The organism is Rhodococcus sp. IEGM 1381, from assembly GCF_030056795.1.
In the GTDB taxonomy this organism is placed as follows: Bacteria; Actinomycetota; Actinomycetes; order Mycobacteriales; family Mycobacteriaceae; genus Rhodococcoides.
Map to the genome: position 1 here is coordinate 1 of NZ_JASHKQ010000007.1, position 56705 is coordinate 56705.

Here is a 56705-nt window from a genome sequence, read left to right on the forward strand (position 1 = left end):
CCAGCGGAACCCTCGGTCCCGCTATCTCGGTGTCCACCATCCGGGGGGAACCTCAGTCGACGAGACAAGCGTGCAGTGAACTCGCCCACGGACGTTCCGCTGCTGGACGCTTACCGGCCCGTCAGGGCACGAATCATCGACAGCGATGCCTGACCGGCCACGAGGCCGACCCAGGACGATCGGCGGTTCGAAGGTGTGCGATCGCTGCACTATCGCTGTTTCCCGGCACCGGGTCCGATGGCCCAACGAATCGCTCTGCGGTGCGTGATTCACCGCTGCAGTGCGCGCCTACGGCCGCTGCGCACTGTGCGGCATCGAACGAATGACGCCCGGTCTATCACCCGCCCGGCAGCCGATCTGCCGCGAATGCGCCGGAATCACCACTGCCCTCGACTGCACGAACTGCGGCCGCGAAGCAGAACGCCTACGCGGTGGACATTGCGCACGATGCGTCGTCACCGCGGACCTCACCGCGACTCTTCGACCGCACGATCCCCCAGACCTCCGGCTCAAACGGCTCGTCGCAGAACTGGCGAACGTGTCACGTCCGGAGAGCATCGTTACCTGGATGCGAGGCAAATCGGCTGCCGAGCTGCTGCAGAAGATTGGTGATCGTGAGCTGATGCTCTCGCACAGTGCCTTCGATGGACTACCCCCTGGCCGACACGTCGAACACCTTCGAGAAATGCTGGTGGACCTGCACATTCTGCCCGACCGCGGTGATCCTCGGCTCGCACGTTTCGAGGCGTGGCTCGAGGACCGGCTCGACACACTCGCAGACCGGTCAGATGTTCGCGCCGCTCTCGAACAATTTGCCCGGTGGCATCACCTTCGACGCATCCACGAGAACCGAATTCGTAACATGGACAACGCAACTCGGACCGCGAAGCAAGAAATCACCGAAGCCGGGAAGTTCCTGATCTGGCTGAGCGAGCACCATCACGTCACTGTCGACGAACTGACTCAGGCCCACGTCGACGAGTACTTCTCCACTGGGACCACCACCCGAATGGCAGCACGCAACTTTCTCCAGTGGCGAGCCAAGACAGGGATCGGCAAGCGCTACCACCTGAAATACCGCGAGGCTCGGCAAACACCGCTCGCCTCATCTCACGAACGCTTGGCACTGATTCGGACAGTTCTCGAGTCGGAGGCGGTGGTGCTCAACAACCGGATCGCTGCACTGATGTTTCTTCTGTATGCGCTGCCGGTCCGCCGGATTGCCGAAATGCGCACGGAGCAAGTAGAAGTCACACCAACGGGAATCAGTCTCCACCTCGGTGACCATCCTGCGCCAGTGCCCGAACCGCTACTCCCCCTCTTCCATGAATACTTGACCTCACGCGCCAACCAGCGCACCACCAACAATCAATCCCCGTGGTTGTTCCCAGGAACACGGGCCGGGCATCACATCACCGAGCAGACCCTTCTCAATACACTCAGACAGGTCTTCGGAATCAATATCCTCGCAATGCGCAACGCAGCGCTACACGACCTGTCCAAAGAACTCGACGCAGCGACGCTCGCCGACCTACTCGGATACAGCAGCCAGGTCATGAACATCCACGCCGCACGCTCCGGCGTCCCGATGGGCAGCTACCCCGCAATCCACTCGCCCGGCAAGTAGTCGAGCCTGAGCCGGGTTTCAGCAAGCATCCCCAACCCTGGCCATCCTGGCATTGACCGAAACGCGGCAGGGAAAGCTTCGCAGCTAGTTTTAGCTCCAGTGATATAGCGGGTGGTAGTCCTCACCCGGTCCCTTGTACAACTAGGATGACGTGATGCGGGCCATTGTTGGAGTCAGCCTAACCCTTGTTACTGGGCTGATGCTCGTGGCTTGTTCTTCGGGAGGGCATTCAGAAGAACCTCCTCCGAGTGCTTTTACCGATCGACCGGCACTGCCGAGTTGCGGTGAGACAATGGCGAAAGGCCCTGCCTCCACACTTGACGAGTTGTACCCGCAACAAGTATTGGACTGCTTGACCAACAGTCGAGGTGGTACTGGTGCCGAACTTTCCGTCACCGAGTTCACCACCGACGGCGACCCGATCAGAACTTTCTACCGGACCGCAGGAAACTCGCCTTCTGTCGAGATCTTTTTGGACCGGTCCGGTGATCAGTACAGAGGCGGAGAGGACTGGGTGAATATCTCTTGTGAGGTACCGATCCTGACCGCCGACGCCTTGCGTGCATGTTCGGCCAACTACTAGCCGCCGATGGGGTTTGGGGTTGAGGTGCCTGTTAGTTGTCTGCAGGTGAAGCAGAAAATCTGTATCCCGACGAGCCGCTACCTTCGAAGGCACCCATAATCCCGAAACTTCTCTGCCCGTAGTAGTTTTGAGCTTCGGTCAGAACCTCGTTGGAGGCATCTTCGATGCGGAGGCTCGGCAGCTCATCAACAAATACGAGAAAGTCGTCGCTGCCCTCAGGCGCTGAACCCTGCACGTTGCCCATGGCTGGGACTCCTAATCTCGTTGTGGCCGTGAGTTCAGAGTAGCTGTTGCAGCTAGCAAAAGACATAGCTCGTGGCTCGCGAAGGACACGCCGTTCCGATCAGTCACCCTCGTCGCATCAGTACCTCCAGTGTGAGCCATATCAGCGCACTTCATCTGCCGAACAGCACTACCGCCAATCTATTGACCGGGCGGTGTTCAGCAACCGCGAATAAGTCCAATCTTGATAACGGTGTTATCCAGTGTACCTCTGCATGTTGCATCCGATGAATCAGCCAGCTCCGGCAAACCGACTGCGCGTATCTTTAGTGAAGCGCGAAATCTGTTCAGAATGAGGAGGTTACGTGCTGTCTGGCAGGCCGCCCGTTTGGACGTCCTACTCGAGGCTTCATCAGTCTGTAGTTTTCGCTGTTCAACGTCATTCTCTGGCAGTGGTATTGATAGTAATGATTCATCTGGTGAATCATTGATTCGTTGAACGAGACGTCGAAAGGGGTGTCAAGGGGGTCGACAAGAGCGGACGCGTCGTCCTGGTCGAGTCGGTGACGCCACTGCATCCCGAGGAGCAAACGGTCGAAGACATGCTCACGGGATGGCGGAACCAGCAGCTCTGCCGAAATCTGCAGCTCGGGACCATCGAGCAACGGCAACAGGTGGTCGTGCGGTTCATCGATTACACCAACGAGTTCCCGTGGGCATGGACGCCGTCAATGGTCGAGGAATACTTCGGAGACCTCCGCTCGATTCGTCGAATCGCGCACTCGACTATCCGCAGCTATCAGACGTCGCTCAAGCTGTTCTGCTCCTACATCAGCAACCCCGACTACGGGTGGGATCGACTGTGCGAGAGCCGCTTCGGTACACACCCCGCTCAGGTGTTCTTCGAGTGGAACACCGCAGCACACGTCCAGGACAACGAGCAGACACCGGCCAAGCGGGCCTTCACCAAGACCGAGCTGCAACTGTTGTTCGACCACTCCGACGCCCAGGTCGAGACGATCGGAGCGACAGGCCGCAAGGGATGGCTGCCGGCCTACCGTGACGCGGTGATGCTCAAACTCGCCTACTCCTACGGGCTGCGCTTCAACGAAGTACGTCACCTGCAGAGCGTCGACTTCGCCCGCAATCCCCACGCACGCGAGTTCGGCCGCTTCGGAGTTCTCAATGTGCGTTACGGCAAAGCCAAACGCGGGTCACCCCCGAAACGGCGCAGCGTCCTGACGGTCTTCGACTGGACACCTGAGATCGTCGACGATTGGCTCACCCACGGCCAGCCCTATCTCGATGCGGGACTCGATCTGTTCCCGTCCGAACGTGGCGCGCTCGTTGCCGAATCGACCTTGATACGCCGGTTCCGCCGCTACTGCACCGAGCTGCAGCTCTCCCCCGTGCTGGACCTGCACTCACTGCGACGCTCATACGCCACCCACCTGATCGAAGACGGCTGGGATCCGTTGTTCGTGCAACAGCAGATGGGTCACGAGCACGCCAGCACAACCTCCCTCTACACCTGCGTGTCGAGCGACTTCCGCACTCGAACATTGCGGCGAGCGTTGGATGCGACCGTGCGCGACGCTCTCGGAATGGAAGGAGAAAACTCGTGAAACGCACCGTCGACTACACCTGGCGCCTAGCCGAGCTGATGGCCGCACACGGCATGCACAACAGCACCGACCTCATCCCCCGCCTGCTCGAACGAGGAATCTCCCTCTCCCGCCCTCAGGTCTACCGCCTCGTCACTCAACGACCCGAACGTGTCTCGCTGCAGATGATGGCGGCTCTCTGCGACATCTTCGGCTGCGGAATGCAGGACCTGGTCACCGTCACGGCAGCTGACGAACGCAAGAAGCGAACTGCGACATCATCGGCACCCAACGTCGTCGAGCTCAACAAGACAGTCCGACCGCGACGCGCACGAGTGATCCGCGATGACCATTGAGATCCGACCCCGCAACACCGTTCGAGGGCGACCGAGAACCGGCGGCGGATTCACCTGCGATCGCTGCGGACGTGAGGCCGGCAAACCACGCGTGCGCTGGCCCGACGGCAAGATTTGCGGAACATGCTTCCACTCCGCCGTACGCACCTACGGATGCTGCGCAGCATGTGGATTCAAGCGCATGCTCCCCGGACGAGTCGGAGACTCAGCTGCCTGTGTCGACTGCGCTGGCATTGACACCGACTTCTACTGCACCCGTTGTGGCACTGAAGCCGAGCACTACCGACGCGGCATCTGCGCACGCTGCGCCCTCCGCGACGACCTCACCTCGCTGCTTCTCGACAACCCCGCCGATCCTGCCGCAATGCACACACTGGTGGGCATCTTCTGCGCCGTGGACCGCCCCGAAAGCATCCACACCTGGAAACGATCCACCAAGGTGCACGAGCTGTTGCGCCAGCTCGCATCCGGCCGCATTCCGATGACCCACGAAGGCCTAGACAGCGTCGGCGACGATCGCCGCACGACGCACCTGAGGGGCATCCTCGAACATCACCAACTGATTCTGCCGCGTGACCGCTACCTCGCCCTCTTCGAGGACTGGATCGCCGCAAAGATGACCGCCATCGATCACCCCTCGGTTCGGCGCTACGCCGAACAGTTCGCGACCTGGCACCACCTCAAACGAGTCCGCGCAATCGCAGCCGCAGGCAAACCCACCCGCGGACCCGTCCACGCCTCCAAACAGGACATCACCGAAACCATCAAGTTCCTGACCTGGCTCCACGACACCCACAGCCGCACCGCCGCGACATGCCGCCAACTCGACGTCGATGAATGGCTCGCCACCGGACCTACCACCCGGCAGCTAATTCGGACGTTCTTCGTCTGGGCTAAGACAACCCGCATCAACCGGTCGGTGACAATCGCGCACCGCTCCCCCGCCCCGACAGCCACCTTCACCCAAGACGAGCGACTGCACTGGATCTGTGAACTCCTCACCGGCAGCAGTGAATCGCTCCCGTATCGAGTGGCCGGCATTCTTCTCCTGCTCTACGCCCAACCGATGGTCAAGATTGCCGCACTCCGCACCGATCACCTCACTACCGACACCGACGGACTGTGCATCACCCTCGGTGCCGAACCAGCCCCGGTACCCGAACCCTTCGCGGTGCTTCTTCGAGGTCATATCGCCTCACGCACAACGCAACTCACCGGAACCGACACCGGCTGGCTGTTCCCCAGCGTCCGCACCGGCCGCCACCTGCACCCCAACACCATGATGGACCGAATCCGATCACTCGGAATCAACCTGCTCGGCGCGCGCACAACATCCCTACGCACCCTCGTCACCCAGGTACCACCGCCGCTCGCCGCAGAAATGCTCGGATACAGCTACTCCGTCGCCCACCGCCACGCCGAGTTAGCGGCGCAGCCGTGGGCGCAGTACTCCGCACTGCGGAAGTAGATGCGGGCGGTCTTCGGCCAGTACCCAGCGCCACGTCCTCTAGACGACAGGGATGCCGTCGGTACGGACGGTGGGAAGCCATGTCGCAAGAGTCCGGCCGAGTGTGGCGACGAGACGTGGCCCGTAGACGCACAGCGTGCGCTCCCACGGGTGCCCAAATGTCCCTTCGCTGAACCCATCACGACCGAAGATGTAGTAGTCGCCGTTCGGGTAGACGGGTACGCGCCATTCCGCATCCTCGGCTGCGTTTGCGTGTGCTTCCGCGTCGAAAATGTAGCCAGGATGCTGCCAGTCCAGCACTACGAACAACGGGTCGCCAGGAAACTCGGTGAGAAAGCACCTGAGCGCTTCTGCGTTGATTGCGTCGAACAGGGCACCCGCGGATGCTCGTGTCGGAAGCGCGTCGATAGCGAGATCGAACGTCACCGAGGGTGTCGGCTCCGCGATAGCTGGCCACGATTCGGGCTTGATCCCGGCACGAAAACCGAACTTGCTTATGAACGTCGCCCAGTGCTCATCCTGTAGACCACGGTCCAGCTGAGTCCAACCGTTAGGGAGCGAAGCCCCGAAATCCCTAGTCGTCTTGGTCGTCATCGCCTCATCGTCCTGGTTCGATGGGTCGAAGTCCACCGGGTTCTCGGTGCGTCGCTGCCAGCCAATCCAAGGAGACGCGGCGATCTCGATCCGGATAGCTGCATGTGCTGTGCAGCAGCACGTTTCGCTCGGGCGGTTCCCCCGCGCGGTTTGGCGATACCTGCACGGACGACGTTGTCGCCTTTACATCTCGGTGTCCAATACGAATGCGTGGTGCCCGGTTGGTGCGGTGTCAGGACGGGGTGTTGTCAGTCTGACCGGCGGTATCGATCTGCTCACGGAGGATGTCTCCGTGACCTGCGTGCCTGGCGAGTTCTTGAATCATCATCAGCAGTGTCCAGCGCATGCTGATGGTTCCTTCGGTGGGCAGATCGATGGTGTCGTCGAGATCGAACTGGGAGGCGATAGCGCGCGATCGTGTGCTGGCGCGCTCGAACTCGTCGATGACGTCGGCCAAGGTCTCGTGATCATCGACGGTAAAGGTTCCTACATCGCGTCGCGCGTACCCGTCGCAATCGGCTTCGTCGATGTCTGCCCAATGCCTTTGGAACCAGATGCGTTCTGCGGCAGCAGCGTGTTTGATGAGTGAGATAGGTGTCGTGAGGGACGGGACCAAGCGCCTGCGGGCTTCGAATTCGTCAAGGCCGCGAGCAGTGTCGATCAGCGCTCGTCGGTTGCGGTCCAACATGGCGTCGATGATCTGTCGATCATCTCCAGCGGTAATCATGTCGTCGTACATCGTCGTCCGTTCTTGTCGGCGGTTCGGGAGTCATGCGAGGGCCGCTCACTCCCAGGGTGTGTTTGGGGCGAAGCGTTGGGGGAAGATGCCGTGTCCACATGGTTTGCGTTCGCACGTTGTGGGCTGGCGTCACAGTGTGTGGTTTGCCGCAGCCGGTCGCTTCCACGAACCGCTACCGGGCGAGTGTCGAACACCGCGCAGAGGCGTCGGTGGACTCGTGAACTTTAACGCGTTCGTCTACTGGATTTCTAGGCCATGCGCTGAGCGGCCACTTGCGGGGTCCGGGTGGGCATTTCGGCCATCGTTCGTTCGCAGTGTGGGGGTACCTCACCACCGCCGGAAACGCGGTGCCGGTGCAGCTGCCCAACGGCGGCAGCGCGAGCGTCTTGCCCGGTTGCACACCCGACGCCACCCATTGGCTCGACCCGAGAGCAGCCCACATCGTCGACACACCGTTCGAGTAGCACCGTAACGGCAATGGCGATTGGACACTTGCCACCGACTCACTAGACGACTGTTAGCACCGTCGCAATTCTCCCCGGGGAAGATGGACGGCTCCGGTTCGCTGCGGTTTCACCTCTCTTCTCACCTCCACTCGAGGACCGACCGTGGGGTTCGCATCTAGCACTCGATACCTGGTGGGCCCACCGAGGTTGCTCGTACAGTCGTCCTACTTCGAACGGATGGGAATGAGGTCGTTACTCCACCAGGACTATCTTGCCGAGGTGGTCGCCGCGTTGGAGGTGGGCGAGGGCCTGTGAGACGTTCTCCACGGCGAAAGAGGCTCCGATGCGAGGCGTGATCCGATGGTGGTCGACGAAGACGACCAAGTCCTCGAGCAATGTTCTTGAGCCGGTCTCTATTCCCTGCAAGCTCACGTTCTTCGACATGAGCTGACCGACTCGGATCTGGGCATCGAGCTGTCCGTCGATGACGCCGATATAGGCAATTTGTCCGCTGACCCGGACGGCGTCCAGCGAGACGTTGAGGTTGGCGGCCCCCACGGTTTCGAGCACTAGGTCGGCTCCCGTTCCGCCGGTGATCTCCCGAACGCGTTCGGCGACGTCGGTGGTGCGGTAGTTGACCGTGGCCGTCGTGCCCATGGCGTCTATCTGGCTGAGCTTCTCATCGCTGCTGGAGGTCATGATCGTGCGCAGGCCGCGGGCGAGCGCGATCTGCATCGCGATGAGGGCGACACCGCCGGTGCCGTGGATCAACACCCACGCGCCGTGCCCGACTGAAGTGCGCTCGAGCGCGTGCCACGCGGTCACGCCGGCCACCGGCAAAGTCGCGGAATGCGCGTCGTCCAATCTGGTCGGCGCGGGCACTGCTTCCTGCTCGTCGACGATGACGTACTCGGCGAGCATTCCTCGATTGACCGGGCCTCCGATCGGACCGAATTTCAATTCGGTGTGGAGCGTGCCTTCGCGCCACCGCGGGAGATAGATCGGGAGCACGCGATCACCTGCGCGAAAACGCGTGACCGCATGTCCTGCTGAAACCACGAACCCGACGGCGTCTGAGACCGGAACGACGTCGCCGGTGGGCTTCCAGTCCCCGACCCCGTTGATGACAAGCAGGTCCCTGTAGTTGAGGGAGCGTGCGGTGATCTTCACAAGGACCTCGGCCGGACCTGGCCGTGGTATCGGAACTCTGTGCATTTCGAGCGCGCCTACTCCGTCACCGCGTGTCGTCCACGCGCGCATCGTGTTGGTCTCTGTGGGCATGGTGCGGACTCCTGCGGGTGGGGGGCGGGATTGGAGGTCGGGCGACATCATCGAGGCTAGAGAGCAGATGAGATCGAAACCAGTTACTTGTTTGGCCGATGAGCAATTAGTGTTGATGAATGATCGATCCCGTGGCACTGCGCGCTCTGCTCGCGGTGCACGACACCGGATCGGTGACCGCGGCCGCATCCCTTCTGGGCTACACCTCGCCCAACATCACCCAGCACCTGCGCAAGCTCGAGCGGAAGACGGGTGCCAAAATCGTCGAGCGTGTCGGCCGCGGGGTGGTCATCACCTCGCACGGCCAGAGCCTTGTCGCACGAGCCCGGCCTCTGATCGACGGCCTCGAGCAGCTGGAGATCTCCATAACCGGCGACCTACCGTCCGGTCGGATTCGTGTTGCCGCGTTTCCCACAGCGCTACGCGGACTTCTGTTGCCCGCCGTCGGTCGGTTGAGATCCGATCTTCCCGATCTCGACCTCGTCCCTGTCGAAGCTGATCCTGCGAGCGCACTCGACGCACTCGGTGTCGGACGGGTCGATGCGGTGATCGCGAAGAGTTGGGGCACCACCAAGCCGCGCGAAGACTCGAGGCGCTCTTTCGAACGCATCGCGCTCGGTCGCGATCAGCTCGATGCCGTGGTCCCGGTCGACCACAGGTTCGCTCGCAGACGTTGCGTCGCCTTGCGCGACCTCGCACACGAGCGGTGGGCGATCACGCCGATGACGGACCCCTTCGGGCCGTGGATTGCCGGCCGAGCCCCCGAGCTGCTCGAGCCTATCGTGAGTGCGTACAACGCCCAAGAATTCGAGTCGCTGATCCGCTTTGTCGAAGTGGGCCTAGCCATCACCGTCGTCCCGCGGCTGGGACGTGGAACACTGCCGGCGAGCGTCGCCGCAGTCCCCCTGAGTGACGACGACGCCTATCGCGACATCCATCTATACGTGCGCCAAACGGCGGGCCGCTCACGCACAGTGCTCACCCTCGTGGACCGCTTCCGACAGGACCTCGCCGGCTGAATATTTGATACCGTTACCGCGAAAATTGCGGACGGTTCGTCGCTTACCGGAGCCACACAAGGGCCGAGATTCGACGCCCATGCGAGCCACGTCCGAAGGTCTCTAGCCAGTGAAGTGTTGTTGCTGCAATCGATTCGACTGATTTCGGGTCGCGGGCGTGATGCTCGCCGATTCGGTGGTTTGCAATGGTCGGTCTTTGTCGGTGGCAGGTGTTCTGGTGTGATCCAGCCGATTCGTCGGGTCCTGCCGTCGACTATCTGGTTCTGGCCGGGCTGCCGTCATTGGCGGAGTGGGCGCACCGGCATGGGACGCGTGCGGGGCAGCCGTTTCTGCTGCGTGCGGATGGTCACTGCGTGCCGGAGGTGGACGAGTTCTTCGCTTCGCCTCGGATGAGTAGCTGCAAGCAGTGGACGCTTCGTAAGTATGTGTTCACTCGCGACATGGTTGGGTTTTTCTCGACGTGATCGAGTGCTGCTGGTAAGAAGCAGATTCCGATCAGGTCGATGCGTTCAAGTTCTGGCGGGTGGCTGTCGTTGGCATATGGAGCTGGTTTCCCCGCCGTGGTAGCTGCCGGCTGTCGGCACCCAGAAGCGGAGCGAATCTCCCGCATGCCCTACACCGCGGGAGATCTCATCGCTCCTGCGCACGCTATCGAGTACTCCACCGCACGCTTCGATCGTCTTACGGGAGCCGACGTTCTCCTCGTCGCAGGTGATCAAAACGCTGGACAGTTCGATCCGATCGCCAGCGAAGCCTAGTACCTGTCGCAAAGCCCTGGTGGCAATACGTTTCCGGCGTTCAGATGGACGGATTCCATAACCGATTTGTCCACCCACGTCGGCCAAGAAATCGTTCAGCCTGTGCCGCAGCTGAATCGAGCCAAGATACCTACCGTCTCGCACTATCCACCAGTTCGTCACAGGAACTGCATCGGGTCTGGGAGTGGCCATAGGCTGCAACAACTCTCGCACCCAGCGCTCAAACTCACTCCGCGACTCGAGGTCGAGCCCGAGCTGGCGTGCGACACCGAGGCCTGATCCCGGCTGATGAACACCTGCGCCGCCCCACTCGTCACGTGAATCCAACCAGGACTCGTACAGACCGGCAGTCGGCGTGACCAAACTGACTTCGCTCATTGCATAATGATCCGCTTCTAACGCAAAAGAGGTCAACCGGAGTCGAATCGAACCGTCCCGCCGTGTCACGTCTACTCGGCATAGTCGTTCGTATGTCCGTCGGACACGCTCTATGAGCTGTGGCCACCTGAACGCACCTGACATCCGATGGATTAGCTGCCTTCATTGCGCGACTGCGTGTTTCGCTTCTTGAGGTTCGTCGTCGAAGCCGTGTGGTGGTTGCTACAGACCGGTTTGCTGGTGTCGCGTCCGCGACGTCGACGAGCTGCGGGCGTCCATACTGGCGGTGAATGACAGTCTTCATCGAGCGTCCCGCAGGCCGCGGAGTGCTCGCGCCCATCCTGTCAGCTCGTCGAGCATTGTGTCGAAGGTCTGCAGTTGCCTACCGGCTGCGATGACGCCGCTGTCGTCGGTATCGACCCCGAGTGTCAATGCGACTTGGCTTCGTACGTCGGCCAACTTCAGCTCCCCGGCGATCAGTCTGAGATGCTCCACGGCTCGCTGGCCACCTTGCACGCCATAGCTGATGAACCCGCATGCTTTGTCGTTCCACTCCGCGAACAGAAAGTCGATCGCGTTCTTTAGAGCACCGGAGGTGGAGTGGTTGTACTCGGGGGTGACGAAGACGAACCCATCGAATGTGGCGATGGTCTTCGCCCACGCCGTCGTGTGTGCGTGCTCGTAACGGCCCATGATGGCGGGTGTGTGCTCGTCAAGGTGGGGCAGCGCGTAGTCGGCGATGTCCACGAGTTCGAACGTCACGTCAGGCTCGCCAGTTCGTTCGGAGGCACGCTGCAGAGCCCATCGGCCGATGGCGTCGGCCTTACGCCCCGGGCGCGTGCTGCCGAGGATGATCGCGATGCGGAGAGATGTCATGGGGTGCTTTCTGTTGGGAGTGATGCACGTACGCGCCTGTTGGCGGACTGGATTCGCTCTGTGCGTAGGAGCCAGATGGAGGCGCTGAGACCGAGCACTGAGAACCCGGTAAGGGCAGCGAAGGAAAGCTGGAAGGCTGACGCGATTCCTGAGCCCAGTGCACCTGCGACGATGACGGCAAGGAGTGATCCACCGATCGCTCCCCCGACCCGTTGGAGGACGTTTATTTGAGAGGTGGCATCGGGCAGTTGGCGTTGTGTAACGGCTTCATAGGCGGCGACCGTGGGGGGCATGATCGCCAGTGCGAGTGCCATTCCACGGGCGAACAACAGCACTTGAACGGCCAGACCGTCGGCGGCTAGGGGCAGGAAGACGAACGGGACTGTTGCTGCGATCGTTGCGAGGCCCCCTGCGACGCTGATGACACCGCTGCCGACCCTGTCGATGAGGACTCCAACGAAGGGCATCGTCACGGCGGTGCCCACACTCAAACCCATCAGCAGAATGCCGGTCTCGAGGGGCTCTTCCTCTCGTCCGATCATGAAGTAGAGCGGCAACAACAGGAACGCGCCGAACATGGCAGCACCGTTGGCGAAGGTCGTGACGCTCGCCGCAGCGAACATCGGTAGGCGAAACAGACGCAGATCCAGGATTGGGTTCGGATGTCGCCGAGCGTGCCGCACGAACAGTGCGAGAAGGACTCCTCCGGCTGCGATTGGGAGGAAGCCACCCGGAGCGACGATCGAGCGTCGTTCACCCCAGGCGGTGAGGCCGTAGACCAGCGCAGGGACTCCTGTAGTCACGAGAAGTAGTCCGACGCTGTCCAGCCGCGCGCCGGGCTCGCGTGCCCCGCGGGGGATGAGACGCAGTCCGAGAGCGAGACCGACGAGCCCGATGGGGACGTTGATGAGGAACAGCCAGGGCCACGACGCGCGGTCGAGGATAAGCCCTCCGATGAGGGGGCCAAGGGCGGGGGCGAGGCCCACAGCGAGTCCTAGCGTGGCCATCACACGCCCGAGCTTGCCCGGACCGGCAGCCTGCCCCAAGATTGTCTGTCCGGCTGGTATGAGCAGTCCCGCGGCCATGCCCTGGGCAACTCGTAGCGCGATGAGCGTCTCGACGTTGTCTGCCGCGGCGCACGCCGCGGAGGTGAGGGTGAACGCTACGAGGGCGGCGAGCCACATCCGTCCAACACCGACGCGTCTGCCGAGCCAGCCGGCGGCCGGGAGGGACACGCCGAGAGCAATGAGGTGCGCGCTCGAAACCCATTGCACAGCATCGAGATCAGCGCCGAGGTCCCGCGCAACCGTGTCCAGGCCGACGTTGACGATCGTGGCGTCCAAGCCGCTCATGAACGCGCCGAAGACGATCACCGCGGCCAACAGCCAAACCCTGCGGGGTATCGGCTGCTGCGCAGCCTTCGGTGGCGACTTGAATCTCATCGATCGTTCTCCGTCCGCAGCAGTCTCATTTCGTTGGGAAGCCAACGAATGCAAACGCTAGCAAAGAAACGTTGGAATGCCAACGAATAGGTTAGGATCGGCGACATGAACACTCCGAAGACGACCGCACGGACCGCGCCGTGGCCACCGGTCGAGCCACCGGAGCGGGTGCGAAGGTTGCCGAGCTGGGTGCTCAACCATGTTGCGATGCGCGCTAACCGGGTTGTGGCGTCACACCTGGAACACAGTGGGCGTCGCAGCGACTACGCCGTTCTCGCTTCCCTCGAGGAAAGTGGCCCCGCGAGCCAGGCCGAACTCGCCCGTCGACTTGCGATCGATCGCGGTGACCTCGTCGGCCTCCTGGATCGCATCACCGAAGAAGGACTCGCGCGTCGCGAACCCGACACGTCGGACAAGCGCCGCAATGTGATCACGGTGACACCGGATGGCAGGGACAAGCTGGTCCAACTCGACAAGGAAATCGAAGCCGCGCAAGAGGACCTGCTCAGACCACTCGATCCTGACGAACGCACGTTGCTCATTGACCTGCTCTGGCGGCTGCTGTTCAACCCCGCCACTGAGTAATACCTACATCCCGGCTTTCGATACCGACTCGTCGGAGACGCACGCAGCGCCACCGAACCCACGAAAACGAGGGAACTTCTTAGAGAGCCGGGACACTCCCATCGCGCGAAGCCGCTACAGGGTGTCGATTGTTCAGGTGCGCGCGCCTTGGTGTTTGGACAGCGTAGTGCCCTTTGTGATCTGACACGTCCCGCTGAGGTTCACCCCGAAAAGTGGACAGTTTCTATGCGGCCATGACTGGCACTGTCAGCTCGTAGTTGGTGGGGCTGAGCATTCCGATCGTGGAGTGCCTACGGCGAGTGTTGTGGAAATCCATCCAGTTGTCAACTGCAGCAACCAATTGCAGCGCAATGCTTCTCACGAATTGGACACCGCGGACGGTCGCAGTCACTTAGTCCGTGGATTGCCGTTCGGCGACTCTCGCACCGTGGTTGACTCCCGCATCACAGGCTCCCCTTCGAGTGAGCCGAGTCGAGGAAGGTCGACAGCGATGTCGCGAGCTCGTCCGGTGCTTCTTCAGCCATGTGGTGTCCGGAATTGATGCCGTGCCCGACGACGCCGGGTGCCCACGGCCGCCAGATGTCGAGGGGATTGCCATATAGCTCTTCGAGCTCGTCTCGGAGCGACCAGAGCACCTCCACAGGCATGGTCAGGATTCTGTCCGCGTATCTTGTCTCACATGTCCGGTCTGACTTTTCGCACGCCAACCGAGCAGGACTATCCGGACCTGCTGGAAGCCCTCGACACATGGTGGGGCGACGTCGGCGGCGCGAACGGCGGCCCCGAACGCGCGCGACTTGTGCCACGAATGTTCCTCCAGCACTTCACCGACACGAGCGTCATCGTCGAGGACCAGGACGCCATCGTCGCCTTCCTGATCGGTTTCCTCTCGCAAGCTCGAACCGATCAGGCGTACATCCACTTTGTGGGCGTCGCACCCACCCATCGGCGTCGGGGAATCGCAAACGACCTCTACCGGCATTTTTGCGATACGGCGCGACGTCACGGCCGCCAGTCGGTCCATGCCATCACGTCGGCCTCCAACGCAATATCGCAGGACTTCCATCGGCACATGGGATTCACGGTCTCGGATCCGGTCGTGAACTACGACGGACGTGGCGGTGACCGGGTTACCTTTGCGCTCCAGCTGTCCTGACCTCAACTGCAAACACTCGGAAAGGTCTCCGGCGACCGCAGCTAACTTCTTATCTGCCAGTCGAGTTCGCCATCGGTTACGGCCGGCAGCCACATGCGATCGAAGACGGTCTCACCCGCAAGGCTGTCAGCGAGGTCCGTCAGCATGGCACTGATGGATACCCACTTGGGGCCGGCCTCGTCGGTCGAGTCGCGGCTGAACTCGGCGACGCACCCGTGCATCGGACCCGGGCGGGTGTCGACGAACCAGAAGTATCCGTCCATTCCAGCGAACGGAACGTACTCCTGGATGAAGGCGTAGGCAGGTGTTCCCGCGGGTTGCGCCGACGCGCTCGCGTCGACCATCTCAGGATCTTCGGCTGCCAACCCCGCCCAGACCTTGGACATCGATCGGCGTGCACTGTGGATCTGTTCGACGGTCAGCAGTGCGTTGAGCGGCAGAAGGCGATAGGGCGCACCGGAATACAGCTCCAGAAACTCCACGAGCTCGTCCGGCCATCCGTCGGTGCCCGTCAATTCCTGTGTTGGCACACGACTGTCAGCTGCGTAGTCGGTGTTGCCTGTCAGCCAGGATTCGACGTCGTGCCACGCCTCGCGTACCGAGCCTGCGAGCGTGGGGCTCAGTACAGGGATGGCGTCGATCTCGCGTTGACGGCGTTCGCGTTCGGCATCGGCGGCGGCGATGGCATCGTAGGCGGCGGTGATTCGAGCGACGATGTCATCGACGCTGAGATTCGGGTCAGTGATTCCCTGGACCTGAGTGTGCTTTCGGTTCACGTGGAGTGCGGTGCGGTCGATGAACGGGCCCGGCTCTTGGGCCATGTAGGCCCGGGCCTTGACGACCATGTCGTGCAGGGCGGCCTCGTGTGTCTGCGAGCGACCCGCCAGAGGCACCGGACGATTGGCCGTCGTGAAGACGCTGATGCGCCAATCGAATTCGCCGATGTCGTCGCGGTCGGGCCACTGCGATGAAACGATTGTCACTGAAGCTCTCCTGGTCTCCGTCGAATCCGGCGTTTCAATCCTATGGTGACGACGCTAGCCGCCGAACTCAACGTGCTCGCGATCGAGCGGAGACTGCACCTCCGCCGATATTCAAGCGAGATTTTGGGGTACTGGACGCATCATTCCGATGCTCGAATCCCGTGCGCAGCCGTACCTCTATAGTCGACCAATGACTAGTTCGCGAAAGAATGTCCACCACTGATCGGCTACAGGAGTCGTTGCAGGTCTCTCAAGCAGTGAGCTCCGCCCACCAGAACGAAATCAGCCGGTTTCGAAACTGGGTGCAACGAGCAATCATCGCCGGGTTCCGCTCCGAAGATCGGATCGCTGCCCCCGATCGCCTCCGCGGGCAGTCAGTCGTTGATTGCTCCACCACCGTCTCCGTCCGTCACAGTTTTTCGCCGACCGGGCGGGACCTTGCATCACCCACACTGATATCTCCAAGATTCTTTCGCATCGAGGTACGAAGCTCGATCTCGCCAGGACTGAACCCGGCGTCGACGGCACCCACGGTGGCCTACTCAGAGGCTGAAGGGTGGCTCCGTGCAGCACTAGGCCCACACTGGGCCGACTACGCTTACCACCTCGTCAGCGGTTCGCCCGTGAATTTCTATGAGCCGGCTTCATCGGTGAGGTTCGCGGTCATCATCGACTCGGCTGGCAACCCGCTGCTCGCGCCGACGGACTTCGAGTGGCCCAAGTTCACCGGGCAGGACGATGTGGCCGTCCGAAAAATCGATCCTCATCCGCAAAATCGTGTCTTGATTGCAAACCTAACTCGGAACGGCCCTTTCGATGTTCCGAGTGGCAAGCAGGCACGTGGCATCATCCGCGACAAGCAAATCGATCTCCTTGTCATAATGAATCGGCCCGAACCATCATCAATCCCTGCGTTTCGAGCGCTGGTGTCTGCATTGAGAACGCCAGCCAGGGTCGATAGCCGCTTCATACCTCTGGCCGCGACCCTCAATGGCACTACTGGTTTGGTCGAGTTTCGGCGGGAGGGCCGCGAACAGGTATTCCATGAAGCGTTCCCTGTTCCAACGTACGAGCATCTGACTACCGTGCCGTCCTCTTCCGAATCGTGGACTGCTCGATACGGGTTTCCCTCGATGTCCATACCCGCAACACCGCGCACCTGGGCCGCGGGACTTTGTGCCCACTGGCGCGAGGGGGTGGCTTACGGAGGGCTTGGTGCACCCATCGACCGAAAGCCAAGCTAGAGCCGGTGTTCGGCCACCGGACTGGAAAATTCTCAGCCTAGTAGCCTGCTAATTCCGTTCTTGTCGGACAACTGACGTTCGGGTATGGACGCGCAGCAGATCGCCCTGCGCGTGCACGCCGACCGAAGAGCGGCGAGGCGATCCTTTCTCGCGCATCAGACCAATCACTTGTCCGTGTGGGAGGACGAGAACTATGCGGTGCTGCACGACGGGTGAGCGCGTTGCGTTGTTATTCCATGGCTTGCCGTCGGTACGGCCGCAAATGGCGCGGCGTCGTTGTGAGGTCAGATAGGACCGCTCGTAACCAGCCGCGCCGTCTCTGCCTCGCAGCGGCCCTGCACCGGCTCACGACCATCCCAGGAGCTAAGGGTTGGGGGTCAGAGCTGCTTGCGCATCTTTACACTTGTGGTTTCATAACCGGCTGACTCATACATTGCGCGTGCCACCGCATTGAAGCCGAAGACGCTCAGTCCCAGCGTCCGCGCGCCCTCCGCCCGGGCATGGTCTTCGGCGAGCTGCATCGCTGCTCGTCCGTAGCCTTGGCCTCGGTGCTCTGGGTCGACTAAGACATCCCAAACCCACCACGAGCTGGCGTCGTCTGAGTTGTCACGGCCAACCCAGAGGTACCCGACGATCTGGCCCGTGTCATTCACGAGGTCAAACACAGTGTTACCGGGGGTGGGAGCACCCGCTGGGAAAGCACGCCCGAGGGCATCACTGGAGTGCTCTTCGGCGGCGCGTGGCGTCTCGCCTATGGCGATCAGGTCCGTCTTGTACTCGCTCTGGCTCCGTTTCAGCCATGAGGGAAACCGTTGACGAGCGATCGGGACGAGTGTGATCGACATGCCGCCAGTCTGACAGCGGCCTCGCGCCGACCCTCGACAGGGGAACTGCCCCGGCTTTGCGAGCGGCTGAGCTATACGACCAGTTCCGATATGCAGACTTACCGGCAAACCTCTGCATATACTGTGCCGCAGCATGTGTCGCTCGAAAACTGGCCCGTGCTCAGCTTGCTCAGAGGGTTTGTCAGCGTGCAGGTTTGTTGATATCGGCATGGAAGACAACCTCTGCCGGCACGGTGGGCACAGCATTGAACAACTCGACCACGATCTCAGCGGCTTCATTGGCCACCTCGGCGGCCTCGCCTGCGGTGCCGGCCTGCGCGGTGACAGACAACCCTGCCGCGCCGTCGCCGGTGGAAGTGATCGACAGTGTGTCGGAGTAGTCCGCTGCAGATCCACCACGCTGGTGCGCAAGGCGTTCGCTTACCTGCAGGACAGGGTCGTAGCCGGTCAGGTCTAGACCGGTCCCCCTGTACGTCGAGACGGGGGCGTTGGGGTCAACCGTATCTTCGCTGGGGTAGGTGGCTGTGATGGCAATGGTCGCGGTGCGGGTGTACGTCGCCGCCATCATCCACCAGACGGCGGCGATGATGCCCACGATAGCGATAGCCGCGATGGTCGCGCGTCTGCGCTTATGGGTTCCAGGCACGGGATCAACTCTAAATGCACGCAGTTGCAGGCCGTTCAGCGTGCAGTCTGGGCACTGGTACCGGGCTGGCCGCGATACGACCAGTCTTGATATGCAGGGCTACCAGTAGAGTACTGAATATACTGTGCCGCAGCGTTTTTCGCTTGCCGCGGCAGTTCAGCTGCCACCACGCATCTACGCCCCGGTTTGTGCATCCTTGAAAGCCAGCCGTCGAACGAATTGAGGCGCAGCGTTGGTTGGAGTCGAGGTTCGGGCTGGTCAGACAACGCCGGTCAGGTCTCCCATGCGCGTCGTAACCCCGTTTCTGTCCTTCCATGCAGCGACACCGTCGATGAGTCGGGCGCTCATGAATCCACCGTCGTCACCCCACGGCCATGCGGTACCAAGGTCGGCCACAACGTTCTGGACCGAATCGGCCATCGCCCACAGCGCGAATTCTTTGTCCGAGTCGACTCGGGTCCCTATCCAACTACCACCGAACTCGCCTGGGTCGACGCCGGCAACCGTCACCGCGCTCAGCAGGAACACACCGTCGATCTCCGGGTCGTAGTCGATCTCCCAATCGACGTGTTCGATAGTGTTGCCGTACTGGCGCGCACGCAAGTCGCGGCCCAATCGAGACAGAGCCGACGTCCACGGCTCAGGCAAGTCCGAGTGCACCATCCGAACCCCCGGCGAGGGAGACCACGTGGTACTCAACAAGCGCTTCGACAAATCGTGGTAGCGCACCGAGCCAATATGTCAGCCCAGCTTGAGCAGCAACTGTTCCGACCCGAAAGAAATGATGGCCGACAATCTCCGCGACATCGTCGCGCGTGAACGCCGTCGCGGGCCGACCCTGGTGTTCGCGCACAACTCGCACCTGCGCCGCGGCGACTCGGCGTTACCGGGCGAAGCGAGCTGGGCTGCAGCTCGATCCGTCTATGCAGATGCATGAGGTCCTCAGCTCAGCCAGTCGAGAGTCTGGCCGTGCGGACCGGTTAGAGCGACTGGTCGACCGTTGCGCGCTAGGACGAATCTTCCCCCTATATGGTCCGGGTGCACCGCAAGTTGCGCCGCAATGTGGGGGAGCACACGAGGACTCTCGTTCGAGATCCATTGGCAAGGTAGCTGTTTCATGCGCTCCTCGAACCGTGTTCGCTCTTGTTCGCCGAGATAGCTGAGTACGGCACTGTGAAAGACGACCACTGTCGACCCGGCCGGTGCCTGATGTACCGCTTCAGCTATTTCATCGGTGAGGTCCCCTCGAACCAGCCGTGGTGGATCAGCCCGGACTATGGCCGCAGCTGCCGTGAGTCGCTCGCGGCGCTGGTGCTGCTCCGGCAGACAAGTATTTCGAGCCACGCCATGTCGTCGGCGTCTGTGACGTCCAGGGGGTTGAGGTCTATCCCGGCACGTGAGGTGATGACCGGGAGTGCCGCAGGGATCGGTGCGCCACCGGTTGTGGCGCACCGTACGACTACAGGCGATGGTCCGTCATCCGGGTCGAGCTGCGGCCGTCGGTCGTACTGGTAGCTGTACCGGTCGGGGTACAGGCACAGTCCTGCGGACGCGCCGACTTCGATAAGTGACAGCGGGCCGTCGAAGTGAGCCAAGATCGGAAGCAAGGCGCTGACCCTGCCCGCTTCGTTGGTCTGCGTGAATCGTGCGAGAGCAGTCGCCTGGACGGCGGACCAGTTGATCGTTAGCCATCGACGGAATGCTTCGTAGTCGGAGACAGGGGCACCGTTGTGCCTCGCCGCGCCGAGAATCAGGTTCGGTTGACGCTTGGGCACGGGTAAGCGGTCGATCAGACACAACAGTTCGGGATCATCTGCGATGTGCGAGGTGAGCATCTCGTAGGTAGCGGACACGCCGTGCGCTTCCAGCCGCGAGAAGCGGCGGTATTGCTCTTCGGTCGCGGTCAACTGACTGCTCCTTGCATCATCGAATCGGAGGCGCGCCTAATGGCATACAGAACACCGTCGGCGGTGGCATCCCGGATAAAGGCCACGACATGTCCGTTGGATCGCCATCCGCCCAATTCTCCGTGTTTGAACCACAGGTAGTCCCGGTACGCAGTCGCCATCAATCCAGCATTGCAGAACCACGCCGCCACACTCGGCTTGCGGCCGGCACGAACGCCCAGGAGTGCGAACAAGATAGAAGCACTCAGCCTGTCAGCCGTGGACGACTCATCCGAAACTTTGGGAGGTGTCCCCGTCATGAACAGCCACGAATTGCTCAACGATCACCAGATTCTCACCGTTCTCATCGGCGCAGCCGCGAATGTCCCCGCCGAAGATCCGCGTGCGGCCCGGTGGGTCACCGAAGCACTCGCGCTCGCCAGTGCAGCAGAGCTGCGGTCCGCGACCACACCTCGATCTCCGCCCGCCTACGCCTCGCCCTGACCGCGTACCGACCTTTACCTGGCAACGAGCTCGCAGGACTGCGACAGCGGACTGACCATCCCTTCGTCTGAACCTGGCGATCTCCTTCACACATGATCGCCGGGGTAATACGACGAGTTTTGATATGCAGGGTTACCGGTAAAACTCTGCATATGCTGTGCCGCAACAATTTTGAAACCGAACGTCGTTGCGGATCCTGGTTCTAGATCAGGTATGCGTGATCGGCCGCTGGGACCGCAATCAGAGCTCTTGACCTCAACTCGGCGTTGACCTAGCGTGCGGTTCGCGCACTCCCGACCTACCTAGTTCCCGTGAGAGGTCCAGCCTTCCCCTGGGGCTGCCTCTTCGGTGTCGGTTGCGAGAAGCCCGTCGTCGACCGTGTTGGAATCGGGCCGGGAGTCTTCGATCAGCTCACGGGCCGATGTTGGTTCATCGCCGTCGATGGCGGGTTCTTCTAGGCCGGTGTCGTAGTCGTCGGTTGGGTGATTTCGATCGCTCACGGTGGTGGTCTCCAAGTCGGTTCGTGGGTCTGAGTGTCCAAGTCGCAAGTCATCGTCCATGCTCCTGCCGCCCAGTCGGCAGAAAGCGCTATGTCTCGGTTGTCAGGCCGATGATGTGTTCTGCGTGTTCTTCGCCCCAATCGCCGAGGGTTCGTAGCGCATCGTTGAGGCTTTGCCCGAGGGCAGTCAGTGAGTACTCGACTCGAGGTGGTACCTCTGCGAACACTTCACGCCCAACTATTCCGTGGGACTGGAGTTCTCGGAGCTGCTGAGTCAAGACTTTCTCGCTCACGCCCGCGATCGACCGGCGCAGTTCGCCGTGGCGCTTCGCACCATCGTGGAGCTGCCACAAAATCAACGGCTTCCATTTCCCGCCGACCACAGAGACGGCCGCATCCAGGCCGCATGAGTATTTGGTCCCCGCGAAAGCTGCTGCCATGGAGCAATACTGCCATCGAGGTGGCTACCGCACTTCAAAGTGGGTACTTGTGGGCGAGGTTGCAACCACCCACTCTGATGGTATGAAAATTTCCGTCCTCGGACTCGGACACATGGGCACCGCGGTCGCCACTCACCTGATCGGCGAGGGCCACCAGGTGACCGTCTGGAACCGCACACCCTCACGGGCAACGCCATTTATCGGCCGCGCGATTCTCGCGGCCGACCCGGCAGAAGCCTTTGCCAGTGCGGACCTTGTCATCGTCTCGTCCCTGGACAACAGTGCAGCGCGAGACATTCTTTTCTCGGCAAGCGCGGCAGTCCTCGGATCGCTGGTAGTCAACCTCAGCTCGGATACCCCCGCCAGTGCTCGAGCTTTGTGCCAGTGGGGCCACGAGCACGGGGTTCGCTACTTGGCCGGGGTGATGGTGACGCCGTCGACGATCGTGGGTCAGAGTGGATCGAGCATGCTCGTCGCGGGAGATGAAGCTGATCTCGACGCGGCGCTGCCGGTGTTGGCCGCCATTGCCCCCGACGTGGCCGTGCTGGGTAATCGACATGAGCTTCCTGCGTCGTTCGACACGGCACTGTTGGGCGTGTTCTGGACGACCCTCGCGGCCTGGGCGCATGGCACTGCACTTGCGAATGCTCACGGAATCGACGGCCAATCGATAGCGGCGCAGATGGCAGCAATGGTGCGCTTGGCTGCAGACATCGGCCCTGGTTTCGCGCGCGACGCCGATAGCGGAACGTATCCAGCGGAAACGTCGACCATCATGTCCGCTGTAACGACGATGCAGCACGTGACCGCCGCATCGGTGGACGCCGGCGTGGACCCGTCGCTCCCCGCGGCCGTGACAGCGCTTTTCGAACGTGCGGCGAGTGGACATGAAGCGGAGTCACCTTCTCGAGTGACCGAGGCAATGTGACTGGGTGCAGAGTGGGTGTCGCAGCATATCAAGCTAGCAATACGACCAGTCTTGATATGCAGCGTTACCGGTAGTAGCTCTAAACTGTTGCTGAACAACGCAATTAAAGTCTCTGGAACGCGAGGCAAGAACCTCGATACCTGACTCACGCTCGCGCAGGTCGTGGACCGCGAGGGTTATTGGCCGAGCCGTGCTCTCGACAACAGCGCATGGACGCGCTGGATGGAGGGTAGGAAAAGTGGGTGTGCTGGAGAATGGTGACGCGTAGACACACAGGCTTGCGCACACGCTCGGGATGAGTGGAGATGTTCTCTCCTGGTTCAGATTAAAGCCGATAGGGGGACTTGTGGCAAGGCCCCCTCTGTCGTTCATGATCGCCACTCACGAGTTGAAGCCGAATGAAAGTGAGTGGGTCATATGCGGGTGTTGTTGGCGACGTACGGGACGCGCGGCGATGTCGAGCCAATGGTTGCGCTAGCCGCGCAGTTGCGCCAGTCGGGGGCCCAAGTGCAGCTTTGTGCACCGCCGGACGCTGAGTTTGCGTCGCTGCTCGAGCGGGCCGGTGTTCCGATAGTGCCGTTCGCACGGTCTTGGCGCTCATGGCAGGTAGCCGAGACCACCGCCCGGGAAGTTGTTCCGAATGTCGCCGACCACGTCAACAACCACATCGCAGCTACCTTCGACACGGTGGCACAGGCAGCACAAGATGCTGATGTCGTGCTGGCGACCGGCATGTTGCACTTCGTTGCGGGCACTGCCGCCGAAGTTGTCGGTATCCCGAACCGGTTCGTCGTGTTCTCTCCGAGCCTATTGGAGCCCCAGGGCTACCAGAGCCTTGTCGGCCCAGCGATCAACGCTCACCGCGCGTCGCTGTCGCTGCCGGCGGTCGATGACATGCGCGCATTTCTCCTGACCCGTCGGCCATGGCTCGCTGCAGATCCAGTCCTGGGCCCGCCGCCGAATGCTGCCGATGTCGGAGCACGCTCCGGCGCATGGATACTTCCCGACAACCGTCCACTCACGCCTGAAGTCGAGGCGTTTCTCGATGCCGGCGATCCTCCCGTCTATGTCGGTTTCGGCAGCATGATCGTCGAGCAGGACGCGGCTATGACCACAATCGAGGCCATTCGCGGGCACGGCCGCCGAGCCATCGTTGGACGCGGGTGGGCGGGGCTTGAGGTCACGGACAACGAGGACTGTTTGGACGTCGGCGACAGCAATCTGCAAGCACTGTTCCCACGGGTCGCGTGCGTCGTGCACCACGGGGGTGCTGGAACGACGACCACCGCCGCGCGAGCGGGCACCCCGCAGGTGGTGGTGCCGCAGATCGCTGATCAGCCGTACTGGGCCGCCCGTGTGGCCGCACTCGGGATCGGTGTCGCCATCGACAACCCCAGCCCGACCCTCGAGTCGATCCGGTCTGCACTAGCGGTGGCACTCACACCAAAGACCGCGGCTCGCGCCCATGCGGTTGCTGAAACGATCACGGGCGACGGTGCGGCGCAAGCAGCGCAGATGCTCTACAACCAGATTGACTGAGAACGCACCGCGTCCGATGGTCAATCTGCAAACCTACTTCGCCGGCCGAATAACTCCGGGATAGATAAGAGCCTTATCCAGTAAGATCTATGCGCGGAAAGTGGATACTCGGATGCCTCTTCATGTGTTCTGGGAAACACTCCCCGGGCTTACCGGGATGGACCGCAGGAAGCACCGAGCGGACTCCAGCCGATCGGCGTCGTAGTGTTTCCATTTCGCGGCAGGCACATCCTGGTGTCCCACCTCACTGAATCCCCGTCTGCTGAAGAAATCTGCAGCGTCACCGCTGACGGTCACTGCGAACAGGTTCGCGATCCCCCGCTCGCGACAGAGATCCATCAATCCATCGATCAGTAGGCCCCCAGCGCCGAGACCGGAAAACTCGGCGACCGTGATCAAGCCCGACACCTCACCGAATCCGGTTCCGGCGTATCGGTCGATCTCGAGCCCGACAATACCGGCCAGGTGTCCGGTGCGCATGACCCGAGCTCCGAGTCCACCGGCAGCCATCCTCGCAATCTCGATTCGGCTGCGCCGCTTGAGAACCCCTTCGCGGACTCCCTGCGCAACCAGCGCCTCGATTGCCGGAAAATCGTCCACCTGAAGCGAGGCCAAGTGTAGGTACCGTCCCTGGGTCAGGACGGTACCGCGGCCGTCGAAGGTGAACAGCTCGAATTCGAGATCCTCTGCACGGCAAAGATTTACGCTGTATGCACCGCCTGCAAGCGCCTCCTGTGCTGCGTGCGGGAAGTCCTCGAGCCCTCGTTCGGCCAAGTGACGGGAAAGACGCTCGCGGTGCACGTCGATATCCGCGAAGCTACGAGGCGGAGTCCCCCAGCCGCCGCCCGGATCGGTGAGCACCACTTTGGATGCCCGGACGCTCGCAGCTACCGACCCGGCGGTGCGTGCGACATCGGAAGCCTCGGTCCCGATCACGACGCATTCCGAGTCCGCGATAGCGAGCCAAAGACGAGCAACTGCCTCGCCGGTCCACGCCGTCGAACCGTCCATGACCAGACCACCGATCGCAGTGGCGGTCTCCGAAACACAATCGGACGGAACGACAAAAATGAACCGCGTATCCCCTGTACCGAACTCGTCCACCGTGCGGCTGACTGCTTGCAGCCCAGCGGCTCTCACGACGGGTAATGCGACCACGATGGTGACTCCACGGAACTCTTCGATGAAGAAGTCCCGCTCGGAAACAGGCACGCCACTGGGAGTCAGTTCAACCGCTGCCTCGCGCGGTGCCGTCCGTCTCGTCCTCAATGTGCGCGAATTTGCTCGAAACTCATCGTTCGTCATGATTGCTCCAGTCTGGACTGTTCCCAGTGCACCCCGCAACGCGTCCGGAACGGCGGTGCCGCGTACGCGGTGTCACGAGTAACTACTCGACGACTCATCGACGTAGTTGCTTTCGACTACGTGTGGTGGCCGTCGCGGACTGGCTATGCTCCGAACATGACGACACGAGGGATCGTGTTTTTCGACATCGACGGGACGCTTGTTCCATCGATGTCCAGCGGCAGTTTTCTCGCGTCACGCTTCGGTCACCAGCGAGAACTCGATCGTGCCGAGCGGCTGTACGCCACCGGTGAGCTGACCAACGAAGAGGTGAGTGTCATAGACGCCGAGGGGTGGCGTGGCGTGAGTACCAGGACCGTCGAAAGATGGCTCGATGATCTCCCGCTGATCGCCGGTGTCGAAGAAGTGATGTCCTGGTGCCGTAGCCATCGGATCGAACCGACCCTTGCCTCGCTGGCTTGGCAGCCCGTCAGTAATTCGATCGCGCGGCGGTACGGCTTCACCGCCAATGGCGGACCGCGAGTCGGCATCTCCGAGTTCGTCTATGACGGGACCGTGGCCGAGCACTTCGACGAGTACGACAAGCGCGATCGTGCGCTCGCTCTCGCAGCCGAGCGACGTATTCCAGTGCAGCAGTGCTGCGCGATCGGTGACAGCCGGTCGGATGTTCCGTTGTTCGAAGTTCTTCCCGCGTCGCTCGCTCTGAACGCGGGCCCAGCCGCCAGAGAGGCTGCGACCGCCGCGATAGCCGCCCAGGATCTGACCGCAGTCATACCTTGGCTGGAGGAGTGGGAACGCGAACTCGGCCGACCCTGATCAGCGATTGTCGGACAGAGCCCCCCGCCGCAGGGGAACCCGCTCGTACGCCTGGTTTCGGTGACCGGTGATGACATTGATTCCGACCGACGAAATTCGACGAAAGCTAATTTCCTCGAACGCATTTCATCGAGAACGGGCGTGATCTCGACTGTCGGGCGTCCGACGCAACAGTCGTCGCTCGAGTCGACCCGACGCCGCGTCAGTCTGCGTTAGGTCCGTTCTGAGCCATCCTGCGCGTTCGTACACACCGATGGCACGTTCGCTGTCGTCGATCACCCACAGCTCGCAGGTCTCGCAACCGACGGAGCCCGCATGACTGTCTACCGCGTGCAGCAGGCGTGTTGCGATCCCCCGCCCCCACATCTCAGGATCGACGGCAAGATAGAAGATTTCCAGTAGGTCGCCTTGAATGGCACACAGTACGAAACCAACTGTGTCGCAGGAACACTCGGCACGAGAGCACGGGCACCGTCCAGTTCGCCCCTTCTTCGGATGCCTTCCACCGCCGATGAGACGCGGGTCGGTTCCACACTTCCGTCGCGAAGGGCCGTCGAGCGAACCCAGATCGACGCCAGTTTCTGCGGACCGTCGAAATCCTTGGCATCGACCGAGCGGATGACGACGTCAACGGGCTTCATGAAATCAGGATAGGCACCGCCGATGCCGCCTGTGCTGTGCCGGCGGGCGATCACCGATACACACCGACAGTACGGTTCGAGCCACCGCCGGCTCGTCCGACATTCAGGCCCGGCCAGCATCGCCGAGATGATTCGCACAACAGCGGAATCGACGTCCACTCCCCCGCGCTTCGTGCTCTCGTGGACGAGCTCGTATCGATCATCGACAGCTTCGACCATTCCGGGGACGACATCACGACCAAATTCTTCGGTCGAGTTCGCGTCGAGGACACCACTGTGGTGTGGTGACACTTCCGTAATTCCCGGAAGTCCTGAGAGGCGATCGACCACATGACAACGATCTCCACCCGAGCTGGTGCGGCCCCGTACAGCACACTCTTCCTCCGCGTGTACGACCTGTGGGTGATCAGACTCTCGAACAGTTACGGATGGCGTTGCAACAGAAATTATTTCGTCGATCTGTACCGTCAGAACATTGGCCATCGCCACTTGGAGGTCGGTCCTGGATCCGGCTGGGCCCTTGCGAACATCGACCTGCCCACCGATATCGAACTCACCCTTCTCGACCTCAACGCCAATTCGCTCGCACACACGGCATCCCGACTGAACGTCGCTGTCATGCAGATCCAGCACGATGTTCTGGTGCCATTGGACGAGGGCGTCGAAAAGTTCGACTCGGTGTCGATCAATTATGTGTTGCACTGTCTCCCTGGCGACTGGTCCACCAAGGCTGCCGCTCTGACGAACCTTGCGGGAATGTTGAAGCCCGAGGGGGTCTTGTTCGGATCTACGGTGATCGGTCTCGATCAGCGCTTCACAGTCCTCGGCACAGCGCTGATGTTTGCCTACAACAAAATTGGAGCGTTCGGAAATCGCCGAGACGATTTGCCCGGCCTTCGTCGGCTACTGTCCGAGATTTTCGAGCAAGTCGAGGTGACGATGGTCGGCAATGTCGCGATCTTCGTCGCTCGAGGGCCGCGAACGAATATGTGAACCCAGTAGGTCCATCATTACTTCGATCGGGGAACGGTTGGAGTACTGGCATGCCCCGTCGTGGCAATCGTGCACACGGATCGCACCTGCCGAATAACATTGGCCCGGTGCCGCTCGGATTACGAGCGAGCCGGATCGGAGGACCGATGAACGATCTCACGGGCGATCCGGTGAGTCTTCGGTCGTTTCTCGATCGATTCCCGGACTTCGTTTCCTTGTCCGACTTCTCGGGAAAGATCCTGTACATCAATCCCGCCGGCTTGGAACTGATCGGATCGACGAGCCTTTCCGCTGCCATGGAGTTGAGTGCGCTCGAATTCCTCACCCCAGGTGGGCTCGATCTCGCGGCAGATATCGGTGCCGGTCTGCGTGCCGACGGAAAGTGGGAGGGTTACTGCGAATTACGCCACCAGGTGACCGGTGCAGAAATTCCGGTGATGGTCACCGCCTATTCGATCGACTCCGACGACGGTGGGCCCGACTTGGTTGCTTCCACCATTCGCCATCGTCACACCGCCGAACAGCGCACTGCTCGGATGGCCGCCGATGTACTCGTCGCAGGTCGGCATGCTCGAGAGCAGAAGGCTCTTGCCGATCTCAGCAGATTTGCCGTCATCGCCGACCTACCGACACTGCTCACTGCCGCCACCGACACCGCCGCAACCTTGATCGGTGTCGGAAATTCGGCAATCGCCCATCTCGAACGCCCCGACGATCCTTACCTGGCCATGGACGCAGCAAACGGTGTACTCGGTATACGGCGCGATGTTCCTGCTGGAGACGGTTCTTTGATGGGATATGTCCTGGCGAACTCCGAGCCGGCCGTGTGCAACGACCGCAGGTCGGAGACGCGATTTCGCACCGAGACGATGGCTGCTTTCGGACTCCGCAGCGGAGTCGGGGTCCCGATCTTCGACGTTGCCGGCGACGCCTGGGGTGTGCTCGCCATCCACAGCGTGGAGGCCCGTCTCTACCGCGACGAGGAGGTGTCGTTTCTCGGTTCCGTCGCCGGAATCGTGTCCGCGGCAATACGAAGGATCGATCTGGAACGCCAGCTGAGACGACGCAGTACACATGACGCACTCACCGGTCTGCCGAACCGCACGCTCGCCTACGACGTCATCGACGCTGCGCTCGCCCGCGCGCGTAGACAGTTAGGCACTGTCGCGCTGCTGTTGCTCGATATCGACGATTTCAAGATCATCAACGACAGCCTGGGCCATGATGCCGGCGACAGGGCGCTGATCAAATTCGTCGATCGACTTGCCTCGGCGATTCGGGAAGCCGATACGGTTGCCCGCCTGGGCGGAGACGAGTTCCTGATCGTGTGTGAGGGAGTGGACAGCGTCGAGCACGCGGAAGAACTCGCGCGGCACATCTCGAGTTCGATCGCGGTGCCGTTTTCTGCCGTCGATGTACCGATCCCCCTCAGCGCGAGTATCGGCATCGCTGTGTCCGACCGGGATTCGACGCGACAGGAGCTCATCCACCGTGCGGACCTGGCCATGTACCGCGCGAAGGACAGCGGCACGGGCGGCCATGCCGTCTTCGATCCAACCGATCTCTACGACGCCGATCGCATCAGGTCGCTCTCGATAGATCTCAGGGCGGCCCTGAAAGCGAACGAGCTCACGCTGGCTTATCAACCGCTGGTGGAAATCGCGACTCGGAAAGTCGTTGCGGTAGAGGCGCTGGCCCGCTGGAATCACCGCCACCTCGGACCGATAGAACCTAGCGAATTCGTCAGCGTCGCCGAGAGAACCGGCCTGGCAACACCATTGGGCACGTGGGCACTCCGCACCGCATGTGCCGCAGCGGCACGATGGCGCGCGTTCTCTGACATCGTCGTTCGCGTCAACGTCAGCGCACTACAACTTCGAGATCCGGATTTTCCGAAAGAGGTTGCGTCCGTGTTGGCAGACACGGGACTTCCCGCTTTCGGCCTCGGATTGGAGGTCACCGAAACTGTCTGGGTCGCGGACACCGAACGAGTCGCCGACACCGTCTCCACGCTGCATTCGATGGGAGTGACTCTGCTGCTCGACGACATGGGAAAGGGACACAGTTCCATGTCGTATCTCGACCGCTATCCCATGTTCGAGAGTTTCAAGATCGACAGGTCGTACATCGCCCGGCTGCCGGCCCCACGCGCCTGCGCCATCATCTCGGCCATCGTCGCACTCGCCCGCGCATTCGATGTGACCGTCGTCGGGGAAGGCGTCGAGACCGAGGAACAACTCGAGGCGTTGGCCGCTGCGGGATGTGATTTCGCTCAAGGCTTCTTATTGGGACGACCGGTCGATGCCGGTGCGATCGCAGATTTGCTGCGCACCGCTCCATGAGTCGCGAACAGCCACGGACTTCGTGATAACGTGCCGAAGCAGAGCTACTCGCATAGCCACCCCAGCTGCAGCAGGCACCCGCGCCGCCTCCGCCAGCGCTCGACGGGCAAGGTCTTTCACGGATCTGCGATCGAAGATGCTTTCACCACTTGTTTCACGCCGTGTCCAGGAATTCCGACCGGTGCAGCGGTGCGCGGGGCCGGTGCACGGAAACCGGAACTGCGATGACGAAGAACCACGCCGAGAAACGAGCTGCACGTGCATACGCGCACTCGCACTCACTCCCCTATCGTCAGGCGCTGGCGTCGATCAGAGACGCACGCGCCGAACGCATATCGTTGTTTCCCTTCGCGCAACGCCTACTGATCGAGGCGGTGGAAGGATGCGGCATCCGGCACTGGGCGCGCGTCGAAGAATGGGACGGTGTCGGTCGGGCGACGATCACCGACCTCGGTGGTGAACGGTTCGTACTCACCGTCGACAGCGTCTTGGTCGTGCTTCGCGAACACCTCGACCACAACCCGACTTTGCGACCGAACGACATCGACAGCTATTTCGCCGACGAGGCTGTGCAGCAAATTCTGTTCGGGTGCATCATCTACCGGCTCGAACTGCATCGCGGCAGGGGTCTCGTGGCGTGATCCTGAAATCGCATCAGTTGTCTCGCAGCCTGCTTCGACGATAGTCGCTACAGACGACGAGCAGCCCCGGAATTCCGGGCGAGCTGTACTGCCACCGGCAAGCAGGCCGGTCCGGCGAGAGGAATACATCCACGCAGTAGCACAGACATGCAATCTGGCGATGGGTTCGGAAAGCGACGACCACCTCTTTCCACTTTCAATGTATAGCGCACCCCGGGGCTTGCGGCAAGACCCCGTACCGGGCTCAGAATGGCTCGCTACAGCAAAGAATCAGTCGATCGGAGTTCTGTGAAACCTGCGCACCCACGCGTCTTCGACCTACCCGACAATCTTTCTCGCAAGCGAGATCCAGAGTTGATCAGACCTGATCAGCAACACTTTTCGGCAATCCATTCGAGTATCGAGACGGCGCAATCCGATACGGCGGATCGCCTGAACGTCATCCAGAAGTCGTCGGGCCGGATGGGCCAGGAGGTGATGGAGCGTGACTTCGAGATCCATAGACTGAATGGACGCCTTCGTTCCCTCCGTCGCTACGGCATCGATCTGTGCCTGGGGCGAATGGTCCCAGCCGGCTCGGACGAGCCGGTGTACGTCGGGCGCCTCGGACTGTTGGGGAACTCCGGCGAGCAACTTCTGGTGGACTGGCGCTCCCCCGCTGCCGAGCCCTTCTTCGGTGCGACCCACGCGAACCCCATGGGGCTCGAAAGTCGCCGACGCTATCGATGGACGAACGGCCTCATCACGGACTACTGGGACGAGATCTTCGACTCGACGGCCCTCGAGTCCGATGCTGCACTCGACCATCAGTCGGCATTCATCGCCAGCTTGGGCACCGAGCGTTCGGCGCGGATGCGGGACGTGCTGGGCACAGTGCAAGCAGATCAGGACGCGATCATCCGAGCAGATGCGCGCGGAGCTCTCGTCGTCGACGGTGGGCCGGGAACCGGGAAAACGGTTGTCGCTCTTCACCGTACTGCCTATCTGCTGTACACGGATTCACGCATCGGACACAATCGCGGCGGAGTACTGTTTGTGGGCCCGCACGAGCCGTACCTCGCCTATGTCTCCGACGTCCTGCCGAGTCTCGGCGAAGACGGTGTACACACCTGCACCCTCCTGGACCTCGTTGCAGAAGGAACGAACGCAACAGACGAGGCCGATACCACTGTGGCGCAACTGAAGTCCACTCTCGGCATGATCGATGCAATCGACGCGGCTGTCGCGTTCTACGAGCAACCGCCCTCCCAGAACATGATCGTGGAAACAGAATGGGCCGACCTGAGACTCACCCCGGAGGATTGGATCGAAGCGTTCGGGGCAGCCGAGCCCGGCACTCCGCACAACGAGGCTCGTGAACAGATCTGGGACCTACTCCTCACAATTCTCACCGAGCGATACGACGGCGACGAGTCCACCCAAGAAGTACGACAGTCTCTGCAGCGCAACAAGTATCTACGTCAGACGCTCGAAAGATCCTGGACAATCATCGACGCCGCCGACCTCGTCGCCGACTTGTGGAGCGTGCCGGCGTATCTCCGTCGATGTGCACCCTGGCTGAGCGCTGAGCAGGTGCGCACACTGCAACGGACCGATCCGACGCGATGGACACTGGCCGATCTGCCCCTGCTCGATGCCGCGCGCATGCGGCTCGGAGATCCCGAGCATGCGCGGCGCACGCAACGCCGAGAGGCGGCTTCGGCGGTCGAGCGGACACGGATGGATCGCGTCGTCGACGAACTCATGGCTGCCGACGACGACGAGATGATGGCTGCTCAGCTACGCCAGGGCGGAATTCGCGATGCGCTCGTCGATCGAGCCGGATTCGAGGAGATCCCCATCGACCCACTGGCCGGACCGTTCGCACACGTCGTCGTGGACGAGGCTCAGGAGCTGACGGATGCGCAGTGGCAGATGGTGCGTCGCCGCTGCCCTTCGGGCAGCGTCACTGTCGTCGGAGACCGAGCGCAGTCGCGTCGGGCGTTCTCCGAATCATGGGTCGAACGGCTCGGAAAAGTGGGCATCGACCAGGTCGACATTGCCACTCTCGGCGTCAACTACCGCACGCCACGAGAAGTGATGGCGGTGGCCGAGCCGGTGATCCGAGCGGCGTTGCCGGACGCCAACGTCCCGGTATCGATCCGCAGCAGCGGTGTGCCTGTCGAGTACGGCAACTCGGCAGATCTTTCGTCGATCCTGGAGAGGTGGATGGAGTCGAATGACAGCGGAATCGGTTGTGTCATAGGTGATCCTGCGTTCCTGGGATCGGAACGCATACGCTCACTGACGCCGCAGCTGACCAAGGGACTCGAATTCGACCTGGTCGTCCTTGTCGACCCGGAGTCGTTCGGGTCCGGAATCGCCGGTGCTGTCGACCGGTACGTGGCAATGACGCGAGCGACGGGGCGGCTGATAATTCTGACCTCTCAGCTCGAGGCCGGGTTCAGTACGTCCAGTACCGCGTGAATTGCCGGGCTCGCATTCGCACTGTGTCTCCATGCCGCCTGCACCTCACGCGTGGGAGTGCGTGCCGGTGACACTGCAACGAGACCGGCGCTCAGGACCGGCCGTGCGAGACGAGGAACGAGCGCAAGAACATCGTCCCCTTCGACCAGCGCGAGCTGGGTCGAAAAATCATCGACGAGATGGCGGACGACTACGTCGGTAGGTGTGTCGGCGAACAGCCGACGGAACCATTGGTGACACACCGTTCCCGCCGGGCTGGTCACCCATGGGTAGCGGGCAAGGTCGGCATGGGTCGGTGCACAACCGAGCCCGGCGAGAGGGTGGCTCCGCCTCATGATCACGTCGCCGCGGTCGGTATGGATCGGACGGCGGACGATCGAGGGCGGTGCCGCCGCCGGTACGCCATCGGCGTCGTGCACCAGCGCCAAGTCCGCGGCACCCGCGTGGACGCTGTGCAATGCGCGATCGGGATCTTCCTCGCTGATGTGGACGGTCAGATCGGGATACCGCCGGTGCAGTCGGCTCAGCGCAGGTGCCACCAGACCGCGAAGGGCAGTCGAGAAGCCGACGAGGCGGACGACTCCACGCGCGACCCCCTCATCGGCGGATCGTGCCGACTCGACGCAGCGTTCGAGGGCCTGAAACACCTCGCCTGCCGATTCGACCACCGCTCGACCGGCCGGGGTGAGCACGACGCCTCGGCCGGCCTGCGCGAGCACCGGCGTCCCGATCTGCCGTTCGAGTCGCTTGATCTGCTGCGAGATCGCTGAGGAGGTGTATCCGAGCTCGTCGGCCGCGCTGGCCAGGGTCCCGAGGGCGGCCACCGCGCGCAGGGCATGCAGTGCACTTACATCGATCATGAAGCAACACTACGCAATAATGCGGAAAATCCATCGCTGGACCAAAGGTTTCGGGCGGACCACACTCACCTGGTGACCACTTCCGCACCTTCTGCCTCGTCGATTTTCGGTACCAACCTCGTCGCTATGGCGACCCCCATGCAACCTGACGGAACGATCGACCGCTCCGGTGTCGATGCACTGCTCGTGCACCTGCTGTCGACCGGATGCGACGGGGTCGTCGTCGCCGGCACCACTGGTGAAGCACCGACTCTGACCTCCCACGAGATCTCGGAGCTGGTCGCGCAGGCCCGAGAGCACTCGAACCATGCCCTTCGGGTGATCGCAGGAGTAGGTACCAATGACACGGCGGCGGGAATGGACATGGCTCGGTCCGCTGCAGCGGCCGGTGCCGATGCACTACTGATCAGTGCTCCCCACTATTCGCGCCCCACCCAGGCAGGCATTGCGGCGCATATCGTCGACATCGCCGGAGCCGGTGGGCTTCCCGTCATGGTGTACGACGTCCCGGCGCGCACGGGCGTCGCCATCGAGGGGTCGACGTTGATCGAATTGTCCCGCCATCCCTCGATCAGGGCCGTCAAAGACGCAAAGGGTGACATCTACGAAGCCATGACCGTCATGGCCTCGACGAAGCTTGCCTACTACTGCGGAATCGACGAGCTTGCCCTGCCCTATCTCTGCTGTGGCGCAACAGGATTGGTCAGCGTCACCGGCAACGTCGTGGCCGACCGGTACGCCGAGATGATCGAAGCCGTCCGGACCGGGGACCTGGCTCGGGCAAACGCAGTACAGCGGTCACTGTTGCCGCTGACCGACGCCGTCATGCGCACGACGCAGGGAGCCATCATGGCCAAGGCGGCACTGGTCAGGATCGGTGTGCTGTCCGACGCAACCGTCCGCCGTCCACTCCTCGAGTCGTCGGCGACCGAGCTGAGGCGATTGGACGAGGCGCTGTGCGCCACCGGAATCGATCAGGAATCGAGAAGCGTGGGCATCCCGGTGCGACTAGCCTGACTGCTCATGGCGACGAAGAAGGTCACGCAGGTCTCCGAACCGCACGCTGCTGATAGTCACGATGTCATTCGTGTACAGGGGGCGCGGCAGAACAATCTCCAGAACATCAGTGTCGATCTACCCAAGCGGCGACTGACGGTGTTCACCGGCGTGTCGGGCTCCGGCAAGAGCTCACTGGTCTTCAGCACGATCGCAGCGGAATCGCAGCGGATGATCAACGAGACCTACAGCGCCTTCGTGCAGGGATTCATGCCGACACTTGCTCGACCCGACGTGGACGTCATGGATGGGCTCACCACGGCCATCATCGTCGATCAACAGCGAATGGGTGCCAATCCTCACTCCACCGTCGGTACCGCAACCGACGCCAATGCCATGCTTCGCATTCTCTTCAGTCGAGTCGGTAAGCCGTATATCGGCTCAGCACAAGCTTTTTCGTTCAACGTGGCATCGGTCTCCGGTGCAGGCGCGTACAAGGTGGACAAGGGTGGCCGTCAGACCACGGAGAAGAAGTCCTTCTCCGTCACCGGCGGCATGTGTCCGCGCTGCGAGGGCCGAGGTTCGGTCAGCGACTTCGATCTCACTGCCCTGTACGACGCGAGCAAGTCCCTCAACGAGAACGCCATCACGATTCCCGGCTACAGCATGGAAGGGTGGTACGGCCGAATTTTCCGCGGCTGCGGTTATTTCGACCCAGACAAGCCCATCTCCAAGTACACGAAGAAGGAACTCGAGGACCTGCTCTATCGCGAGCCCACGAAGATCAAGGTCGAGGGCATCAATCTGACCTATTCGGGACTCGTACCTCAGATTCAGAAGTCGTTCCTGTCCAAGGACGTCGACGCTATGCAGCCGCACATCCGCGCCTTCGTCGAACGCGCGATCACCTTCACCACATGTCCCGATTGCAACGGCACCCGACTCAACGAGGGAGCTCGATCGTCGAAGATCAAGGGCATCAACATCGCCGACGCCTGCTCGATGCAGATCACCGATTTGGCCACCTGGGTCACATCCCTGAAGGAACCGTCGGTGGCACCACTGTTGACGACGCTGAGCGAGACTCTGGACTCGTTCGTGGAGATCGGGCTCGGATACCTGAGCCTGGATCGACCCTCAGGAACGCTGTCCGGTGGAGAGGCCCAGCGCACCAAGATGATTCGCCACCTCGGCTCCTCGCTGACCGACGTGACCTACGTATTCGACGAGCCCACGACCGGCTTGCACCCCCACGACATCGAACGGATGAACAACCTGCTGTTGCAATTGCGAGACAAGGGAAATACGGTGCTGGTCGTCGAGCACAAGCCCGAGACGATCGCCATCGCAGATCACGTCGTCGATCTGGGTCCAGGTGCCGGAAGCGCAGGCGGGCACGTGTGCTTCGAGGGCACCGTCGACGGATTGCGACACAGCGACACCGTCACCGGTCGGCATTTCGACGATCGAGCCTCGCTCAAGCAGTCGGTACGCGGGTTCTCGGAAGTGCTCGAAATTCGGGGCGCGGACTCACACAATCTGCGCGACGTCGACGTCGACGTGCCACTGGGTGTGCTGGTCGTCGTCACCGGAGTCGCAGGCTCGGGCAAGAGCTCGCTGATTCACGGGTCGCTCTCGGGCACAGACGATGTGGTGTCGGTGGACCAGGGTGCCATCCGTGGTTCGCGTCGAAGCAACCCCGCGACGTACACCGGCTTGTTGGAACCGATTCGGAAGGCCTTCGCCAAGGAGAATGCCGTCAAGCCGGCACTGTTCAGCTCCAACTCCGAAGGTGCCTGCCCGACGTGCAACGGAGCAGGTGTCATCTACAGCGACCTCGCGATGATGGCCGGGGTGGCCACGACATGCGAGGTGTGCGAGGGCAAGCGCTTCCAAGCTTCGGTACTCGAGTACCACTTCGGCGGTCGCAACATCGACGAGGTGTTGTCCATGTCGGTCGCGGAGGCCCAGGAGTTCTTCTCCGACGGCGCAGCCAAACTGCTTCCAGCACACAAGATTCTGCAGCGCTTGAACGACGTCGGGCTCGGCTACCTGAAGATCGGACAGCCGCTGACGACGCTCTCGGGTGGCGAACGCCAGCGCCTCAAGCTCGCGACGCACATGGCGGGTAAGGGCGGGGTCTATGTGCTGGACGAACCCACCACTGGACTGCATCTCGCCGATGTCGACAAGCTACTCGGGCTACTCGACCGGCTGGTCGACTCGGGCAAGTCGGTGATCGTGATCGAGCATCACCAGGCCGTGATGGCACACGCCGACTGGATCATCGATCTGGGACCCGGTGCCGGACACGACGGCGGACTCGTAGTGTTCGAAGGAACGCCATCCGATCTGGTGGCAGACAGTTCCACGCTCACCGCTCGACATCTGGCTGCATACGTCGGGAGCTGATTTACAGGCAATCGGACGAGAGATCTTTCGGAAGGAATTGTCGTGACCACCTTGCCCGACCGCCACGCAACCGCACTGGTGATCGTCGATGTACAGAACGACGTGATGGTGGGTGTGCACGAGCGAGAACGCGTGATCGACAACATCGTGTCCCTGGTTTCCCGCGCACGGGAGACAGGTACGCCGGTGATCTGGGTGCAGCACTCGGCCGACCAAGAACTGAACTTCGGGACGGACGGGTGGAAGCTTCTCGAGGCGCTACCCGTGGCGTCGAGCGATCCGATCGTGCACAAGAAACACGGAGACGCCTTCGAGGACACGACGCTGGAGGAGCTGCTGACAGCGGCGGAAGCCGGGCATGTCCTGGTCGCAGGCGCACAGACCGATTTCTGCGTGCGATCCACCCTTCACGGCGCTCTGGTGCGCGGATACGACGTGACGCTGGTGAGCGACGCGCACACGACGGAAGATCTGACGAAATGGGGAGCTCCCCTGCCCGAGCAGGTCATCGCACACACCAATCTGTACTGGGACAACCAGACCGCGCCCGGACGTACCGCGGCGGCAGTGGCGACGGCAGATATCGCCTTCACCTGACCGATCAGCGGCAGCAGCTGCGGACCGCACCAACCGATCCGGGGCCGAACGTAGACTTTCTCGCATGGCACTCGATCACGGCGACCCCGGTGACGCTCCGTCCGTTCCCCCTCCCCTGTCTTCCGTGGTCGCCGACCGTCGTCCCTCCGCGGCCGAGGAGGCGCGCACGATCGCCACATCGACGAACACCGCGACCCTTGCGAGCCTGACCGCGGACGGCGATCCCTGGGCATCGTTCGTCACGTACGGATTGCACGGCGGCGCTCCGGTTCTGTGTGTGTCGCGGATGGCCGAGCACGGGCGCAACCTCGCCGGCGACCAGCGCGCGAGCCTGTCGATCGTGGCACCGCAATCGCAGACCGATCCGTTGGCGTCGGGCCGAATAACTCTGGCCGGTGTGGTCGAACGGCCCGAGGGAGACGAGCTGGCGGCTGCCCGCGAGGCGCATCTCGCGGGGGTGCCCGCGGCAAAGTACTACCTCGACTACAGCGACTTCACGCTCTGGATCATGCGAGTGCATCGGGTTCGATGGGTCGGCGGATACGGGCGGATGGATTCGGCAACTGCCGAGGACTACGCCGAGGCCGCACCCGATCCGGTATCGCCCACCTCCGCATACGCGATCGAGCACCTCAACGCCGACCACTCGACGTCTCTGATGGCGATGGCCCGCGAACTGGGTGGCTATCCCGATGCCACGTCCGCCGAATGCACCGCCGCAGACCGCTACGGACTCGATCTGAAGGTGCTCACGCCGCGCGGAATCGCGTACACCAGGGTTGGCTACGCAACTCCGATCGACTCGGCTGGGGAACTGCGGGCCGCGACCGTGGAACTGGCGAAGCGATCGGTAGGCGGGCGCTAGTTTCCACTGCATTCCCTGATCTGGACCGGTACAGCCACCTTGCCGAGACGCCGCGAACGATGGCGACTACCGTTGTGCTTACATCTCAACGTCTAGGGAGCAGGTAATGAGCATCCAACCGGTCGAATCGAAGCGTCATCGTGTCGTCGTCATCGGTTCCGGGTTCGGAGGTCTGTTCGGCGTCAAGGCGCTCAAGAAGGCCGACGTCGACATCACCCTCGTCGCCAAGACGACGCACCACCTCTTTCAGCCGCTCCTCTACCAGGTCGCGACGGGCATTCTGTCCGTCGGCGAGATCGCTCCGACCACCCGCGTCATTCTCCGCAAGCAGAAGAACGCCGAGGTGCTGCTGGGCGACGTGTTGAGCATCGACCTCGAGGCCAAGACGGTGACGTCCAAGCTGCTCGAGCGCATCACCGTCACTCCCTTCGACAGCCTGATCGTCGCAGCCGGAGCGCAGCAGTCCTACTTCGGCAACGATCACTTCGCCGAGTTCGCGCCCGGCATGAAGACCATCGACGACGCACTCGAACTACGCGGACGCATCCTCGGCGCGTTCGAGCAGGCAGAACTCTCCGACGATCAGGAGGAGAAGGACCGCCTCATGACCTTCGTCGTCGTCGGGGCCGGCCCCACCGGTGTGGAACTTGCCGGGCAGATCGCCGAGCTCGCCGACCGCACGCTCGACGGAGCTTTCCGCAACATCGATCCTCGCGACGCACGCGTCATCCTCCTCGACGCAGCGCCCGCCGTGTTGCCGCCGATGGGCGAAAAGTTGGGCCGCAAGGCCGCCGAACGGCTCGAGAAGCTCGGCGTCGAAATCCAGCTCAACGCGATGGTCACCGACGTCGACAACGACGGCCTGACCGTCAAGGAGAAGGACGGCACGACGCGTCGCATCGAGGCGCAGTGCAAGGTCTGGTCGGCAGGCGTTCAGGGCAGCCCCCTCGGCAAGCAGCTCGCGGATCAGTCCGGTTCGGAGACCGACCGCGCCGGACGGGTGCTCGTCGAACCCGATCTGACCGTCAAGGGTCACCCGAACGTGTTCGTGGTCGGCGACCTCATGTCGGTCAAGGATGTGCCGGGTATGGCGCAGGGTGCCATCCAGGGAGCGACGTACGCCGCCAAGCTGATCAAGGCATCGGTGAAGGGCGAGGACGACCCCGCTCAGCGTAAGCCGTTCAAGTACTTCGACAAGGGCTCGATGGCAACGGTGTCGCGCTTCAACGCGGTCGCCAAGGTCGGCAAGCTCGAGTTCGGTGGATTCATCGCATGGCTGATGTGGCTTGCGTTGCACCTGTACTACCTCGTGGGATACCGCAGTCGAATCACCACCGTCATCTCCTGGTTCGTGACCTTCCTCGGCCGCGGTCGCGCTCAGATGGCATCGACCGAACAGCAGGTGTTCGCGAGGTTGGCCATCGAGCAACTCAACTCCCTCGAACGCGCGGGTGCCGTCGAGACGGACACCGCCGAGAAGGAGCAGGAACGCGAGAAGGCAGCGGGCTGATCGACCGCTGACCCCAGCTTTCAGACATCGCATCGGCCGACCGGACACCGTCGGCCGATGCGATTCGTCGTTCGGCGTGCCGCTCTCACATACTCGAATCACTGGACGGCAGGCGGCGCCCCACCGAAGTAGTCAGTGAGCCGCCTCCCGCCAGAGCCAGCCGAACGCTTCCACCGCGCAGATCGACCTCGGACGCACGAGCATCGGGGTATTGCAACGTACTGGACATGGACAGTGGAGCAGACAACGCGTCGTGCGAGATCGATCCGTCGCCCAGTTCGACCCGGTGGCGCAACAACGGACTGTCTCCGACGTTGCAGCGCATCACACTGGTCCACCGACCCGACGCCTCCTCGAAACGCCCGATCTGCGTCCGCTCGCGCAGCCACAACTTGGAATCCTGCTGCAGCCCAATAGTATTGACCACCGAATGCGATGCGTCCGAAACGACGACCATAGGCTCGGGATCGAAGATCAGAGACGCACCCGCACCGACCTCGACGTGCCACTGCGCCGACGAATGACGCTGCTGCCCACCGGGCATCGCCAGTGACGCCGCGACGCTGCGGACCTCCAGGTATGCGCCGGCCGCCACAGAGATTCTGACGGTGATGGTGTCACCACCGAGTGGCGTTGCGGCGGTTCCGATCAGGTGGACCGTATCTGGCCCCGTCTGCCGGCCGGCAAGTCCGCCCACCGAGGTGATGCGTGGGCTGCGATGCAGGCTCGCATCGATGTTGAGCTCGGTGTGCATCGACGCTCAGTGCGTGTGGGCATGCGCGTCGGCGTCGGCAACGACCTCGAGCTGCTCGCGAATCCACGCGAGTACCGTCGTCGCGGCCGGATCGTCGGTGAGTGAGATCAGCGCAGTCGGTCGGCCCTCGCGCACCTGTGCCGCATCGCGCTCCATCACACCCAGATCGGCCCCGACGTAGGGAGCCAGATCTGTCTTGTTGACGACCAGCAGATCGGAGAATGTGACACCGGGACCACCCTTGCGCGGCACCTTGTCGCCGCCTGCGACATCGACAACGAAGATCTGCACATCGATCAGACCGGACGAGAACGTCGCGGTGAGATTGTCACCGCCCGACTCGACCAGAATGAGGTCAAGGGGCGGATTGTTCTCGATCAGGTCGTCGATGGCGTCGAGATTGGCGGTGATGTCGTCGCGAATTGCGGTGTGCGGGCAGCCACCTGTCTGTACGGCCGTGATGCGCTCGTCCGGCAGCACCGCATGCCGACGCAGGAAGTCGGCGTCCTCCGTGGTGTAGATGTCGTTGGTCAGAACAGCAAGCGACAGCTCGTCGCGCAGCTGGCGACACAGGGCAGCCACCAGAGCGGTCTTCCCGGAACCGACCGGTCCGCCGATTCCGACTCGCAGCGCCTCGCCTGCCTCCCGCGCGCGTTTGGGACGATCCAGTCCGTGGTCGTGGGGCTCACCGTCGATCAGGTGCGGGGGCATGACATCTCCTTTGTGATTCGAGAACAGTCGGTCTGAACAGTGGATCGGAATTTCAGGATACGAACAACGGCCGATCGCGGACGGCGTGGGCTTCGGCGAACATGTCCAGCAACGGATCCGACAACTCCATCAGCTCGGGTAGGCACTCGCACACCGAGGCGGTCACATCGTCGCAGAAGTCGCCCAAGCGGATGGTGCATGCGGCAACCTCGGCCGGATCGAGTGCAAGCAGACGCTGCGCCGCGATCGCCGAACCGGTCATGGTGATGTACACCTGCACGGCCGCTGTGTCGGCAACCGACAGCCCGGACGCGAGACCCACGTGCCCCGCGGCAACGGCGAGGTGCGGCTTACGGCCGATCAATGTCCAATCATGATGCGGCCAAGCCGATTTGGCCAGCCGAAGCAGACCGCGACCCTGTGCGCGTGACGCGGACCTGGCCGCCGGAGACGGCGTTCGAGCGTCACACTCGTCGTCCGCGCCCTCCGTGCCGAGCGAGCCGTGGACGATCGCTGCGGCCACCGACGCCGTAGTGGCACCCGAAGTCCTGATACGACGTCGCAAGAAAGCCTCGAGTGTCGCGATGTCTCGGACGAAACCCGAGGCGATCGCCTCCTCCACTCCACCGGAATGCACGTGTCCACCGGTGGGCAGACGCGAGTCGGCAAGAGAGAGAAGCGTTGTCACCTGCAGTCGAGCAGCCGTCATCAGAAGAGAAAGTATCGCTGCGCCATCGGCAGTTCGGTTGCCGGCTGTTCTTTCCACACGTCGCCGTCGATGCGCACCGTGAATGTGTCCGGATCCACCTCGATGTCGGGCATGGCGTCGTTGAGAGCCATGTCGGACTTCCTGATGCTGCGGACGTTCTTGACCGGCACGAGTCGGCGATCGCAGTTCAGGCGACCGGCAAGTCCATCTTCGATTGCCTGGGGAGCAACGAAGTGCAGCGATGTCGCTGCAGCTGCTTTGGGCGAGGCTCCGAACATCGGACGCGGAAGCTCTGGTTGCGGAGTCGGAATGGACGCGTTGGCATCGCCCATAGCCGCCCAGGCGATCATTCCGCCCTTGACGACCATGTGCGGACGGACGCCGAAGAATGCCGGGTCCCACAGCACCAGATCGGCCAATTTTCCCGGCTCGATCGAACCGATCTCATCGTCCAGTCCGTGGGCCACGGCCGGGCAGATCGTGTATTTGGCGACGTACCGCATGACGCGGTTGTTGTCGGCCCCGTTGTCCCCGGACAGGAAGCCCCGACGTGACTTCATCACGTGCGCCGTCTGCCAGGTACGCAGAACGACCTCGCCGATCCGGCCCATTGCCTGCGCATCGCTGCCGATCATCGAGATCGCACCCATGTCGTGCAGCAGATCCTCGGCCGCAATGGTCGACGGCCGGATACGGCTCTCGGCGAAGGCCAGATCCTCCGGAATAGACGGACTGAGGTGATGGCACACCATCAGCATGTCGAGATGTTCGTCGAGGGTGTTGACGGTATGGGGACGCGTCGGGTTGGTCGAGCTGGGCAGCACGTGCCCTTGTGCTGCAACGGTGATGATGTCGGGTGCATGCCCGCCACCCGCGCCTTCTGTGTGATAAGCGTGAATTCCGCGGCCGTCGATCGCAGCGAGAGTGGTCTCGACGAAGCCCGCCTCGTTCAGGGTGTCCGAGTGGAGTGCGGCCTGCACACCGGCGTCGTCGCATACTCGCAGGCACGCATCGATCGCAGCGGGTGTCGAACCCCAGTCCTCGTGCAGCTTGAATCCTGATGCGCCGGCACGCAATTGCTCCCACATGGAGTCAGGGTTGACAGTGTTGCCCTTGCCGAGGAGCACGATGTTCATCGGCCAGTCGTCGAGAGCTTCGAGCATCCGGGACAGGTGCCATGCACCCGGGGTTACCGTGGTGGCCTTGCTTCCCTCGGCCGGTCCGGTCCCGCCGGCGATCACGGTGGTGATACCTCCGCCGAGAGCTTCCTCCTTGATCTGCGGGCAGATCAGATGGACGTGACAGTCGATCCCGCCGGCCGTGACTATCTTTCCGTTGCCCGCGATGATCTCGGTCGAGGGTCCGATCACCAGATCGGGATGGACTCCGGTCATGGTGTCTGGGTTGCCGGCCTTGCCCAACGCCACGATGCGTCCGTCGCGAATACCGAGATCGGCCTTGATGATTCCCCAGTAGTCGACGACAACCACCCCGGTGATCACCGTGTCGGGAGCTCCGTCTGCGCGGGTGGCACGCGATTGACCCATCGATTCGCGGATCACCTTGCCGCCGCCGAAGACCGCTTCCTCCCCCGCGTTGCCCGGTCCGCCGCTGCGGTCCTCGGTGACCTCGATCAGAAGATCCGTGTCTGCCAGGCGAATTCGATCCCCCGTGGTGGGACCGAACAACTGTGCGTATCGACTACGGCTCAGACGCGCCATCAGCTGTCCAACTTTCCGGGAGGTGTCATGCTCAGACCGTGGACCTCGCGCGTGCCACCGAGGGGCACGAGCCGAACTGCCTGTTCGATGCCGGGCTCGAAACGCACCGCTGTGCCCGCCGGAATATCGAGGCGATGGCCGTGTGCACGCTCACGATCGAACTGCAGGGCGGCGTTGGACTGTGGAAAGTGCACGTGAGAGCCCACCTGAACCGGCCGATCTCCACCATTCACGACAACCATCGTGATCACCTCGGCACCCTCGTTGATCTCGATGTCCCCTGCGACCGTGATGATCTCGCCGGGAATCAGGTGACCGTCACCGCGCTTGGGTGAGATCGGCTCATGCACGGTGATCAATTTCGTGCCGTCGGGAAAGGTAGCTTCGACCATCACCTCGGGAAGCAACTCGGGAACTCCGCCGAGGACGTCGTCGGCAGTGAGAATCTCGCGTCCCGAGGACATCAGGTCTGCAACGGATCGCCCGTCCCGGGCACCCTCGAGAAGGTGATCGGTGATGACCGCGATGGCCTCGGGATGATTGAGCTTCAAGCCTCGAGCCTGACGACGCCGCGCGAGCTCGGCCGCATAGCTGACGAGCAGTCGATCCTGCTCGTGCGGAGACAACCGCATTGGAGTTCTCCGTCCCGATCGGTGATGGTGCTCGGCAATTCTGACACGCTCGAGGCGGCGCGGCAGCGGAGCGCCTTGTCACGCCTTACCCGAGGGACACGGTCACCGATCGATCGAGCAGTCCCCGCAGGACGTCTCGATCGATTCCCGAGGCAATTGCCTGCACTTCGGCGAGACCGAACGCACCTGCGTCGAGGCCTCGCACCAGCACGCCGGCCAACGCCTGCGCGGTGGCGGGCTCGTCCATCACCTCACCGCCCTGACGATCGAGGTAGCCCCCGAGTCGAGCAGCCGCGACCGGCATGGCGTGGCGAAAGAAACCGAAGGTGGCCAGCCATCGCGTCACCAGATGCCCGGGATGCATGTCCCAGCCCTGGTAGAAACCGCGTTCGAGGGACCTCGTCACCAGATCGAAGTGCCGCCGCGCCGACGCCGAAACCTGCTCCGGACTGCCGGTGGGAACAACCTGGGTCGAGCCGTCGCACACCCACACTCCGGTCTGCGCGGCTGCCACCAGCATGACGTTCTTCGCGTGGTCCGCCACCGGATGGGCCAGCGACTGCTGCGCGGACGTGATCCCACACGCGGCGCTGTAATCGTAGGTTCCGTAGTGCAGTGACGTGCAGCGACCGTCCGCGCGGGTGATCGCCTGCGCGAGGGTCGTCGTACCGTCGGCTCCGATCACCGCCTGGGGACTCTCGATCTGTAATTCGAATCGCAGGGCGCGATCGGGCAGGCCGTGCGCGCGCTCGAGTTCCTCGCACAACGCGACCACCGCGGCCACCTGCGAGGCGGCGCGCAGTTTGGGCACGGTGAACACGAAACCGTCGGGCACTCCCCCGGCACCGTCCAGAACGAGCTCGAGGGTGCGAATCCCGCGCCGACGCTCGTGTGCTGCAAGTCCTTTGGAGCGAATGCCCAGCCAGGTCGGACCATCGGGATCTTTCGCCAACGCCGCCAGCGCTGCACCCGCTGCCGTCGCATGACGGTCTTCGACGACGTCCGACCGCCATCCGTACCCGTCCTCGAAATCGATTCGGAGGTCCTGGATGGGGGCCGTGCTCAATCGCTCGCGAACCAGGGGCAGAACGTTCGCGGTATCGAGTTCGGCAAATGCCTCGGGGTGAGCGTCCAGAATGGCCGAGGCTGCGGTGCCCCACTCGGCTGGCACATTCGCCGAGGCGTCCGCCGCCGAGACGTACACGGTGTGGGAAGGCTGCCCGCCGATTCGGTCTCCGGGATAGTGCCGCGCCAGATCCTCGTCGATGGGCCCGAAGAGTGATTCGAGGCGATCGACAGCGTCGGGGGTCAGCGCGGTGACTGGTGAATCTGGATGCTGGTTGTGGCCCGTCATGGGCATCACTGTCCCAGATGTGCAGTGTTTTCGATATTTGCCAGTCGGACTTTGCCCTGAGCTACCAAGCGTCCGGTCTCGTCGGAGATGTCCACCTGCCACAGCTGCTGGGTGCGTCCACGGTGAATCGGATGTCCGTGTGCGGTCAAGGTTCCCGACCGTGTGGCTCGCAGGAAATCGGTGTTGTTGTTGACGCCGACCACGTGTCCACGTGACCCGAACCAGGCCGATCCGGCGATGCTGGCCACCGATTCGACCACCGCGCACAGGACGCCGCCATGCATGATTCCGGCGGGTTGATGGAGCTGCGGGGTCACTGTCCACTCCGCGCGCACGTCCTCGCCGGATACCTCGAGGTATTTCAGACCGACGACTCCGTCGAATCCACGATGACACAGCTCGGTCAACTGCTCCGCCGTCAAGGCGTCGAAAGGCGTCTCTTCCGTGGTGCCGTTCGAGTCCGTCATTGCACTGCCTCCGGTTGCGTCGAAACATCTCGGCCGACTGAGCAGCCGACTTTCCATCAGAATTACACGACGGTCGACCCATGAAAATCGGTGGGCCTCCCGTTCGTGAAGAACGAGAGGCCCACCGTGGCAAGGACCGGGAGTCACTGCAGCCCTCAGGACTCCGGCGCGGTCCGTTGGTACGTAGTCAGCATAGGCAAACCTTAGTTTCGATGCAAGGGCTTCATGACGCCCGAAGTTTCGCTCGCCCAGGAACCCAGGCGCGTGACCGGACGGGAGCGCCTGCGTCGACCATGGCGTCGAGCAGCATCTGACCTCGACGAGCTCCGTCCGACGCGCTCGCCCCCGCCAGAATCGGAACGTATGTCGACGCGCCGAGAATCGCGTCTCCGACCAGAGCCCAGAAGACGCGAACATCGAGCGGAGCGCGCTCGGATATCGCGCGAAACACGGCACCGAGCGACGTCGTGCAGCGATGTGCCGTCCAGACCAGCAGAGCCTCCTCACACGGAAGGGTGACCGTGCCGGGCTCGCCCGCCGAGAGATCTTCTGGCAGCACCCTCAGTATCGGCGACGCGACACCCGCCCAGTCGATTCCACCGTCACTGTCCATGTGGATCCACATGTTGTCGATGCCCGGATCCCATGCCCGGGCCTCCAAGACCAGCAGCACAGATACTCGGCCGATCACCGCGTGGATCAAGGCCGTGGCCACCTGAGCGGCAGCGGCCTCCGGCACATCCAGGTCCTCGAGCGACCGGCTGTACATCTGCTCGATGCGCCCGTCCGTGAGACCGACGGCCAACTGCCACCAACGGCGCTTGCCTTCGTTCGCCATGGCGGCCACCGCGTACATCCGCGGGTAATCAGGATTGAGCGCGCGAAGGGTTTCACACGAGTCGGCCAACTGGGCCGTCCCATCGGATCGGTTCGAGAATCGACGAACATCGGCCCAGCTCGAGAATGCCGCCGTTGCAACTGACACCTGATCGCTCCTTGAAGTTCGTGGCGGGTGGATGCGTCGCACCCCGACTCGTTATGTAGGTTAGCCTAACCAGACACTTTTGGGAATCAGGTACCGCTACCCTTACCTCACCTCACACCGAAGGCAAGGGTTCCGTAACCTAAACGAGTCCCTTCGAAACAGCGAGGAATCACGACCACTGTGACCACAGCTCCGCTACTCGGCCCACACGGCGCTCGCCGGTCTCCCGACGAGCAGTACGGAACCGAGAACGTGCCCGACGGCCCGCCGCCGCGGAGCTCGCGCATCGCGGCAGGCACTATCGACGCCCTGATCGTCGTGGTCCCGTTGTTCGTCGGATGGTCGATCGTCGACGCACTGCGTGACGACAACGGAGGCGGCCAAGCGGACCGATTCGTATTCGGCGCGATTGCGGTGTGCGTCGCGCTCGCTCTTTTCGTCTGGAACCGCGGGTATCGCGACGGCAACGACGGCCAGAGCACCGGCAAGCGATGGCTGGGGCTGACGCTGCGAGATACCGTCACCCACGGCCCGGTCGGCGCACGTCGAGCGCTGCGTCGTCAGTTTCGGATCGGCGCTGCGTCGTCCGAGGTGGTGCGCGAAAAGGTCGCTGCAGTAGAAGGATTCGAGCCCATACCCAAGGACGGTTCGGTCGCTGCCATTCGGCGGCGGAGATTGCTGGGCTTGGCCGTACTGGTCGCCGCTCTCGTGGCCGGAATCCTCGCCAGCATCGCCATCGGTGCCAGGCCCCTGACCTTCGCCGAGATAGCCCACGCCCTGCTGAATTCGACGGGTACCGACACCGACATCATCGTGCGCACGCTACGAGTTCCCCGCACTGTGCTCGCACTGGTCGTGGGTATTGCGCTCGGCATCGCAGGCGCTCTCATTCAAGGGCACACACGCAACCCGTTGGCCGACGCCAGCCTGCTCGGCCTCAACTCGGGAGCGGCGTTCTTCGTCGTGATGGCCATCTACCTGTTCCGGTTCACCTCGCCGAGTCAATACCTGTGGTTCGCGTTCGCCGGTTCGGCCGTGGCGAGCGTCGTCGTGTTCGGATTGTCGTCGATCGGTTCGGGCAGATCGAGTCCGGTCAATCTCGCGTTGGCCGGGGCCGGCGTCGCATTCTTCCTCTCGGCGATGACCAACGCCGTCGTCCTGCTCGATCAGACCAGCCTGGACGGCTACCGCTTCTGGGTGGTCGGATCCGTCGCCGGACGTGGCCTCGACGTGTTGTGGCAGGTATTACCGTTCCTGGTGATCGGCGTCCTCATCGCAATCGCGAGCACTCCCGGCTTGAACGTCATGAGCCTCGGTGAAGACGTCGCACGCTCACTGGGCACCAACATCGCGGTCACCCGTACCGTCGGGATCCTCGCTATCACGCTGCTGACCGGGGCTGCGACCGCAGCATGCGGGCCGATCGCCTTCGTGGGCCTCGTCGTACCGCACATCGCCCGAGCGGTGACCGGACCCGACTACCGCTGGCTCGTCCCCTATGCAGGCCTCATGGGCGGTGTGATGCTCATGATCGCCGACGTCGTCGGACGGGTCGTCGTGCGCCCGGGCGAGCTCCAGGTGGGCATCGTTCTGGCCCTGATCGGCGCGCCGTTCTTCATCGCTCTCGTTCGGCGCCGGAAGTTGGTCGGCCTGTGACAACCGATCTGCAGTCGACACCGTCGTCGTCCGACAAGGGCGTCGTTCGCGCCCGACCCGCGTTTCGACTCGGTCCGATTTCTCTGGTCCGACGACCGCTGATGGTCGTCGCCACCGTCCTGTTGGCGGCAGCCCTGGTGTTGGTCATGTGTATCAACATCGGACGTGGCGACTTTCCGCTGTCCATCGCACAGGTTCTCGACGTACTTTTCGGGGGCGGCTCGAGGATCGAGCGGTTCATCGTCATGGATCTGCGGCTGCCTCGATCGCTCACCGGCCTCCTGGTCGGAGCCGCACTCGGTATCTCCGGAGCCATCACGCAGTCGATTTCCCGCAATGCGCTCGCCAGTCCCGACATCCTCGGTATCACCGCCGGTTCCAGTGCCGCAGCCGTCGCATTGATCGTGCTCGGCGGAGGCGGCAGTTTCAGCGGTCTGCTCGCTACTCTGGGCCTGCCGCTCGCGGCCCTGATCGGCGGTGTGCTCACCGCAATCGCGATCTACACCCTCGCCTGGCGAAAAGGTGTCGACGGTTTCCGGCTCATTCTGGTTGGAATCGCCGTCAACGCCATGCTCACTGCCGTCATCGGATGGCTGCTGATCAGCGCCGACATCAACGACGTCTCGCGCGCTCAGGTCTGGCTCAACGGCTCGCTCAACGGTGCCAACTGGGCGTCGGTCTGGCCGGTCGCGGCTGCTGTCGTACTCGTCGGCGGTGGCACCATCATCGCGACGTTCACCCTCGGCGCGCTACGTCTGGGTGACGACAATGCCCGATCGCTCGGAGTACGCCTGCAACACAGCCAGGCCATGATGCTCTTGGCTGCTGTCGCTCTCGCCGCCATCGCGACCGCCGCGGCCGGACCCATCGGATTCGTTGCGCTGGCAGCGCCACAGATCGCACTCCGAATCCTGCGCACGCCTGGCCCGCCCATCATTGCGTCCGCACTGCTCGGTGGATTGCTCGTCGTGGCAAGCGATCTGATCGCTCGAACGATCCTGCCGGTCGAACTTCCGGTCGGCATCGTGACCTCGGCCCTCGGCGGACCGTTCCTTCTGTACCTTCTCGTTCGCAGTAATCGAAAGGCTTCCGTATGACCACCAGCCAACCCTCGCGTCTGATCGCGCAGGATCTCAGCCTCGGTTACGGCGATCGCACCATCGTCGAACACCTCAACCTCGAAATTCACACCGGAGTCATCACCACGGTCATCGGACCCAACGGCTGCGGGAAGTCGACGCTCTTGCGTTCGCTCGGTCGCTTGCTCAAGCCGAAGGCCGGCAGTGTGATGCTCGACGGCCGAGCGATCTCCTCGATGAAGACCAAAGAGGTTGCTCGAACTCTCGGAATGCTGCCGCAGGCACCGACCGCCCCCGAAGGACTGACCGTCGCAGACCTCGTCTCACGTGGTCGTCATCCGCACCAGTCGTGGATCAGGCAGTGGAGCTCCGACGACGAGGCCGAGGTGGCGAACGCACTCGAGTTGACCGGAGTCGGCGACCTCGCCGACCGACCCGTCGACGAACTCTCGGGCGGTCAGCGGCAGAGAGCGTGGATCTCCATGGCGTTGGCCCAGGGCACCGACATCTTGTTGCTGGACGAGCCGACGACGTACCTCGATCTCGCACACTCCATCGAGGTCCTCGATCTCGTCGATCGCCTGCACGCCGAGCTCGGCCGGACGATCGTGATGGTGCTGCACGATCTCAATATGGCACTTCGCTACAGCGACCGGTTGATCGTCATGAAGCAGGGGCAGATCGTCACCTCCGGCCGACCTCAGGACGTCATATCGGAGCAGTTGTTGCTCGACGTTTTCGGCCTCGAGGCCACCGTCATCGAAGACCCGATGTCCGATCGACCGCTCATCGTTCCGATCGGGACGCGGCACGTGTACGGGTCGGTCGGCGGGCCTGTCAGGTCAGAGGACGACTCTGCTGCGAGCACATCCACAGCCGTCTAGCCGCCGTCACCGCTCGATCATGGTGCGCACCAGCTTGAACCCCTGACCGATCGACACGTCGGGTAGGTAGGCCCGACCGATCGCGTTACCGATACTGGGCAGTGCGGCCGGATCCGCGAACGTCATGTGCATCGGTTCGTAGCGCGGCTGGAACTTGGATTTGAATGCCAGGAGAGAACGGAATCCGTAGACGGGTTCGAGTGTGCGTCCGAGCACGTCGAGCAACCGTTCGAGCAGACCCGACAGAGTCGACTGCTCAGCGCTGGAGACGTGTTCGGGTTGCTTCTCGTCCACCTTGGCCAGCGGTGCGCCGGACAAACTGAGGAATCTGGCACCCTCCTGCTCGAGCAGCAGAGCAGCCGACGCGATGAGAAACTCCATCGTCGGACGAAAACCTTCCGACCGACGACGCATGAAGTCGAGCGTCCATCCGACGATGACGCCGTCCTCGTACACCGGCATCCACGAGGTCACGCCGTGCACGGTCCGATGCTCGTCGACCGCGATCAGGCACCGAACGTTCTCGTCGTCGACCTCCTCGAGACCGCCGAGAGTGAACCCCATCTCGGGCATACCCTTGTCTGCAACCCATTCCTCGGAAATCGCGGTGATCTGATCGGTGATGGCCAGTGGTGCCGAAGGGAAACGAATCCATTCGGCTACGACCCCCGCCTTCTTCGCTCGATTCAGTGCCGTCCGCACGTCCTGGAAACGCTTGCCGGTGAAGGCAATTCCGTCCAGGTCCAGCACCGTCTCCTCACCCACCTGGATTCCGCCCCAGCCGAGGGAATCGGTGATGCGGCGAACATCGGGGGTGACGGAGTAGAAACACGGTATCCAACCGTTTTTCGACGCGAACTCTGCGAATTCGACGACGTTGTCGCGCAACGACTCTCGCGGACCCACTGGATCGCCGGTAGTCAGAGCTACACCCGAGATGACGCGATAGGCTACGTAACTGCGGCCGTCGGGACCGAACCAGTACTTGTTCCCGCGCCAGGTCGTCATCCACGACAGCGCCGAACCGCTGCTCGCCATGAGCAGTCCGCGCGCTCGTTCGGTCGCGTCGGTCTCGGTCCCGTACACCGGGGTCAGGAAAGTGCTCGCAGCGAAAACGCAGACCACCGACCAGAACACCACGCCGGTCCACTCGAACAGCAAGGTGGTGGGGATGCTTTGCGGCAGCAGGGCGGGTTCGAGCCATTGCAGGTAGACGGGCGGAACCAGGCGCTGCGGGAAGTCCGCCAGCAAACCGCCGAACGTCGGCGAATCGGCAAAGCCGCCGCGCGCGAGGTACCCACCGATCGAGTAGACCACCCCGAGACCCACCCCGACTCCGATCACCGACGCCGCCCACCGCCGGTAGGTGCCCGAGGGTGCCGATACGTCGAAGAACTTGCGCGTCACCAAGAGAACCACCAGCACGATCAATGGTAGCAGGAACGGCACGGCCGTGCGATATGCGGTCGGCGATTCGAGCCCGTAGAACAGAGACTGGTCGTCGCCGGCCTCCAGGAACCGAATAGCGAAATTGGCCACCGACAGGGCGAGCAGGATCAGCTGCGAGACAATTGCCAGCGCCCAGGCGAAACGCCTGCCACGACGCAGGCCGTCGCTGACCACCAGCATGAACAGGGAGGGCATGATGCTCAGAATGATCGGACCGACGCCCCCGAGCCTGAGATCGAGCAGACCGCGACGACACTCCACCGGATCGGTGGTCGCATCGGCGCAAATCTCGCGCACCTCGGCTGCCGTGTAGGGAACTCCTCGAACCACATCTCGAAGGACAGCGAACGGACCGACAGCGTTGGGGCTCAGGGCCGCAAGCACCGGGCCCAGGGCACTCGCGGCAACGATGAGCGCAACCAGTACGCGGCCTTCGCGTTGGGTACCCGCCAATCGAGGCCCACGCGCCGAACGGCCGACGATCCACGGACCCACGATCAGGCCTATGACTGCGGCAGCCAGTCGAACCACGTCCTGCAGGTGCCCGCCGAACAGGGCCAACGTCACCAGCAGAGCCAGCACACCGACGCGGATCCGTCTGCGCCACAACGTATCCATCCGCGAGGTCGCAACCAGCACCACGCCGAATATCCAGGTCGTCGGACCTACTGCGGTTCCGACGTGCAACCGGAAACCCCAATCGGCGTCGAAGGTCTTGGCCAGAGCAGCGAGACCGAGACCGAGTAGCGAACCGGCTACCTGGGTGACGAATGCAGCGATGGCAAAGCGACCCGACCCTGTCCGGCGCTCGATAGGCGCAGCGGCGAGCAGAACCGCAACAGTCGCCACCACACAGCCGGCGATGTTGGGAGCCGTCAAACCCGAGGTCAGCGGTGTCCACAGGTGCCAGCGCTCGAACGGCATGATGCCCACCGCGAAGTACTTGTCCAATTCGCCACGGTCGTCGAACACGGCCGCAGCGATACCGGACAACCACACGATGGCAAGCAAAGTGAAGCTGACCGGGGCTCCGACCGCGCCGAACACGATGAGCGCCCACAACCTACGAAGCTGGCGCATCGCCGCGGACGAACCCAACTTCAACGCCTCGGTGCGCTTCGATATCCACGAAGGTCCAGCGAGGTCGCCTGCGTCGGCCTCTGCCGACGACGAGGTGGCTGTCGCGGGAAGCTCCGGCTCACTCACGTTCACGAAGTCAGCCCTGTTCTCGTTGCCAGCCATGGGAGTTCACGACGTAGGCCTTCCGACCAGACTGCGAAGCTGTGTCCGCCAGGTACCTCCACGTACTGCACATCCATTCCAGCGGCCTTCGCCGCGTCGTACATCTCTTGTTGACCCGGTTTGTAGTCCTCGTCGTCCGCGCCCACGACGAAAATACCGGCCGAGTCGGGGTACCGACGCGATTTGAGAAGGTCGAGCGGGTTGATGGCGGTGAATGCTGCAGAATTACCACCGAAGGCCTGCTGCACGGTTCGATCTCGATCCCCGAGGGTGGGCTCGCGTTGCCCCGACAGGTCGAGGAAGGTGGGATAGACATCAGGGTGGTTGGTCGCCATCTGTATGGAACACGTGCCACCGTAGGACAATCCACCGATCGCCCAGTGGGCACGATTGCGGTCCACCTGCAGCGTGGCGTCGATCCAATCGGGAACGTCCCGGGACAGATACGTGTCCACGTTCCCCAGCGGCGAATCGACGCAGAGCGGATTGGCGATCGATGACCCGGTGCCGTCCGCGACGACCACGACCGGCGCAAGACCGGCACGGTCACGGGCAAAGTTGTCCATGGTCTGAGCGAGCTTTCCGCCGTTGAGCCAGTCCTCGGGAGCACCCGGCTGACCGGCGAGCAACACCAGGACCGGGAGCAACGGGCGAGGATCGGCAAAATACGCGGGCGGGAGATAGATCTCGGCATCCCGGGCGGAAAAGTTGGACGCGGTGGCCGGAATGGGTGCCGAGGTGACTCTTCCTGCGGTCGTCAGATCAGCAGGTGCAGTCCACACCGAATCCAAGGGCGTACCGCTGACGGTCTGCTCCACTGCGGCCGGCACATCCGAGAACTGAATACGGGCCGCGGACTCGACTCCGAGGGCATTGCCCACGGTGGGATACGCATCGAACTCCAGGTTGACGTGCAGCGCCGCAGCTGCGACTACCAGGACCGCTGCCCCCACCGTCGTCAGTTTGCCCAGCACCCCACGGGCCGCGAGCAACCGGGACACCACTGCGAACAGTGCGGAGAGACCCACTCCGATCCAGACGTAGATCGAGGTGGCTATCGGATCCGGAAACGGTCGCCACACTTTCTCGACCACCACGTAACCGACTGCCGTGACAACGATCGCGACCGTCGCGGCGATCGGCAGCGCACGCCTCGAGTATCGCCGCGACGTCGAGACGACCAACCACACGCCACCGAGCGCGCCGAGAACGGACACGATCACCGGTACCGGGCCGTCGATCAACGACAGAGAATCGAACCACTCCACGCTTGCGTCTCCGCTCACTTCTCGAAGAGTCGGGCCGCGGGGCGGCTCGATCACGTGAGAAGGATATTCGCCCCCACGTTGCACCGGTCGAGACCCGGCGATTCGAGACGCCACGACTATGACCGAACCCACACTGCCGGAACAGTCGGTACTACCACGGGTAGTACGCATCAGCGTCGGAGTAGCCGTAGAGTACGAGGAATGGCTGGTCTTGGTGAACTAGAGCGCGCAGTGATGGACCATCTGTGGGAGTCGTCGGATCCCCAGACCGTTCGTCAGGTCCACGAGGCACTGGCGACACATCGTGAGCTCGCATACACAACTGTGATGACGGTGCTGCAGCGGCTGGCGAAGAAGAAGTTGGTCGTTCAGCAGCGCGACGATCGTGCGCATCGATACGCACCTCTACACGGACGCGACGAGTTGGTTGCGAGCCTGATGGTCGACGCGTTGTCGCAGGCACCCGCGTCCGGTGGACGCGCTGCCGCACTCGTCCACTTCGTCGGACAGGTGGGTGCCGACGAAGCCGCCGCACTCCGTGAGGCACTCGCCGCTCTGGAAGTGGCACAATCGCAGAGAGAGTCCCCTTCGGCTGGAGAAGGCCGTCCGACGGACTGACGCTCGCCGTAGTAAGTGAGGACATGAACTCGACGACTGCGTTGGCATTCGCGGTACTCGCGCTGATTCTGGCGGGGCCGGTGC

General features: G+C 62.7%; 60 protein-coding genes and 1 pseudogene (1 of these 61 running past the window's edge). 29 read left to right on the forward strand and 32 right to left on the reverse strand.

Features of this window, described 5'->3' with window-relative positions:
* The first annotated feature begins 568 nt into the window (after window positions 1–568).
* Window positions 569–1627: a site-specific integrase gene (locus QM797_RS16490; protein WP_283276736.1), complete on the forward strand. Its 1059-nt coding sequence runs from the start codon at window positions 569–571 to the stop codon at window positions 1625–1627.
* A gap of 614 nt (window positions 1628–2241) precedes the next feature.
* Here the strand turns inward: QM797_RS16490 and QM797_RS16495 are convergent.
* Window positions 2242–2454 carry a hypothetical protein gene (locus QM797_RS16495; protein ID WP_283276737.1) on the reverse strand — a complete coding sequence of 71 codons (213 nt, stop codon included), beginning with the start codon at window positions 2452–2454 and terminating at the stop codon, window positions 2242–2244.
* A 580-nt stretch (window positions 2455–3034) separates the two neighbouring features.
* On the opposite strand from QM797_RS16495, the gene QM797_RS16500 reads away from it, so the two are divergent.
* From QM797_RS16500 to QM797_RS16510, 3 genes are read left to right on the forward strand one after another with little or no spacing between them, the layout of a single operon-like run.
* Window positions 3035–4057: a tyrosine-type recombinase/integrase gene (locus QM797_RS16500; protein WP_283276931.1), complete on the forward strand. Its 1023-nt coding sequence runs from the start codon at window positions 3035–3037 to the stop codon at window positions 4055–4057.
* Complete coding sequence (locus QM797_RS16505) at window positions 4054–4392, forward strand: helix-turn-helix domain-containing protein (RefSeq protein ID WP_283276738.1); 339 nt, start codon at window positions 4054–4056, stop codon at window positions 4390–4392. The genes QM797_RS16500 and QM797_RS16505 overlap by 4 nt, the downstream gene beginning before the upstream one ends.
* Window positions 4382–5860: a site-specific integrase gene (locus QM797_RS16510; RefSeq protein ID WP_283276739.1), complete on the forward strand. Its 1479-nt coding sequence runs from the start codon at window positions 4382–4384 to the stop codon at window positions 5858–5860. The genes QM797_RS16505 and QM797_RS16510 overlap by 11 nt, the downstream gene beginning before the upstream one ends.
* Window positions 5861–5899: 39 nt before the next feature.
* Here the strand turns inward: QM797_RS16510 and QM797_RS16515 are convergent, their stop codons facing one another.
* Both QM797_RS16515 and QM797_RS16520 read right to left on the reverse strand, forming a co-directional pair.
* On the reverse strand, window positions 5900–6454 hold the full coding sequence (locus tag QM797_RS16515) for a DUF2716 domain-containing protein (protein ID WP_283276740.1): 555 nt from the start codon (window positions 6452–6454) through the stop codon (window positions 5900–5902).
* A 232-nt stretch (window positions 6455–6686) separates the two neighbouring features.
* Complete coding sequence (locus tag QM797_RS16520; protein ID WP_283276741.1) at window positions 6687–7181, reverse strand: DinB family protein; 495 nt, start codon at window positions 7179–7181, stop codon at window positions 6687–6689.
* A gap of 326 nt (window positions 7182–7507) precedes the next feature.
* Between QM797_RS16520 and QM797_RS16525 the strand changes: the two genes are divergently transcribed.
* A complete protein-coding gene (locus QM797_RS16525; RefSeq protein ID WP_283276742.1) occupies window positions 7508–7657 on the forward strand; it encodes a hypothetical protein in 150 nt (49 codons plus the stop codon).
* A gap of 234 nt (window positions 7658–7891) precedes the next feature.
* Here QM797_RS16525 and QM797_RS16530 read toward each other — a convergent pair whose 3' ends face one another.
* Window positions 7892–8920, reverse strand: a complete 1029-nt coding sequence (locus tag QM797_RS16530) for a zinc-dependent alcohol dehydrogenase family protein (RefSeq protein ID WP_283276743.1) — start codon at window positions 8918–8920, stop codon at window positions 7892–7894.
* 119 nt (window positions 8921–9039) lie between these two features.
* Between QM797_RS16530 and QM797_RS16535 the strand changes: the two genes are divergently transcribed.
* Window positions 9040–9939 (forward strand): LysR family transcriptional regulator, encoded by a 900-nt coding sequence (locus QM797_RS16535; protein ID WP_283276744.1) that lies wholly within the window; start codon window positions 9040–9042, stop codon window positions 9937–9939.
* A gap of 509 nt (window positions 9940–10448) precedes the next feature.
* On the opposite strand, the gene QM797_RS26250 is transcribed toward QM797_RS16535, so the two are convergent.
* The 3 genes from QM797_RS26250 to QM797_RS16550 all read right to left on the reverse strand — a co-directional run bounded on the left by QM797_RS26250 (window position 10449) and on the right by QM797_RS16550 (window position 13393).
* On the reverse strand, window positions 10449–11219 hold the full coding sequence (locus tag QM797_RS26250; RefSeq protein ID WP_349307205.1) for a GNAT family N-acetyltransferase: 771 nt from the start codon (window positions 11217–11219) through the stop codon (window positions 10449–10451).
* A gap of 156 nt (window positions 11220–11375) precedes the next feature.
* Window positions 11376–11951 (reverse strand): NADPH-dependent FMN reductase, encoded by a 576-nt coding sequence (locus QM797_RS16545; protein WP_283276745.1) that lies wholly within the window; start codon window positions 11949–11951, stop codon window positions 11376–11378.
* Window positions 11948–13393: a DHA2 family efflux MFS transporter permease subunit gene (locus QM797_RS16550; protein ID WP_283276746.1), complete on the reverse strand. Its 1446-nt coding sequence runs from the start codon at window positions 13391–13393 to the stop codon at window positions 11948–11950. Before QM797_RS16550 ends, QM797_RS16545 begins: the two co-directional genes overlap by 4 nt.
* Before the next feature lie 105 nt (window positions 13394–13498).
* Here QM797_RS16550 and QM797_RS16555 point away from each other — a divergent pair, with 105 nt between their 5' ends.
* The gene (locus tag QM797_RS16555) at window positions 13499–13978 is read left to right on the forward strand and encodes a MarR family winged helix-turn-helix transcriptional regulator (RefSeq protein ID WP_283276747.1); all 480 of its coding nucleotides are present in this window, start codon (window positions 13499–13501) and stop codon (window positions 13976–13978) included.
* A gap of 223 nt (window positions 13979–14201) precedes the next feature.
* Here the strand turns inward: QM797_RS16555 and QM797_RS16560 are convergent, their stop codons facing one another.
* Window positions 14202–14339: a hypothetical protein gene (locus QM797_RS16560; RefSeq protein ID WP_283276748.1), complete on the reverse strand. Its 138-nt coding sequence runs from the start codon at window positions 14337–14339 to the stop codon at window positions 14202–14204.
* Between the two features lie 82 nt (window positions 14340–14421).
* Window positions 14422–14625 carry a hypothetical protein gene (locus tag QM797_RS16565; protein WP_283276749.1) on the reverse strand — a complete coding sequence of 68 codons (204 nt, stop codon included), beginning with the start codon at window positions 14623–14625 and terminating at the stop codon, window positions 14422–14424.
* A 32-nt stretch (window positions 14626–14657) separates the two neighbouring features.
* On the opposite strand from QM797_RS16565, the gene QM797_RS16570 reads away from it, so the two are divergent.
* Window positions 14658–15134 carry a GNAT family N-acetyltransferase gene (locus tag QM797_RS16570; protein WP_283276750.1) on the forward strand — a complete coding sequence of 159 codons (477 nt, stop codon included), beginning with the start codon at window positions 14658–14660 and terminating at the stop codon, window positions 15132–15134.
* Between the two features lie 41 nt (window positions 15135–15175).
* Here QM797_RS16570 and QM797_RS16575 read toward each other — a convergent pair whose 3' ends face one another.
* Window positions 15176–16117: an SMI1/KNR4 family protein gene (locus tag QM797_RS16575; RefSeq protein ID WP_283276751.1), complete on the reverse strand. Its 942-nt coding sequence runs from the start codon at window positions 16115–16117 to the stop codon at window positions 15176–15178.
* 623 nt (window positions 16118–16740) lie between these two features.
* Here QM797_RS16575 and QM797_RS16580 point away from each other — a divergent pair.
* The gene (locus QM797_RS16580; protein WP_283276752.1) at window positions 16741–17361 is read left to right on the forward strand and encodes a hypothetical protein; all 621 of its coding nucleotides are present in this window, start codon (window positions 16741–16743) and stop codon (window positions 17359–17361) included.
* Between the two features lie 84 nt (window positions 17362–17445).
* Window positions 17446–17577 carry a hypothetical protein gene (locus tag QM797_RS16585; RefSeq protein WP_283276753.1) on the forward strand — a complete coding sequence of 44 codons (132 nt, stop codon included), beginning with the start codon at window positions 17446–17448 and terminating at the stop codon, window positions 17575–17577.
* Window positions 17578–17738: 161 nt separating this feature from the next.
* Here QM797_RS16585 and QM797_RS16590 read toward each other — a convergent pair whose 3' ends face one another.
* From QM797_RS16590 to QM797_RS16600, 3 genes are all read right to left on the reverse strand, one after another.
* A complete protein-coding gene (locus QM797_RS16590; protein ID WP_283276754.1) occupies window positions 17739–18206 on the reverse strand; it encodes a GNAT family N-acetyltransferase in 468 nt (155 codons plus the stop codon).
* A 181-nt stretch (window positions 18207–18387) separates the two neighbouring features.
* Window positions 18388–18852: a hypothetical protein gene (locus QM797_RS16595; RefSeq protein ID WP_283276755.1), complete on the reverse strand. Its 465-nt coding sequence runs from the start codon at window positions 18850–18852 to the stop codon at window positions 18388–18390.
* A 258-nt stretch (window positions 18853–19110) separates the two neighbouring features.
* Window positions 19111–19500, reverse strand: a complete 390-nt coding sequence (locus QM797_RS16600) for a hypothetical protein (protein ID WP_283276756.1) — start codon at window positions 19498–19500, stop codon at window positions 19111–19113.
* Window positions 19501–19630: 130 nt separating this feature from the next.
* On the opposite strand from QM797_RS16600, the pseudogene QM797_RS26365 reads away from it, so the two are divergent.
* A pseudogene (locus tag QM797_RS26365) lies at window positions 19631–19732 on the forward strand (erythromycin esterase family protein); the annotation flags it as partial.
* Window positions 19733–19794: 62 nt separating this feature from the next.
* On the opposite strand, the gene QM797_RS26370 reads toward QM797_RS26365, so the two are convergent.
* From QM797_RS26370 to QM797_RS26260, 3 genes are read right to left on the reverse strand one after another with little or no spacing between them, the layout of a single operon-like run.
* The gene (locus tag QM797_RS26370; RefSeq protein ID WP_283276758.1) at window positions 19795–20196 is read right to left on the reverse strand and encodes a DUF2332 family protein; all 402 of its coding nucleotides are present in this window, start codon (window positions 20194–20196) and stop codon (window positions 19795–19797) included.
* Window positions 20127–20759 (reverse strand): DUF2332 family protein, encoded by a 633-nt coding sequence (locus tag QM797_RS26375; RefSeq protein ID WP_283276759.1) that lies wholly within the window; start codon window positions 20757–20759, stop codon window positions 20127–20129. The genes QM797_RS26370 and QM797_RS26375 overlap by 70 nt, the downstream gene beginning before the upstream one ends.
* On the reverse strand, window positions 20756–21058 hold the full coding sequence (locus QM797_RS26260) for a DUF6461 domain-containing protein (protein WP_349307206.1): 303 nt from the start codon (window positions 21056–21058) through the stop codon (window positions 20756–20758). Before QM797_RS26260 ends, QM797_RS26375 begins: the two co-directional genes overlap by 4 nt.
* Here QM797_RS26260 and QM797_RS16625 point away from each other — a divergent pair.
* Window positions 21057–21242: a hypothetical protein gene (locus QM797_RS16625; protein WP_283276761.1), complete on the forward strand. Its 186-nt coding sequence runs from the start codon at window positions 21057–21059 to the stop codon at window positions 21240–21242. The genes QM797_RS26260 and QM797_RS16625 overlap by 2 nt on opposite strands.
* Window positions 21243–21544: 302 nt before the next feature.
* On the opposite strand, the gene QM797_RS16630 is transcribed toward QM797_RS16625, so the two are convergent.
* A complete protein-coding gene (locus QM797_RS16630) occupies window positions 21545–21742 on the reverse strand; it encodes a hypothetical protein (protein WP_283276762.1) in 198 nt (65 codons plus the stop codon).
* Between the two features lie 88 nt (window positions 21743–21830).
* Entirely contained in the window at window positions 21831–22181 is a 351-nt protein-coding gene (locus QM797_RS16635; protein ID WP_283276763.1) for a winged helix-turn-helix transcriptional regulator, read from the reverse strand.
* On the opposite strand from QM797_RS16635, the gene QM797_RS16640 reads away from it, so the two are divergent.
* Together QM797_RS16640 and QM797_RS16645 are read left to right on the forward strand one after the other, a co-directional pair.
* Window positions 22180–23109: an NAD(P)-dependent oxidoreductase gene (locus tag QM797_RS16640; protein WP_283276764.1), complete on the forward strand. Its 930-nt coding sequence runs from the start codon at window positions 22180–22182 to the stop codon at window positions 23107–23109. The two genes, QM797_RS16635 and QM797_RS16640, sit on opposite strands and share 2 nt — an antisense overlap.
* Window positions 23110–23526: 417 nt before the next feature.
* The gene (locus QM797_RS16645; protein ID WP_283276933.1) at window positions 23527–24648 is read left to right on the forward strand and encodes a glycosyltransferase; all 1122 of its coding nucleotides are present in this window, start codon (window positions 23527–23529) and stop codon (window positions 24646–24648) included.
* Between the two features lie 120 nt (window positions 24649–24768).
* Here QM797_RS16645 and QM797_RS16650 read toward each other — a convergent pair whose 3' ends face one another.
* A complete protein-coding gene (locus tag QM797_RS16650) occupies window positions 24769–25860 on the reverse strand; it encodes a GNAT family N-acetyltransferase (protein ID WP_283276765.1) in 1092 nt (363 codons plus the stop codon).
* 249 nt (window positions 25861–26109) lie between these two features.
* Here QM797_RS16650 and QM797_RS16655 point away from each other — a divergent pair, with 249 nt between their 5' ends.
* The gene (locus QM797_RS16655; RefSeq protein WP_283276766.1) at window positions 26110–26769 is read left to right on the forward strand and encodes an HAD family hydrolase; all 660 of its coding nucleotides are present in this window, start codon (window positions 26110–26112) and stop codon (window positions 26767–26769) included.
* 126 nt (window positions 26770–26895) lie between these two features.
* Here QM797_RS16655 and QM797_RS26380 read toward each other — a convergent pair whose 3' ends face one another.
* Complete coding sequence (locus QM797_RS26380; RefSeq protein ID WP_502942357.1) at window positions 26896–27192, reverse strand: GNAT family N-acetyltransferase; 297 nt, start codon at window positions 27190–27192, stop codon at window positions 26896–26898.
* Window positions 27093–27569, reverse strand: coding sequence for a hypothetical protein (locus QM797_RS16660; RefSeq protein WP_283276767.1), 477 nt, complete (start codon window positions 27567–27569; stop codon window positions 27093–27095). The genes QM797_RS26380 and QM797_RS16660 overlap by 100 nt, the downstream gene beginning before the upstream one ends.
* 171 nt (window positions 27570–27740) lie before the next feature.
* Here QM797_RS16660 and QM797_RS16665 point away from each other — a divergent pair, with 171 nt between their 5' ends.
* The 4 genes from QM797_RS16665 (at window position 27741) to helR (ending at window position 33852) form a co-directional block, all read left to right on the forward strand.
* Complete coding sequence (locus QM797_RS16665; protein ID WP_283276768.1) at window positions 27741–28403, forward strand: class I SAM-dependent methyltransferase; 663 nt, start codon at window positions 27741–27743, stop codon at window positions 28401–28403.
* 146 nt (window positions 28404–28549) lie between these two features.
* Entirely contained in the window at window positions 28550–30745 is a 2196-nt protein-coding gene (locus tag QM797_RS16670) for a sensor domain-containing protein (RefSeq protein WP_283276769.1), read from the forward strand.
* A gap of 224 nt (window positions 30746–30969) precedes the next feature.
* Window positions 30970–31386 carry a hypothetical protein gene (locus tag QM797_RS16675; RefSeq protein WP_283276770.1) on the forward strand — a complete coding sequence of 139 codons (417 nt, stop codon included), beginning with the start codon at window positions 30970–30972 and terminating at the stop codon, window positions 31384–31386.
* 288 nt (window positions 31387–31674) lie between these two features.
* The gene (gene helR, locus QM797_RS16680) at window positions 31675–33852 is read left to right on the forward strand and encodes an RNA polymerase recycling motor ATPase HelR (RefSeq protein WP_283276771.1); all 2178 of its coding nucleotides are present in this window, start codon (window positions 31675–31677) and stop codon (window positions 33850–33852) included.
* On the opposite strand, the gene QM797_RS16685 is transcribed toward helR, so the two are convergent.
* A complete protein-coding gene (locus QM797_RS16685; protein WP_283276772.1) occupies window positions 33813–34712 on the reverse strand; it encodes a LysR family transcriptional regulator in 900 nt (299 codons plus the stop codon). The genes helR and QM797_RS16685 overlap by 40 nt on opposite strands.
* Window positions 34713–34784: 72 nt before the next feature.
* On the opposite strand from QM797_RS16685, the gene dapA reads away from it, so the two are divergent.
* The 5 genes from dapA (at window position 34785) to QM797_RS16710 (ending at window position 41092) form a co-directional block, all read left to right on the forward strand.
* A complete protein-coding gene (dapA, locus tag QM797_RS16690; protein ID WP_283276773.1) occupies window positions 34785–35729 on the forward strand; it encodes a 4-hydroxy-tetrahydrodipicolinate synthase in 945 nt (314 codons plus the stop codon).
* Between the two features lie 6 nt (window positions 35730–35735).
* Window positions 35736–38120, forward strand: coding sequence for an ATP-binding cassette domain-containing protein (locus tag QM797_RS16695; protein ID WP_283276774.1), 2385 nt, complete (start codon window positions 35736–35738; stop codon window positions 38118–38120).
* Window positions 38121–38162: 42 nt separating this feature from the next.
* The gene (locus QM797_RS16700) at window positions 38163–38717 is read left to right on the forward strand and encodes an isochorismatase family protein (protein ID WP_283276775.1); all 555 of its coding nucleotides are present in this window, start codon (window positions 38163–38165) and stop codon (window positions 38715–38717) included.
* A 64-nt stretch (window positions 38718–38781) separates the two neighbouring features.
* Window positions 38782–39582, forward strand: a complete 801-nt coding sequence (locus QM797_RS16705; RefSeq protein WP_283276776.1) for a HugZ family pyridoxamine 5'-phosphate oxidase — start codon at window positions 38782–38784, stop codon at window positions 39580–39582.
* Between the two features lie 106 nt (window positions 39583–39688).
* Window positions 39689–41092 carry an NAD(P)/FAD-dependent oxidoreductase gene (locus tag QM797_RS16710; protein ID WP_283276777.1) on the forward strand — a complete coding sequence of 468 codons (1404 nt, stop codon included), beginning with the start codon at window positions 39689–39691 and terminating at the stop codon, window positions 41090–41092.
* 85 nt (window positions 41093–41177) lie between these two features.
* On the opposite strand, the gene QM797_RS16715 is transcribed toward QM797_RS16710, so the two are convergent.
* The 8 genes from QM797_RS16715 to QM797_RS16750 form a co-directional block, all read right to left on the reverse strand.
* Complete coding sequence (locus tag QM797_RS16715; RefSeq protein WP_283276778.1) at window positions 41178–41846, reverse strand: urease accessory protein UreD; 669 nt, start codon at window positions 41844–41846, stop codon at window positions 41178–41180.
* Between the two features lie 6 nt (window positions 41847–41852).
* Window positions 41853–42557 (reverse strand): urease accessory protein UreG, encoded by a 705-nt coding sequence (gene ureG, locus QM797_RS16720; RefSeq protein WP_094610340.1) that lies wholly within the window; start codon window positions 42555–42557, stop codon window positions 41853–41855.
* 52 nt (window positions 42558–42609) lie between these two features.
* The gene (locus QM797_RS16725) at window positions 42610–43266 is read right to left on the reverse strand and encodes an urease accessory protein UreF (protein ID WP_283276779.1); all 657 of its coding nucleotides are present in this window, start codon (window positions 43264–43266) and stop codon (window positions 42610–42612) included.
* Window positions 43266–44987, reverse strand: coding sequence for an urease subunit alpha (locus QM797_RS16730; RefSeq protein WP_283276780.1), 1722 nt, complete (start codon window positions 44985–44987; stop codon window positions 43266–43268). The genes QM797_RS16725 and QM797_RS16730 overlap by 1 nt, the downstream gene beginning before the upstream one ends.
* Window positions 44987–45619, reverse strand: a complete 633-nt coding sequence (locus QM797_RS16735; RefSeq protein WP_269606650.1) for an urease subunit gamma — start codon at window positions 45617–45619, stop codon at window positions 44987–44989. Before QM797_RS16735 ends, QM797_RS16730 begins: the two co-directional genes overlap by 1 nt.
* Window positions 45620–45704: 85 nt before the next feature.
* A complete protein-coding gene (locus QM797_RS16740) occupies window positions 45705–46973 on the reverse strand; it encodes a DUF6986 family protein (protein WP_283276781.1) in 1269 nt (422 codons plus the stop codon).
* A 5-nt stretch (window positions 46974–46978) separates the two neighbouring features.
* Window positions 46979–47440, reverse strand: coding sequence for a PaaI family thioesterase (locus QM797_RS16745; RefSeq protein WP_269606654.1), 462 nt, complete (start codon window positions 47438–47440; stop codon window positions 46979–46981).
* A 223-nt stretch (window positions 47441–47663) separates the two neighbouring features.
* Window positions 47664–48425: a hypothetical protein gene (locus QM797_RS16750; RefSeq protein WP_283276782.1), complete on the reverse strand. Its 762-nt coding sequence runs from the start codon at window positions 48423–48425 to the stop codon at window positions 47664–47666.
* A 180-nt stretch (window positions 48426–48605) separates the two neighbouring features.
* Between QM797_RS16750 and QM797_RS16755 the strand changes: the two genes are divergently transcribed.
* The 3 genes from QM797_RS16755 to QM797_RS16765 all read left to right on the forward strand — a co-directional run bounded on the left by QM797_RS16755 (window position 48606) and on the right by QM797_RS16765 (window position 52044).
* Window positions 48606–50081, forward strand: coding sequence for an iron chelate uptake ABC transporter family permease subunit (locus QM797_RS16755; protein WP_283276783.1), 1476 nt, complete (start codon window positions 48606–48608; stop codon window positions 50079–50081).
* Window positions 50082–50182: 101 nt separating this feature from the next.
* Window positions 50183–51178 carry a FecCD family ABC transporter permease gene (locus QM797_RS16760; protein ID WP_283276934.1) on the forward strand — a complete coding sequence of 332 codons (996 nt, stop codon included), beginning with the start codon at window positions 50183–50185 and terminating at the stop codon, window positions 51176–51178.
* Window positions 51175–52044 (forward strand): ABC transporter ATP-binding protein, encoded by an 870-nt coding sequence (locus QM797_RS16765; protein WP_283276784.1) that lies wholly within the window; start codon window positions 51175–51177, stop codon window positions 52042–52044. Before QM797_RS16760 ends, QM797_RS16765 begins: the two co-directional genes overlap by 4 nt.
* A 6-nt stretch (window positions 52045–52050) precedes the next feature.
* On the opposite strand, the gene QM797_RS16770 is transcribed toward QM797_RS16765, so the two are convergent.
* Together QM797_RS16770 and QM797_RS16775 are read right to left on the reverse strand one after the other, a co-directional pair.
* Entirely contained in the window at window positions 52051–54573 is a 2523-nt protein-coding gene (locus QM797_RS16770) for a bifunctional lysylphosphatidylglycerol flippase/synthetase MprF (protein WP_283276936.1), read from the reverse strand.
* Window positions 54574–54701: 128 nt separating this feature from the next.
* Window positions 54702–56003 carry an alpha/beta hydrolase gene (locus tag QM797_RS16775; RefSeq protein WP_283276937.1) on the reverse strand — a complete coding sequence of 434 codons (1302 nt, stop codon included), beginning with the start codon at window positions 56001–56003 and terminating at the stop codon, window positions 54702–54704.
* A gap of 201 nt (window positions 56004–56204) precedes the next feature.
* On the opposite strand from QM797_RS16775, the gene QM797_RS16780 reads away from it, so the two are divergent.
* A complete protein-coding gene (locus QM797_RS16780) occupies window positions 56205–56621 on the forward strand; it encodes a BlaI/MecI/CopY family transcriptional regulator (RefSeq protein ID WP_283276785.1) in 417 nt (138 codons plus the stop codon).
* Between the two features lie 23 nt (window positions 56622–56644).
* Window positions 56645–56705 carry the 5' portion of a M56 family metallopeptidase gene (locus QM797_RS16785; protein ID WP_283276786.1) on the forward strand. It continues 896 nt past the right edge of the window, so the window shows 61 of its 957 coding nt (coding positions 1–61); its start codon is at window positions 56645–56647; its stop codon lies beyond the right edge, outside the window.

Bases quoted from the DNA above. Each gene is read 5' to 3' on its own strand.
- QM797_RS16490 (WP_283276736.1), top strand. From the start codon at position 569: ATGCGAGGCAAATCGGCTGCCGAGCTGCTGCAGAAGATTGGTGATCGT.
- QM797_RS16495 (WP_283276737.1), bottom strand. From the start codon at position 2,454: ATGGGCAACGTGCAGGGTTCAGCGCCTGAGGGCAGCGACGACTTTCTC.
- QM797_RS16500 (WP_283276931.1), top strand. From the start codon at position 3,035: ATGCTCACGGGATGGCGGAACCAGCAGCTCTGCCGAAATCTGCAGCTC.
- QM797_RS16510 (WP_283276739.1), top strand. From the start codon at position 4,382: ATGACCATTGAGATCCGACCCCGCAACACCGTTCGAGGGCGACCGAGA.
- QM797_RS16515 (WP_283276740.1), bottom strand. From the start codon at position 6,454: ATGACGACCAAGACGACTAGGGATTTCGGGGCTTCGCTCCCTAACGGT.
- QM797_RS16520 (WP_283276741.1), bottom strand. From the start codon at position 7,181: ATGATTACCGCTGGAGATGATCGACAGATCATCGACGCCATGTTGGAC.
- QM797_RS16530 (WP_283276743.1), bottom strand. From the start codon at position 8,920: ATGCCCACAGAGACCAACACGATGCGCGCGTGGACGACACGCGGTGAC.
- QM797_RS16535 (WP_283276744.1), top strand. From the start codon at position 9,040: ATGATCGATCCCGTGGCACTGCGCGCTCTGCTCGCGGTGCACGACACC.
- QM797_RS26250 (WP_349307205.1), bottom strand. From the start codon at position 11,219: ATGTCAGGTGCGTTCAGGTGGCCACAGCTCATAGAGCGTGTCCGACGG.
- QM797_RS16545 (WP_283276745.1), bottom strand. From the start codon at position 11,951: ATGACATCTCTCCGCATCGCGATCATCCTCGGCAGCACGCGCCCGGGG.
- QM797_RS16550 (WP_283276746.1), bottom strand. From the start codon at position 13,393: ATGAGATTCAAGTCGCCACCGAAGGCTGCGCAGCAGCCGATACCCCGC.
- QM797_RS16555 (WP_283276747.1), top strand. From the start codon at position 13,499: ATGAACACTCCGAAGACGACCGCACGGACCGCGCCGTGGCCACCGGTC.
- QM797_RS16565 (WP_283276749.1), bottom strand. From the start codon at position 14,625: ATGCCTGTGGAGGTGCTCTGGTCGCTCCGAGACGAGCTCGAAGAGCTA.
- QM797_RS16570 (WP_283276750.1), top strand. From the start codon at position 14,658: ATGTCCGGTCTGACTTTTCGCACGCCAACCGAGCAGGACTATCCGGAC.
- QM797_RS16585 (WP_283276753.1), top strand. From the start codon at position 17,446: ATGGACGCGCAGCAGATCGCCCTGCGCGTGCACGCCGACCGAAGAGCG.
- QM797_RS16590 (WP_283276754.1), bottom strand. From the start codon at position 18,206: ATGTCGATCACACTCGTCCCGATCGCTCGTCAACGGTTTCCCTCATGG.
- QM797_RS16625 (WP_283276761.1), top strand. From the start codon at position 21,057: ATGAACAGCCACGAATTGCTCAACGATCACCAGATTCTCACCGTTCTC.
- QM797_RS26260 (WP_349307206.1), bottom strand. From the start codon at position 21,058: ATGACGGGGACACCTCCCAAAGTTTCGGATGAGTCGTCCACGGCTGAC.
- QM797_RS16640 (WP_283276764.1), top strand. From the start codon at position 22,180: ATGGAGCAATACTGCCATCGAGGTGGCTACCGCACTTCAAAGTGGGTA.
- QM797_RS16635 (WP_283276763.1), bottom strand. From the start codon at position 22,181: ATGGCAGCAGCTTTCGCGGGGACCAAATACTCATGCGGCCTGGATGCG.
- QM797_RS16645 (WP_283276933.1), top strand. From the start codon at position 23,527: ATGCGGGTGTTGTTGGCGACGTACGGGACGCGCGGCGATGTCGAGCCA.
- QM797_RS16655 (WP_283276766.1), top strand. From the start codon at position 26,110: ATGACGACACGAGGGATCGTGTTTTTCGACATCGACGGGACGCTTGTT.
- QM797_RS16665 (WP_283276768.1), top strand. From the start codon at position 27,741: ATGACAACGATCTCCACCCGAGCTGGTGCGGCCCCGTACAGCACACTC.
- QM797_RS16670 (WP_283276769.1), top strand. From the start codon at position 28,550: ATGAACGATCTCACGGGCGATCCGGTGAGTCTTCGGTCGTTTCTCGAT.
- QM797_RS16675 (WP_283276770.1), top strand. From the start codon at position 30,970: ATGACGAAGAACCACGCCGAGAAACGAGCTGCACGTGCATACGCGCAC.
- QM797_RS16685 (WP_283276772.1), bottom strand. From the start codon at position 34,712: ATGATCGATGTAAGTGCACTGCATGCCCTGCGCGCGGTGGCCGCCCTC.
- QM797_RS16695 (WP_283276774.1), top strand. From the start codon at position 35,736: ATGGCGACGAAGAAGGTCACGCAGGTCTCCGAACCGCACGCTGCTGAT.
- QM797_RS16705 (WP_283276776.1), top strand. From the start codon at position 38,782: ATGGCACTCGATCACGGCGACCCCGGTGACGCTCCGTCCGTTCCCCCT.
- QM797_RS16710 (WP_283276777.1), top strand. From the start codon at position 39,689: ATGAGCATCCAACCGGTCGAATCGAAGCGTCATCGTGTCGTCGTCATC.
- QM797_RS16715 (WP_283276778.1), bottom strand. From the start codon at position 41,846: ATGCACACCGAGCTCAACATCGATGCGAGCCTGCATCGCAGCCCACGC.
- ureG (WP_094610340.1), bottom strand. From the start codon at position 42,557: ATGCCCCCGCACCTGATCGACGGTGAGCCCCACGACCACGGACTGGAT.
- QM797_RS16725 (WP_283276779.1), bottom strand. From the start codon at position 43,266: ATGACGGCTGCTCGACTGCAGGTGACAACGCTTCTCTCTCTTGCCGAC.
- QM797_RS16730 (WP_283276780.1), bottom strand. From the start codon at position 44,987: ATGGCGCGTCTGAGCCGTAGTCGATACGCACAGTTGTTCGGTCCCACC.
- QM797_RS16735 (WP_269606650.1), bottom strand. From the start codon at position 45,619: ATGCGGTTGTCTCCGCACGAGCAGGATCGACTGCTCGTCAGCTATGCG.
- QM797_RS16740 (WP_283276781.1), bottom strand. From the start codon at position 46,973: ATGACGGGCCACAACCAGCATCCAGATTCACCAGTCACCGCGCTGACC.
- QM797_RS16745 (WP_269606654.1), bottom strand. From the start codon at position 47,440: ATGACGGACTCGAACGGCACCACGGAAGAGACGCCTTTCGACGCCTTG.
- QM797_RS16760 (WP_283276934.1), top strand. From the start codon at position 50,183: ATGGTCGTCGCCACCGTCCTGTTGGCGGCAGCCCTGGTGTTGGTCATG.
- QM797_RS16765 (WP_283276784.1), top strand. From the start codon at position 51,175: ATGACCACCAGCCAACCCTCGCGTCTGATCGCGCAGGATCTCAGCCTC.
- QM797_RS16770 (WP_283276936.1), bottom strand. From the start codon at position 54,573: ATGCGCCAGCTTCGTAGGTTGTGGGCGCTCATCGTGTTCGGCGCGGTC.
- QM797_RS16780 (WP_283276785.1), top strand. From the start codon at position 56,205: ATGGCTGGTCTTGGTGAACTAGAGCGCGCAGTGATGGACCATCTGTGG.